Consider the following 57,671-nt stretch of genomic DNA (forward strand, 5'->3'; position numbering starts at 1 on the left):
TGGCGAGATGGCAAGATCATTGAAAGTGAATGGGAAGTTTTCAGCTTAAAATGGTTTGGTGTGTCTGAATTTGAACAAATACTACGCTTGATTGGTTTTAAACAGATCACAATATCAGCCGATTACCAGTATCTGCAAACCCCCAGTAATACGACAGAAATTATGACTTTTGAAGCGTATAAAAAATAGCATTAAATAATAAGAGGCTGTATTTAAAGCTAATTTTTTATAGCCTCATTTATTTCGCCTTTCTAAAGTTAATCAGAATATTGGCAGTTGTATTTTTATGTGTGGAATTATAACGTTGTAAGGCGTCCTTTTAAGGAATAACTCACATGAAAATACCCACTTTATTAAAGCATGGCTTAATAGCTACTTTGACCTTTATGGTTTCTTTGAATTCCTTCGCCGATCCTGGAAATGGTAAAGGTAATGGAAACGGAAACGGTAATCCTCATAGTCATCAAAATCAAAGAGGTAACAACGGTTTTAATAAAGGACATCAGAACGTAAACCAACAAGATGGATTTTCTTCACAACTGCGTATTGATAGTCGAGGAGGGCTCTCTGTCTCAATCACTTATGATGATGCAAGAGCATTAGCAATAAAGAACAATCTAACTGGATATAAAGGCCTTCCTCCGGGAATAGCAAAGAATTTAACAAGAGGTAAGCCATTACCTCCAGGTATTGCGAAAAAAGCCGTACCCAGCATTATGCTAAGTCAGTTACCGCATTACGATGGATATGAATGGCAGATAGTGGGTAATGATTTGGTGTTAATCGCAATAACTACATCAATTATTGCCTCTGTTATTAATAATGTTTTTGATTAAGGTAAAACATAGCCTCATTTTAATGTCATGTTATATCTGCTTCAAAACTATAAAACCTTCCTACTAACAGGGAAGGTTTTATGTTTATTGAAATGCAAAAATAAAAAAAAGACCAACGCTAGGAGAGTTGGTCAATAAATACTAGAAGCAATGTGAGCAATGTCGTTGTGAAAGACCGAGTAACGCACTCAACTATTCACGAGTTAAAAGATAATCATTATCATTTGAGTTGTCAACCCCACTGAAATTGTGACTACTATTTATTGATATAAAAAACCAAGTAATTAGCTATTTTATAAAAACAAGTGTTGGGTTTTTATTAATAATAACAAGTAGATCTGCTTCTTTATTACAATTAATCGCCTTTTCTATGGCACGCATTTTTTTTATCTTTTTTGCTAAATTCTTAACATGCTGAGAGCGTAATGACATTGTTGGTTTAACCATGATATTTCTCCTTAGTAGTAGAAGAGATAACAATAGTAGGGATATTGACTAAATGCAAATGATAATTAATATCATTTGGTGGCTATTAATACCCTCACTTATTAAATGTGATCTGTATGGAGCGTTTTTATTGCAGTTTTTCTTGTTTTCCCCGTCAACAGACTAAAAAATAAGGATAAAGTACTTGAGATAAATTTTTTATTAGAACTACCTTCTGCAAATATTCTATTTAGTGCTATAAATCTCAATAATTAATATCAAAAATTACTCCGTAAATATAGAGGTATTATATTTTGTATAATTTATATTTTAACCATACTTCATTTGAAATTTTTTATATAAGTAGTATGGTAGTTAGCAGCTATTAAAAAAATAGCAAAGAAATAAAAAATTTATTTTTAACAAATCTAAGAGGAACCCATTTACTCTAAAATAATTGAGGAAAATTATAATGGATAATAGTGATAAGTTTTTTTCTAACGATATATGTCCTAAAACTGCTTTATATGGACAATTTTATGGGAATGATCAATACGCAGGCCGTGAACACGAAAGAAAAATATACTACGGCAGAAAATTTCCTAAAACTAAAAAAGGTTATTATTTTAAAAAGCTAATGAATTTTTAATAATAAAAATCACTATATTAAATAATATATATTTTCGAAGTGTTTATAAGATGGGTAGTCTTATATAAGGTTATCCATCTTGGATGAATTTATATATTTATCTGTGGATATTATATAAATATAATAATTTAAAAGGTATAGTCCGTTTAGACTATACCTTTAGTGTTATTTTATCGAGCAATTAATGCAAATACCCCCCAGCCTAAGTATTCTCGTGTAAAACTAACATGACGTTTAGGGGCTATAGTCAATTCTGTTCGAATTTCTTGAGCAAAATCATCGGCACTATTTTTGTCAAGCCAACGGCGCATAGTCATCCATTTAGCAGCTTCATATCTATCCCAACCCTCTTGATCTGCCAGTACCATTTCGACTAGATCGTATCCTTGATTGTCGAAAGAGATAACAAGCTCAGATAAAGTTAAAAAATCTGATATGGATGAAGCACCACAAGCTTGTGCTATCTCTTGTGTTGTTGGAATTTGCCGCCAATATGGTTCTCCGATAAGAATAAGCCCACCTGTTTTAATACTTTTTGCTAGTAGCTCGATAGTTTCAATTACACCACCAGCAATCCAAGTTGCTCCTATGCATGCTGCTATATCACATTTTTTATCACTAATATAATCTGAGGCATCATGATGGATAAAATGTACTCGATGGCTGACGCCTAACTCTTCTGCTCTAGATTTTGCTTGTAAAGTAAACAGCGGGCTTATATCGATGCCAATACCTGTAATATTGTAATCGTGAGCCCAAGTACATAGCATTTCACCAGAGCCACTTCCGAGATCAAGAATTTGCCAGTTTTCTTTCATTCGTAATACTCGACCTAAGGTGGCATATTTCTCTGGTGTGAAAGGGTTATGAATACGATGCTCACTTTCGCTAATAGTGAAAATACGAGGAATATCCATTTTAATTTCCTTTAATTGTTATAAAAGAGAGTGTGAACATTATTAAACCTAGTAATATTATTGATATAATATTACTATCTAATTGATTTAATTTGCTTTTTGGTTTTTTTAGAAAGGTAAGCTTATACGTTAGGATATCTAGATTTTGGCAATAATCTTTAATAAGAGTGATACAACTAGCTATAGCGCCAATAAACGTAAATTGGGTAGAAATAAGTAAAGAATAGTATTTTTGATGTGATGGATCCATACTAGAAAACCTGTTTAATCATCATATGCAATATAAGCAAACATATTGTGGTGCTTGCATGAGAATACAGCGCATTGAAACCAGCTATTCGCCCTAAAAGGTCGAAATAGTGGTTATTAGATGATTACATTTTCCAGCATCAAAGCCTCAGGTAGGAATTAAAGGTTGTTTACACTAGGACATTTTCATCGATTTTTTAGATTTGTAAATGCGTAAGTCTGTAAAGTGTGAGCCGGATGATAGTTTTATTTTGGTTGAGCCATCTATTTACAATATATCAAAGTAAAAGATAGTGAACAGGGGAACCCCGGATCTTGGCCGACGCTTATCTTGCAGACCAAACTATTTCATGCGGTGTTTTATCAGGTGTATCGTAAAACCTTGTCCTCAGTGAAGAGAGTAGTGCAGAAGCTATGTTTAATAAGAATACAAAATAACTGGTTATAAAAACAGTACTTGCTTGTGTTGTGTCCGTGATTATCTTATTATTTCTAAATCGTGGGTGACTTATTACTTACCATACTAAATTTTATCAATACCTAGGGTATACAGGTATTAAACTTATTATTTTGATAATGTGTATCTATATAGGAGGATGAGTGAAAGGCAAAAGAGTTGTTATTGTTCATGGCTATACTGCATCTCCCAAGGATAATTGGTTTCCATGGTTGAAAGAAGAGCTTGGATCATTAGGATATGATGTCAGTATACCTATGATGCCTGAGCCTAATCATCCTAACCCTAATGAGTGGCAACAAAAACTTGCCGATGAAAACATAATACTTGATAAAGATACTATTCTTGTTGGGCATAGTCTGGGATGTATAACTTTATTACGTTTTCTTTCTGAACAGGCTTGTGAAGATATAACAATAGGCGGGTATATTTTAGTCGCTGGTTTTAATAGTGAACAAAAAACTTTACCTGAGTTGAACTCTCATATTTATAATAATCTGAATTATAGTAAGTTAATTAAAATATCGGATAAAAGGGTGTCATTAATATCATCCAATGATTGGATTGTGAGTCCTGATTCATCCAAAAAATTAGCTAGTCAATTACAAACTCAAATTGTTATTGAAGAAGATGCGGGTCATTTTCTTGATAAAGAAGGCTATATTAAATTGCCAGTCATGCTTGATATTTTTAAATATATGTTGAATGAGCATAAGCTATAAATACAATGTTAGAATATTCGTCAATTGGTTTTTATCAGTCATTTAAATAAAAGAAAGAAAAGTCGCCTTTACCTTTATAAAAGGCGACTGTTTACTCAGCGTGTGGTGTTATTTAATGGCTTTTCTGTGAAACTAAAAGCCCAATCCCTGCACTAGCTAATAAACTTGAGCACATACGATTGAACACTTTTTTAGCATGTGGTTTTTTTAGCAACTTTTTCATGTGTAAGCCTAACCAAGCGTAGAGCATTATTGCAATAAACTCGAGTAACAAGAATAAAGAACCAAGTATTAGAAACTGGGAACTAGCCGGTAATTGTGGGCTAACGAATTGCGGAAGAAAGGCCGTAAAGATAAGTATTGCCTTTGGATTTCCTGCTGCAACAAAAAACTCTTGCCTTGCTAATTTGGCAATAGAGTTATTCTTCTTATTTGAATCAAATTTGAATTCATCAGTTGGGGCTTTCCATAATTGATATGCGAGCCACAAAAGATAAGCAACCCCAGCAAATTTAATTACACTGAAAATGAACTCAGATGTTTGCAATACAACAGCTAGCCCAAATGAAGCTAGAACAATCATAATCACGAATGCGAGTAATCTACCGAGACCTCCTGCACATGAACGAGCAAACCCATAGTAGGCTGCATTATTGATTGAAAGCAGGTTGTTTGGCCCTGGTGCAAGGTTTAAAGCAAAACAGGCTGGGATAAAAAGAAGTAATGTAGAAAGTTCCATATAATTCCATTTGTATTTTTTAATGTATGTTTGCAAGGTTTCTCATTCTATAAGCTATATTAATGAATTGTAGAATAATTACAGCATAAGAATAGGGCGAAAATTGGAACTTAAACAAGATAAATCTGATGTGGGTTTTACACCAGTTTTACACCAGTATTACACCAAGAAAATTCCAGACATAAAAAAACCAACCGTAAGTGGTTGGTTTTCTTAAATAAAAATGGTCGGCATGATAGGATTTGAACCTACGACCCCTGACACCCCATGACAGTGCGCTACCAGGCTGCGCTACATGCCGATTGTGCTTAGTATATTACTGTTTTTTACTGCTAAAGCAACCCCTTAGATACTTAACTGCTGTATTTTTATTCATTATAGTGACGTCAGTTGTTATTAACTTTTTACTTATAGTCTTTTTTTAATACTAACGCTCAATAAATCGTTTTTGCTCAGCCAGTACTTGCAATAATAGGCGTAAATCAGGTTTGGCGGATTGGATCTCTTTGCCTGATTTATCAAACAAAGCATATCTGCCATGTTTATCTATCATTAACGTATTATCTTGTAAAAAGACCACTAGAGTTTCATTATCACCAGTAAAAATCCAAGGGTGATTACGCGTATTAGCAAATAGATCTTCGCCTTGAGAATAGTTATCTGCAGGGCTAATAACACCTAATACATGTTGCATTAGCGTTGTCATTATATCTTGGTGGCTGGTTAGTTTATCTAGTTTTTGTGGTGTAACATTAGGCCAATGTATTACCAGTGGAACCTGCGATTGGCTTAAGTTAAAAGTATCTTTGTTAACAAGCCATTGGCTATCTTGTTTATCATTGTTCTGATGATAATTTGACGTTACGACCACAACGGTATTATCAAGTATGTTGCTTTCTTTTAAAGTAGTAAAAATGGTCTCTAATTGACTATTTAACTGTGCTTGAGAAGCTGATGTATGCTTATCACCGTTGATTTGTAAGAAAGAGAACCAAGGTGTGCTTTGTTTATTTTTTAACAACCATGAACGCCAACTATTAATCGTTGTGTCGTTATCCTCACTACGTGAAGTAGGTAGTGAGTAATCAGCCAGCACCGCTTGTGTAAATAATGGCGATTTAAATCCGTTAGTTGAAAATAGTGCTAATTGATAGTGACGATAATTTAAAGCGTCAAAGAGCGCTGAGTTTTTGCGGCTACTTAACACACTATCTAAGTAAGACGGTGAAATGCCATAAAATAATCCAAACAGCGCCGTTTCGTTATTTATGCCTGCTGAATAGTGTTGAGAGAAAGAGAGGTTATTATCAGCAAATTGTTGCAAGCTCGGTAGTTTGGCAACGTCTTCATTACCTAATCCATCAACCACAATCATAAGTAAGTTATATGAGCTTTCATCTTTAGAATAATCAAGAGGTGCAAGCGGGTAGGTGATACTCTGTGCCGCAGGATTACCCTCGCTCATTAAGCGCTGCTCATACTCAGATTGATTAATAAAACCATGCCGTTCAAGGAATTTACGTGCAGTCATTGGATAAGACAGTGGTAAGTTTGCACGTTGCATAGTAATAGGGCGATAAAAATTAGCATCTGCCCAAATAGACATAGAGTGGGATAAAATAAAGCAACTAATAAATACACAGGCTAATGGTTTTCCCCATCGCTGGCGGTTTAAGCTGCGCAGCTTTTGCCAACTCCATGTAGCAAATAGCATTTCGATAAGAAAGATAATGGGGATGCCAATAAAGATAAGTTGCCATTCTCGCGCCATTTCACCTTCATCTGGATTGATAACCAAATCCCAAACCAACTGGGTCAAATGAAGTTGAAATTGCTGGTAAACAGCTATATCAAAAATAAGTAATGTCAATCCTGCGCTAGCTAAGGCGCAGGATATCACCCTAAGTAATCGTTGCGAAACTACCACAAAGGTCAACGGAAAAAGAATAAGGATATAAATGGCAAACACGATAAAACTAAAATGGCCCATCCAACTGACAATAGCGTAAAGACGACCTGCAAAGGTACTTGGCCAATCAGCAATAAACAGGTAACGGCTCCCAAGCAAAAGACTTAGAATAATATTAAACAGCGCAAACCAGTGACCCCAACTGATCATTTGGGATACTTTTTCACGATAGGACTGATTTCTCGTTACCATGTCTATAAATATTTCTGTGTTTATTAGTGAATATTGCCTTCATCAATTGAAGCACGTAAAGCGTGAACAAAAGAGTCTGCAATCAGCATTCGTTGAGCAGGGGCAATACTTGTATTGATTAAGTTTGTCACCATGTTCCCCAACACCATCAAAGAAAGATCTGTAGGAGTATGATGTTTTTCAAGAACGCTGACAAGTTCTGCAAGTAATTGCTCAACTTGTTCATCACTATAACGGGATTTTTGTGGCATAAAATCTGAATTCCTACTAAATGGATAAAACGCTATATGTTACCGCAAGGCGTGTTATTTTTCTGCTATTAAATTAATTATTTTGCGGTTATACCCCTTGATAGTAAAAGTAGGGGATGTTTGAATACGCGCACAAAAAGAATCGGGATAAAGGAGGGCGCCCATGAGTCTAGATATTAACCAGTTAGTCTTGCACCAACTTATTAAGCGTGATGAGCAGACATTAGAAGTGGTACTACGTGATTCACTCTTAGACATTGAGCCGGTTGTTCAAGAGATGGTCGAAGAGTTACATCGTGTTTATAGTGCAAAAAGTAAAGCCTATGGTTTATTTAATGAAGAGAGCGAATTAGCTCAAGCATTACGTTTACAACGTCAAGGTGAAGAAGAATTTTTAGGTTTTTCTCGTGCAGCGACGGTTAGACTTAAAGATGAGTTAGCGAAATACCCTTTTGCTGAAGGGGGAACGGTTCTTTTTTGTCATTATCGTTATCTTGCGGTGGAATATTTATTAATCGCTGTATTGAATAGCTGTAATAGCATGTGGGTCAATGACAGTCTTGATGTATCTTCAACACGCTATTTAGATATTCCTCATGCAGATATTATCGCTCGTATTGATTTAACTGAATGGGAGACTTCACCCGATTCTTTACGTTATTTAACCTTCTTAAAAGGGCGTGTAGGACGCAAAGTTTCAGATTTCTTTATGGACTTTTTAGGGGCGCAAGAAGGTTTAAATACTAAAGTACAAAATAAAGGCTTATTACAAGCGGTTGATGACTTTTGTGAAGCATCAGACATGAATAAACAAGAGCGCCAAACTTGTCGTGAACAAGTCTACAGCTATTGTAATGAGCAATTGCAATCGGGTGAAGAGATTGCATTAACTGAACTTGCACAAGAGTTACCGCCATTAGGTGATCAAAACTTTGCACAGTTTACAGAAGAAAAAGGGTATGAATTAGCGGAAACTTTTCCCGCAGATCGCAGTACATTACGCCAATTAATGAAGTATTCAGGAAGTGGTGGGGGGTTAACGGTTAATTTTGATGCGAAACTGTTGGGGGAAAGAATTTTTTGGGATCCCGCTACCGATACACTGACGATAAAAGGAACTCCACCTAATTTACGCGACCAGTTACAGCGTAGAGTTTCAGAAAAATAGGCAATAGATAGAAACAAATAACGCCACATTAAGTGGCGTTACATGCTCGGCGTCCCGAAAAATAAAGCTCGAAGGTTGGCTTATTAAGCGCGCAGGAAGTCAATATGAGTAATTTTTGGCTTATACTCGTGACGTTGCACTGCTTTAACTTTAACTTTAGTTGCTTTACCATCGATAACGAGGTTAACGAAATCAGCGTAGAACTCAGATTTGTGTTCTTGGTTGATAACTTCGTTGTGATCTAAATCGATAGCGATTGGCTCTTCATTTCCGCCATAAACGATAGCTGGAAAACGGTTAGCCACACGCAGGCGGCGGCTCGCACCCTTACCCTGCTCTTTACGTACTGTTGCATTAATAGTTAACATCTTTTTTCTCTTATGAAAAAGAAAATACATACTTGTTACAGGCGACCCAGCAACAAGCTCGAGATTTGGTTTATCTAAAAACAGATAAAGCGGGGCGCATTTTAACGAAAAAGCACTCTAACAGCAAATATAAATCGACTTTAATATAAGGTATCTGCTTTACGAAAGCGTCCATGATAGTCAAATAACTTATTACGAATTTGCCAAAAGCCATCTTTTTTATTTTTTTGTGCCACAATAAAATCAGGATAACGTAATAAATCAAACTGATTAATAATATCTTGAGCGTTATGCCATACAAAAGGAACGCCAGGGGCGCGCTGGTGTTCGCGTAAAAACTTGAGTTCAAATACTTTACGTTGGGCAGGCGTTTTTAAACGAAATCGTTCTGAAACAGAAGTACCTTCTTCATCATAATAGTTGATTTTAAGCCACTCACCTTTTTCATCTTGACCACTGAGTAATTGCATTCCTCCACAGCGAAGGATAAGGGCGCCTTTTAGCTTTAAAGCAGCTTTGAGCATATCATCAGGATCAACTAGGATTTCATTACAGTGCACACAACGCCGTGCGGCGATATCATTTTCTTCATTACAGTGTGGGCATAATTTAAAACGAAAGCGATAATCACACTGTTTTTTTTGTCCTTGCTCATCAAGCTCCCAACCTTGGCAACGTCGCCCATAGTGCTCAATAATATCGCCATCTGCATCAACTATGCCCCAGAAAGTGTTAGCGAATTGACAGAGAGGACAAAACACTTGTACCGGTTTGCTATTTGGATTGGGTTTTTTACTACCCACTTCAGGAAGATAAAGGTCGTGAGGGTTACCTGCATAATCTAAGATTAAACATTCTGTTTTTCCTGCAAATAACCTTAATCCTCGTCCTACTATTTGTTGATATAAACTGACGGACTCCGTTGGGCGTAAAATAGCAATTAAATCAACATGGGGCGCATCAAAGCCTGTGGTTAATACAGCAACATTAACCATATAACGTAGCTGTTGCTGTTTAAACTGTGAAATTAATGCGTCACGCTCAGAAGAGGGGGTCTCAGCACTGACTAACGCGGCTTGTCCTTGGGGTAATAATGTGAAGATTTCTGTCGCATGTTCGACTGTTGCCGCAAATATCATCACACCACGGCGTTGTTCACCGTATTCAATTATCTGTGACACAATATGGGGTGTAATACGCTGTTGTTTTTTTACTTCGCGATTGAGATCTTCTTGATTAAAAATACCATTTTGGCTCGTTCTAACTTGGCTAAAGTCATATTGCAAAATAGGCATATCTAAACGTGTTGGTGGGACTAAGAAATGGTGACTTATCATGTAGCGTAAAGGTAATTCATAAATACAGTCACGAAAAAAACAATTGTCATCCCCTTTTACCATACCGTGATAGTGATATTGGTAAATCCAACCAGTCGGTAAACGATAAGGAGTAGCAGTTAATCCTAAGATGCGTAATTGGGGGTTAATGGTTTGAAGTTGTTTGATCACTTGTTGGTATTGGCTATCTTCAGACAGACTAATACGGTGACATTCATCAATAATTAATAGAGAAAAAGCATGCTCAAACTGTGATAAGTTGCGTGCTACCGATTGCACACTGCCGAAAACAACCTTGCCTCGACTCTCTTTTTGCTGTAATCCGGCGGCATAAATATCCGCAGATAGACCATAGGCTTCATATTTGCTATGGTTCTGCTCTACTAATTCCTTTACATGTGCTAGAACCAATACCCGCCCACGTGCTCTTTTAGCAAGTTCGGCAATGACTAAGCTTTTTCCAGCACCGGTAGGCAATACAATAAGTGCTGGTGTTTTATGTTGGCGAAAATAAGTGATTGTCGCGTTAACCGCGTCAAGCTGATAAGGTCTGAGTGTAAAAGCCATAACCATACATCAAAAGCAAAACAGAGCACCAGCGTAGCACTTTTTAGCGGTGAGTGCGAACAGAAAGACTGTAATTAAATACAGTGAAAGGCTAAATGATTTAAGGGTAAATTAATTAGTTGTTTTATTGTTAATATTCATTTTTAATAGATGCCTCATATCAGATGGTACTCTTCCATTTTTCAGAGAAATTCATGCGATTAGATAAATTTTTATCCCAGCAATTGGGGATTAGCCGTAATTTAGTAGCTCGTGAACTTAGAGCGGGGCTTGTGACTATAGATGGTGAAATGGTAAAAACAGGTGCGACTAAAATCACACCTGAACAAGAAGTTGCTTATGATGGCAATGTGTTGACACAAATTTTAGGCCCGCGTTATTTTATGTTGAACAAACCTATTGGTTATGTGTGTTCAACGGATGATCCTGTTAACCCCACCATTCTTTATTTTATTGATGAGCCACTAGCACATAAATTACATGCTGCGGGGCGTTTAGATATTGATACTACAGGGTTAGTGCTATTAACCGATAATGGTCAATGGTCTCATCGTATAACGGCACCTAAACATCACTGTGAAAAAACGTATGTCGTAACGTTGGAACAGCCTATTGCTACGGATGTCGCCGAGAAATTTAAAACGGGTGTTCAGTTAAATGGCGAAAAAGAATTGACTAAGCCTGCGACATTGGAAGTAATAACACCGACTGAGGTAAAACTGACCATCAGTGAAGGGAAGTACCATCAAGTTAAACGTATGTTTGCTGCGGTGGGTAATCATGTTGTCGCGTTACATCGAGAGCGTATCGGTGATATCACATTAGATGATGCTTTAGCGCCAGGAGAATACCGACCGCTAACAGAAGAAGAAATCAATAGCATTCATCTACCTAAATAATAATTATATTTTGTCGTTTTTTGGAGTTTAACTGCGTGCAAGAGCAACGTCCGTCGTACTTTAGCCTCATTTTAATATTGGGGCTTATTTCCATGCTTATGCCACTGGCTATCGATATGTACCTGCCAAGTTTACCTACTATAGCACGGGATTTTGGCGTGCCTGGTGGCCAAGTTCAGATGACATTAAGTAGCTATATCTTTGGTTTTGCTATTGGACAAATGGTCTATGGGCCGATGGCAGATAGTCTAGGGCGTAAACCGGTTATTCTAGGTGGTGTGATTGTTTTTGCATTAGCATCGAGCGCTTGTGCATTATCTGACTCGATCGATATGCTAATTGGTATGCGTTTTCTACATGGATTTGCTGCCGCCGCTGCAAGTGTTGTCATTAATGCTTTAATGCGGGATATGTTTTCAAGAGATGAGTTCTCAAGAAGCATGTCATTTGTTGCATTAGTCATGACGATTGCTCCATTATTAGCGCCATTACTTGGTGCTTGGGTGATGAACTGGTTCTCATGGCATGCTATTTTTTGGAGTATCGCTATTGCGGCGATCATTGCTGCTGCATTAATTGCGCTCTATATACCGGAAACTTTGCCCAAACAGCACCGCCAACGCTTTAGCCTACGAGTGACATTTAGTCAATTTATTAGCTTATTTAGAGCACGTCGAGTACTTTGCTATATCCTGGCATCGGGATTTTCTTTTGCAGGGATGTTTTCATTTTTAAGTGCAGGGCCTTTTGTTTATATCGAACTACATGGTATTCCATTCGACCAATTTGGCTTGTACTTTGGTTTTAATATTATTTTCTTGATTGTCATGACCAGTATCAATGGGCGCTATGTGCGCCGATTTGGTGCACTGAATATGTTACGTTTTGGGTTAACTGTGCAGTTTTTAATGGGCATATTCTTAATATTGGTGGTCGCCCTTAATTTACATTTTTACTTCCTTGTTGTGGGAGTGGCTATGTATGTTGGTGGGATAGCCATGATAACCTCAAATGCGATGGCCGTTATTCTTGAAGACTATCCACATATGGCGGGTACGGTATCTTCTTTAGCCGGTACTATCCGTTTTGGTGTGGGGGCTTTAGTTGGAACCGCTATTGCAATGTTACCCGCTAAAACTGAGTGGCCGATGGTGAGTTCGATGGCATTTTGTGTTATCTGTGCCATGAGTTTCTTGTTACTTGCTCGTCGTTATAAATAAGAATATCACGCTATAGATACACTGTATTTATAGCGTTTTCCTTTCTATTTATCTTTAAAATGTCATTATCGCCACGTTTTTCACTAAATATTTCTCTAAATTCTCTCCCTTCAATGTAACTTATTTGATTTGCATCAACACTTAATGTTGTATTTTTGTTAAATTAACTGGGGTTTATTTTAATAATCATCTATTATTGTTTTAGTAATATGAAATATCATGATAAAAATTGATAGATTGTTTTACTTAAATGCGTAAAATTTTATGCAATTATTTTATATAGTTGATAAAATGTTAAATAAATGAAAGAATAATTGAAAAGAGTAATCAGGGCTGATATGAAGGTTGATAAAGGTTAAGCGAAATAAACAGCTTAAAATACCTCTCTCTTTGTAAGATTATTGTAACGTTCATGCTTTATTTTTAACAATATTTTAATATGTGTGTGAGCAAGTCAGTTCAAACTCGTATTGATGATGTATTAAATTAACGTGTTGATGAAACAGGATTGATTTGTGGAAAATGTACAACTTTCGGTGGTTCATAAGCTGCCGCTGAGTTATCGGTGGCTAGCAGGCTTTACAGGCACAAGGGTAGAAATTCTACCTGAGAATGATGCTAGTAGACAAAATACCTTGATTGGCTTAAAACTGCTAAGTCATGATGGTATGACTTTAGATGAGGCAATACAGAACTTACAAAAGTATCTGAATAATCTCAATATTGAAAATGTGATTATTGAGTGGGATGGCGTACCTTGTTTATTTTTACATAGTGATGATGAGTGCGCAGCACTTTGTTGCTTAAAAAATGCAGGGGTTGCAATTGCTGAGCCATTTCCAACAGACTACTCTTATCTGTAGTTCTTTTTTGTTCTTAATGGGTATTTCTCTACGACATATGCACAATCTATTGCTATGTACTTAGATAAAAATACTCACTAACGATGGCTATATGGCTCTGTTATGCAAGAAAAAACAACATAAAAAAGCCCCATACTCAATAAGTATTGGGGCTTTTTTATTGCGATAAGATATAAGGGAAAATTTTATCTTAATGACGCTTGAGAATAGTTATCAGCAAGACTTGTTGTTGTATTATTATCAATGATCCGACGCGCTGTATAGAAACGGTTTTTCCAATAGACATTGGACATTTCAGAAACGATAACACCACTGCTGGTTGATGCGTGAACAAACTTATCATTACCGATATAAATACCAATATGGCGCATAGTGCGACCAGTCTTAAACAGTACTAAGTCACCCGCTTTTAAGGTTGAACGATTAACTTTGGTACCGGCAAATTGCTGATCGGAGGTTGAACGAGGTAATTCGACACCAAATTGATCACGAAAAGTTCTTTGGACAAAAGCGGAACAATCAATACCACTTTTTGTATTGCCACCTAAGCGGTATGCAACACCTTTCCAGTCTGCATATTGGTCAAGTATCTTAGATTTTATATCGAGATTCTTCACCAATGATTCAAATTCATCTTGAGATGCTTGGGAAATAGATGTGCTTGAAGATTTATTAAGTGGGGCAGTTGTTGAATTAGCTAAGCGTGAAGACGCGTTTTGTGAACTACAGGCTGATAACGTAGCTACGACAATAAACGCCGGTATGAGCTTAAGCATTCTCATAAACGGTTTATTTCTCATTGTGACAGATTTCCCTTACATCCTTATGTGCCAGATGAGCACATGAATATTCACCAAATAACCAGAGAATATAGTGTAATTTAACTCTGGCAACCCTATTTCGCGAAAAACGTGCTCTAAAGCACGTAAATATCCACATTAAACAATAAATAATGTGGAAACATAAAAAGTTTACATAAAGAAAAGTCAAATGGCGAGAGGAAAGAGGCTTAATTTACAAAACATTAGATAATAAAGAACGCATACTAAAAATGATTATCTTTTTGTTATAAAACTATCCTTTTACAGATAAAAAATAAGCGCTCAGTAGGGCGCTTATTTTTACTTTTACTTATTTTTTATACTTAATTAGCTAAATGCTTTTTTGCCTTTAAAAGGGAGATGCTCATCTAGCCAATGAATGATGATATCAGAGGCAGGGGTTATTAATAACCAGCTTGTTGTGACTAAAGTAAGCGAGATAGAGCCAACTAAGATATCAGAAGCCCAATGTGCGCCAGCCATAACACGAGGTAATGAAAAAATTACCGTAATTAAAAGAGCGCATAAAAAAGAGCGAAATGAAAGATAACGTAATATAAAGCTACAAAAGATCAGTAGCATCAAACCATGATCGCCAGGAAAGCTATCACCTGATGCATCTTTAGTCGGTATTCCTGTCACTACACCTACGCGGTGCACATCGTGAAAATGAAGTGTTGGGCTAGGTCTTTCGATAGGAATATTTTGTCCAATCTGATTAATTACGATTGCACTTAGCACCATGACTATTCCCACAATAATGAGATGGCGTTTGCCCTGATAATCTTTCTGACGAAAGGTATGGTAATACAACCCTCCCATCGCCAGCAGAATAATCACATCGAATGCTCGATTATTGACATAAGCCACAAACATAGCAAAAGAAGAGTCTGGCAATAGTTGCCGATTAAAAAAATAAAAGATATGTGTATCTATTGAAAGCCAAAACCCATGTTGTGCGGGAAGATACCAAGATAAAAAAAGAGTCAATCCAACCAAATTTAACAGCAAGATAAGAGACAATTTTTGTTTAACAGTAGAAAGTTTCATAAGGATAATTAAAAAATTCGTTGATTAATTGTGATCTAAATCACAAATACTCTAAGTTTATGGCAGGGACTATAGCCAAAATAAAAAAAAATATCTTTGCAATTAATTGCTAAGGCAAATGTTATCTTTTTGTTTCAGTCTTGTTAGCTTCTCTTATCTTGATATAAGTCAAATATAGAATATTTTTTATTGATAGTCTTAATTTGAGTATTTTATAATTTCTTTCTAAACTTTAATCAAAGATAAAAGTTAAATAAATAAAGTTACTAGCCGGTATTAGTTATTAGTTTAATAGCATATTGGCTCGTGGACATTCTGTACTTAAATAAATGAGAGGAGGTTTATTTTGAAAAAGATACCGATAGTTTTAGCATGTCTAGGTCTATTATTAACGGCACCTAGTTTAGCACGTGAAAGTAAAGTGTTAGGCTCAACAACAATTACTTTTGTTGGTGCTATTGTCGAAGGCGGATGTTATGCATCATCAGAAGAAAATACTGTTAAAACAAGTTGTTGGAATGGTAAGGAGATGAAAGACTTCCAATATAAACTAGATGCTAATCAGCAATTTAACTCGCAATTAATTAATAATAAAGGTTTTATGGATATCGAATGGATTAACGATCATCTAGCAGTAATGAATATTGTTTATAATTAGTTAATTAATACTAATAATAAAATAAATTGTGTTAATTAAATAGAAAGTTGATGTTTAAATAATTAGGTTATTAAAGTTATGAATATTTGACTTAAGCTTAAATCAACGTTGATTTTTTATTTATAAATAAAAACCACTCATATTTGATAGACATCAAACATTCTTATTGTGTCTATATGAATGTCATATTTTATTGCTATGATAAAAGTATGTCGAGTAGGCGTGATCCTCATACCTACTGCGCAAACAAGAAGTGAGGTCGTTATGAAAAAATATCTGACCATTTTATGCAGTCTTCTCGTTTCCAGTTCGATATCATTTGCTTGGGCGTCAACAGCACAGCAAACCACAGGACAGATTTATGTACGAGGAGCAATTGTTGATCCAGCTTGTGAAATTAATTTCACACTCGATCAAGCTGAGTACCAATGTTACAAAAATAACAAAGTCTTTACATCAACCCAGTCTATTTTCCCTACCTCTTTTGAACAATCATCATCAATTATACTGCCTCAAAATATGGGGAAAGCTGAAATCCGTTGGATGGATGGCGCTGAAAAAAATGGATTGATTAATGTGCAATATTTTTAATTGTGTATTGACAGGGAATGATTAGGTAAACAAGTCAAATAATCGTTGTCACAGTGGGTTTCTTACGATTATCTGACCTATTTAGCATCACATCAGTAAAATATTACTTTGTGAGGGAGGTTTTTGGCGGTTAATTAATCAGCACGCCCCATATAGCGACGTTCAGCAATATGAATACGGATTTTATCCCCTGTAGAAAGATATTCAGGGACTTGAATGACTAATCCAGTAGGTAGAGTCGCAGGCTTAGTACGAGCGCTCGCTGACGCGCCTTTAATGCCTGGTACTGTTTCGATAATTTCCATATCAACAGTTTGCGGTAACTCTAAAGCTAAAACTTGTCCATCCATAGTTAAGACCTGCATTCCAGCTAAGCCTTCTTCTGGAATAAACAGCAGCTCTTCTTCAATCTGATCTTTTTTGAAGGTGTAAGGTGTATAATCTTCATTGTCCATAAAGACATATTCATCACCATCGATATACGAGAAACTGACTGCACGGCGTGTTAAGTTGATAGTATCGAGGATATCATCCCCTTTAAAACGTTCTTCTACTTTTTGGCCTGTACGAATATCAGTAAAGCGCATTTTATACAAAGTACTTGCACCGCGAGCACTTGGCGCTTGGATGTCGATATCTTTTACCAATAATAATTTATTGTTATAACTGATAGCCATACCGCGCTTAATTTCATTAGCTTTTGCCATAGGTAACCTTCTATAAATAGCATTGACGATAATGGCGACAAAATTACTCGTAGTACTGAAACTTGGCAAGTATTTCGCAATATTTTTTTGGCAGAAGAAGGTTCAAGCCAGCATATTGCTGGCTTGACGGAAGATCAGCGGTAAATAGGTAGGAGATTAAAGTTTGCTAATATGTGTGCAATCGCATTAATTGCACCAAATAAGATCACAAAGATAATCATAAAGGTGCCACCAGGTGCTTTAAAGCTTTGTTGCTGATGACGTTGACGACTGGCTTTTGCCATTAATGCTGGAATTATCGCCGCCCAAATTGTGGCTGCAAGTCCTGCAAAGCCAATAGCATACAAGAAGCCATCAGGAAAAATAATCGCTAAAATAGTAGGTGGTACAAAAGTTACGATGGCCGATTTTAAACGTCCTGTCCCTGTATTTGAGAATTTAAAGAAATCAGCTAAATAATCAAATAACCCTAAAGACACGCCTAAAAATGAACTCGCTAATGCCATATATGAGAACAAGTCTAATAAGAATGAAACGGAAGTATTTGCTGTATTGATACGCATTTGTGCCAGTAAGTTACCAATATTTCCGCCTTCAGCAATGACTTGTTTAAAGCCTTCACGAGGAATATTACCTTGTACAACAAACTGCCATAAAATGTAGATAGCCAGCGAAATCAAGGTACCAATTAATAGACTTTTCATCACGGCTTTACCGTCTTTACGGTAGTAGGTGACTAATCCAGGAATATTGCCGTGATAACCAAAGGAGGTTAATAAATAAGGTAATGCGGCTAGTGCATAAGGTAAATAACTGGCATGGCTTTCTGTTGTATTAAATAATACTGGCATTTTCACTTCGGTAAATAATCCACCGATAGCAAATACAAAAGCCACAATCATACCGCCAATTAATATGGTACTTAAGCGATCAACGGCTCGGGTTGATAACCAAACGAAGAAAGCAACAACAAGGGCAAATACTAAGCCTGCAACGGCTTGTGGCAAGCTAACCACATTAGCAAAATTTTGCACAATGATGGAGCTACCTGCAGAAATATAGGCATAAGTTAAAATATAGAGAACAAAAGCAATAGAAAGACCATTAATGGTACTCCATCCTTTACCTAATAAATCTTTGGTAATAGTATGAAAGCTTGATCCTAGGGGGTAGTGAAGATTAACTTCTAAGATCATTAAGCCAGACATAAATAGGCAAAACCAAGTATAAATGAGTAAAAAGATAGAGCCGGTAAACCACACACCGGAAGTCACAATAGGGATGGAGAACATACCGGCGCCTACCGCCGTACCGGCAATAATCATCGCACCACCGAGTATAGATGGGCGTTTAGCAATGGATGTGACTTCTGACATAACATGTCCTTATAAAAAATGACTCAATGTACTAGCTTGATAGTGTAGAGAATACACGCTTGATCTGAGGGTGTAAATAGAGCACTTCCTTGTTTATTAAATAAAAAAATGAATAAAAATAGTACAATAAGTTTTTATCTTTATATAAATCAATAGGTTAAATTATTTGTGCTCAAAAATAAGCCAAATAGAGTCAAGGAAATTAAATAGAAAAAAGATCACGTTGAATAATAACTAAGTAGGGGAAAACATTATTCTGAATAAAGAATATTCAGAATAATGATGAAGAGTGTTAATTAAGGTTGATAGAAACGTTTACTTTTCCATAAAGCAATAGAATTACGGCTCGCTTCAAAATGGGGTTCAGGTAAATCATCAGGTGAGCACCAGCGTAGTTCAGAACATTTATCTGGCTCCATTAACTTAGGCTCGCCACCTTGATATTGCGCTATCATACAGATAGATACGGTATGTTTACCTTCTAATTGATAAGTTTGTAGATTGTTGCTGATCCCAATCACTTCAGGAGTAGGGATGGTAATGCCAATCTCTTCTTCAATTTCACGAATAGCACATTGCTCAAAGGTTTCCCCCGGATCGACATGGCCACCAAAAATTGACCAATAAGGGGCGTGTTTACCACAGCGTTTACCTAATAATACTTCACCTTTTTCATTGACGATGATCACTCCAACACCAACGACTACAGACATGAGAGACTCCAAAATAGCATACGGATAAAAAAATAGAGGCTTGCGATTTTAGTACATCAAATCGCAAGTAAAAAAGAAATAAGGTTATTGAGTTTGTTGTGATTTTAACCAAGCTATTTCTTCTGGCCAAATATCAGGATTAATTGTTTCTAAGATAAGTGGGATCCCATCAAAACGGGTATCTTGCATAATATAAGTAAAGGGTACTTTGCCAATATTGCCTTGGCCTAAACTATGATGGCGATCGACACGACTAGCCAATTCGCTTTTAGCATCATTTAAGTGCATGGCTTTTAAATATTGAAAGCCGACAATATTATCAAATTCAGCAAAGGTCTTTTCGCAGTCTTCAACAGTACGTAGATCATAACCTGCAGCAAAAGTGTGACAAGTATCAATACAAACGCCCACTCGAGATTTATCTTCTACACCATCGATAATGGCGGCGAGATGTTCAAAACGATAGCCTAAGTTAGTGCCTTGTCCAGCGGTATTTTCAATCACTGCGGTCACATTTTGGGTTTTATTTAAGGTGATATTAATTGATTCAGCGATGCGTTGCAGACATTTATCAACATCGATTTTTTTTAAATGGCTACCTGGGTGAAAATTAAGTAATTCAATGCCTAATTGCTCACAGCGTTGCATCTCATCGAGAAAAGCGGCTCTTGATTTTTCAAGGGCTTCTTCTTCTGGATGCCCTAAATTAATCAGATAGCTGTCGTGTGGTAAAATTTGTGCTGGACCATAGCCATAGATTTCACAATTTTTTTTAAATTTATCAATCGATTCAGTTGATAACGGGGCTGCTTTCCATTGGCGCTGATTTTTAGTAAAAAGAGCAAATGCCGTTGCTTTGATCTCATGAGCTCGTAATACAGCCTGATCAACACCACCTGCAGCACTGACATGTGCGCCAACAAATTTCATCATAGTTCTCCTCTAATCTTATTTCACACTACGATAACAAATCGTGGGCTTATTGACATCTGAATATGAGGAAAATAAAAAGGCGCAACTTAAACTAGAATAAGTTGCGCAATACGGAGGTACATACTCAAGGATAGATTAAACAATCACATCAACACAGATTGGATAAAGATATTAATAGCAGCACCACCTAACGTTAGCCAGAAAAAGAGAAATAAAGCTAGCAGTAGTGGTTTTACACCCGCTTGACGTATCGCACTAATATGCGTTGTTAAACCTAGTGCTACCATCGCCATTGCCAATAAAATAGTATCAATAGTAACGATATAGCTCACAATAGCGGCAGGAATTAAATTAAATGAATTAAAACCAGCCATTAAGATAAAGAACACAGCAAACCAAGGAATAGTTATCGGACTTTTTTCTGTTGTCGCACCTACTGTTTTACGGCCCTTTTTACTAATATAAGTAGAAAGGATAATTAAGAAAGGTGCCAGCATCATCACGCGGATCATTTTACTAATTACGGCCGCATTTTCTGCATCTGGACTAATTGAATGACCCACCGCAACAACTTGAGCGACTTCATGTATGGTTGAACCAGCGAAGATACCAAAAGTTTCTTCACTAAAAGGTAACCAACCCGCAAAAGCGTTAAGATGGAAAAACCATGGGTAGAGGAAAATACCGATAGTTCCAAAAATTACGACAGTGGATACAGCCACCGCAACTTGGCTCGCCTGAGCTTTGACAACAGGCTCTGTTGCCATGACCGCAGCCGCACCACAAATACTACTACCCGCACCAATTAACATGACGGTTTGATCATCAAGACCAAAATATTTTTTCCCCACCCACATTGCAATGAGAAAAGTTGAGGTCAACATAATAGCGTCAATAATTAATCCTGTTGCGCCTACGTCTGCAATTTGCTGAAAAGTGAGTCTAAAACCGTATAGGATGATCCCCGCACGTAGTAAATAGTGTTTGGCAAACTTAACGCCTTCATCACTATAAGGTTTAGCGATGGGATAAACCGTATTACCCGCAATAATGCCAAATAAGATAGCCAGTGTAAGAGCACCTAACCCCATACTGGAAAACCATGGAATATCACCTACGTAAATAGCGAGGGCGGTTAATATACCTGTTAGCAGCAAGCCGGGGAGCCAGCGATAAACAGGAATAAAACATTTTTTAGCCAATGTGGTTGTTTGACTTTGCTCTGACATAGAAAAACCTTGCTTATGTAAATTTTGCATAAGCATATAACAGATACTATTATTTATTAAATTCATTATTTTTATAATAATAACCACTAAAACTAATATAGATATATTTTCACAATTGTTCTTGGTATGTTATTGGTTTGTGGATAGTATGTTATTACTATGACAGCTAAAAGGTGGGATGGACATGCGTATTACATTGCGACAACTGGAAGTATTTACTGAAGTACTTAAAAGTGGTTCTACAACACAGGCTTCACAACAGTTGGCATTATCTCAATCCGCTGTGAGTGCTTCTTTAACTGATCTAGAAAATCAGCTAGGAGTACAACTTTTCGATAGAGTGGGGAAGCGCTTAGTTACTAACGAACATGGGCGATTATTATATCCAAGGGCACTCTCTTTACTTGAGCGTGCTACTGAAGTAGAGCAGTTATTTCAAGCCGGAAATGGTGCTTTACGTATTGCTGCAAGTACCACTATTGGTAATTATATTTTGCCACAAATGTTGGGTAATTTTCATCGTAACTACCCCGATATTCCACTTGAAATGAGTATTGGCAATACGGAAGAAGTCGTCAAATCAGTCAGTGAGTTCCGTGTTGATTTAGGCCTTATTGAAGGGGCTTGCCAAAGCTCTGAATTGATCAGCCAAAAATGGCTACTGGATGAAATGGTCATATTTTGTTCCCCTGAACATCCTTTAGCTAAGGCGAAAACAGTGACATTAGCCGATCTTCAATCCGCGCCGTGGATCCTACGTGAAAACGGTTCTGGGACGCGAGATGTACTCAATCATCTGCTGTTTGCTTCATTACCCGGATATCGAATCGAAATGGAATTAGGTAATTCAGAAGCAATAAAACATGCTGTAATGTATGAAATGGGGATTAGTTGTTTATCTCGCCGAGTGATCCAAGATCAAATAGAGAGTGGCTCTTTAAAAGAGATAAAGGTCGAAGGTCTAAAATTACAACGTACTTTATATTTGGTCTATCATCGCCAAAAACATGTCTCTGATGCCCTCAAAAAATTACTTTCATATTGTAATGCTGAACATTTAATCGACAACGCTTGATAAGTTACTAATAATTGAAGCCCGATTATGAAGGTATCTTATAATCCTAGATCCTTGCTATTCACCACAGCCAGATTTGTTACAATTGATGCTAGGAATATGAATATAACCGTGGAATGATAATGTCAGAACAACAAACAGATACCGCAAAATCGGGTGCGGTACGCACTTTGCGTCGAGAATTAAAGGCGCGACATTTAGCGATGATCGCTATTGGTGGTTCAATTGGTACAGGGCTTTTTGTCGCATCAGGTGCAACTGTTGCTCAAGCAGGGCCTGGCGGCGCATTACTCTCTTACGCATTAATAGGGCTTATGGTCTATTTCCTTATGACCAGTCTTGGAGAGTTAGCGGCATTTATGCCTGTTTCCGGATCTTTTTCAACCTATGGCTCTAAATATGTTGATGAAGGATTTGGTTTCGCTCTAGGCTGGAACTACTGGTACAACTGGGCTGTGACGATTGCAGTTGACTTAGTTGCCGCGCAGCTCGTGATGCTGTATTGGTTCCCTGATGTGGATGGTTGGATTTGGAGTGCGTTATTTTTAGCTGTTATTTTCTTGCTTAACTATATTTCTGTAAAGGGATTTGGTGAAGCGGAATATTGGTTTTCATTAATTAAAGTATCGACCGTGATTATTTTTATTGCGGTGGGTATTGCGATGATCACCGGTATTATGAAAGGCGCTGAAAATGCAGGTTGGCACAACTGGGAAATCGGCGATGCGCCTTTTGCTGGTGGTTTTGCCGCCATGATAGGGGTAGCGATGATTGTTGGGTTCTCTTTCCAAGGAACTGAACTTATCGGTATCGCAGCGGGGGAGTCGAAAGATCCTGCGAAAAATATTCCTAAAGCAGTACGTAAAGTTTTTTGGCGTATTTTACTGTTTTATATCCTAGCTATCTTAATTATCAGTTTAATCATTCCTTATACCGATCCTAACTTGCTACGTAATGATGTGGGTGACATCAGTGTGAGTCCGTTTACACTGGTATTTAAAAATGCAGGGTTACTTTCCGCTGCCGCTATCATGAACGCAGTTATTTTAACGGCGGTGCTTTCGGCAGGGAACTCCGGTATGTATGCATCTACGCGTATGTTATTTACCTTAGCAAGAGAAGGTAAAGCGCCGAAATTTTTTGGTAAATTATCCAAAAACGGTGTTCCACGTAATGCACTTTATGCAACAACAGTGGTTGCGGGTTTATGCTTTTTAAGCTCAATGTATGGTAACCAAACGGTTTATTTATGGTTATTAAATACATCTGGTATGACAGGATTTATTGCTTGGTTAGGTATTGCAATCAGTCATTACCGTTTTCGTCGAGGTTATGTAGCACAAGGTCGTGATCTGAATGAATTGCCATATCGTTCAGGCTTCTTCCCTGTAGGACCTATTTTTGCCTTTATTCTCTGTTTAATTATTACATTAGGTCAAAACTATCAGGCATTTTTAGAAGATACTATTGACTGGTATGGTGTTGTGGCAACCTATATTGGGATCCCATTATTCCTGCTGATTTGGTTTACCTATAAAATAGTGAAGAAAACACGTTTTATTCGTTACAGTGAAATGCAGTTTCCTGAGCATATTGAAAACAAAAAATAGTTAGTTTTATCACTAAATAGAGAGCCGGCTAATTTGTGAACTTTATCACAATTTAGCCGGCTCTTTTTCTATTCTATGACTAATAATTACACAAATAAGAGAAAATTCTAATTTATATTCGCAATCGCATTGATAAGTATTCTTATTTGCTTTATTGTTAGCAACAATTTATTGCATAATAATGTGACGACAGTGTTATTGGTTATAGAAAATAGATCTGATGTATGTAAAGCGTCATCATCCACTCTCTAGAGCGATTTTTAGCTCATCTAATAACGCATCGTTGTATAAGAAGTCATATATTGAATATCGCGTATTATATCAATTAAGCGAATTTTCTTCTTATTTGACACATTATTCTCAATTAATCAATTTTAATGCAAAAAAGTGATGAATAAATTATCAGGTTAAACTTTGGCATATTTATCTGTTAATAAAACAGCTGGATAGAAAATCAATAGCAACATGCAAATAGATGTAGGTATATATTTGTTTGATTAATCTACAGACAAGCCTGATAAATATATTGTCACTATTAATAGGATTTTATTAACACATTGTTTTAAAAGAAAATTTATATGTCAAATTATTTGAGTGATAAAAATCTTATAGAAGCATAAAACAATAACTGCAGAAGTATAGGAATTTAGTCAATAGGGATATAAAAATAATATCAAAATAACTAAGGGTAATTAAATTAATTACCTTCATTGTTGAGCAACTGTCGATCTGTCCATCTATATAAAACTTAAAGAATATATATTCTTGGAGAATCGGGAATGGTAGTGTTAAAGAAAAATAAAATTGCGCTTGGCGTTGTTGCTGCTCTTGCATCAAGTTTTGTGATGACAGCTTCCGCAGAAGATCCTGAAAGGTTACTGGTGACAACCGCTTCGGGGTTTAAACAGACTGTTGAAGATGCTCCAGCTTCTGTTTCAGTTGTAACTCGTGAACAATTAGAAACAAAATCATATCGTGATGTAACTGATGCGCTAAAAGATGTTCCGGGGGTGCTAGTGACGGGGGGCGGTAGCAGCTCTGATATTAGTATTCGTGGTATGGATCCTAAGTATACCATGATCTTAGTCGATGGTAAGCGTGTTGCATCTCGTGAAACGCGTCCTAATAGTGATAACTCAGGTATTGAACAAGGCTGGTTACCTCCTTTACCCGCGATTGAGCGTATTGAGGTAGTAAGAGGCCCAATGTCTTCTTTATATGGCTCTGATGCCATGGGAGGCGTTATCAATATTATTACGCGTAAAGCGCAAAAAGAATGGAACTTTAGTTTACGTGGTGACACAACGTTGACTGAGCGTAAAAATGAAGGAAATACAGGACAAGGTAGTTTCTATGCTGCAGGTCCATTGATTGATAATGTGTTAGGTCTAAAGCTGCAAGGGCAATATTCTCACCGCGGTGAAGATAGACGTGTTGATGGCTATAATCGTCAGATCACGGCAAGTGGTGGCGGTACATTAAGCTGGACACCAGATGAGAAAAATACCGTTGAATTTGAATTTAAAAAAGATAATCAACATCGTGATTCACGTGTTGGCTATTCAAAATCAGCTGAACTTGTTAAAGGGAAAAAACCACAAAGTAGCTTTACTGATTATGAGTTAACGCATTATGCCTTAACCCATGATGGTATTTATGATTTTGGTACTATGAATACCTATGTTCAGCGCGATGAAAGCCGCAATCCATCACGTAAAATGGATTATGATGATACAACTGTTCGTAACCAAACCGTCTTTATGTTTGGTGATCATATGTTAAGTGTCGGCGGTCAATATCGCTATGAAGAGCTGAAAGATGAAGGCAATAAGCTTAAAGGTAATAATAAGCTAGATCGCTATAGTTGGGCGCTGTTTGCTGAAGATGAGTGGACATTGACAAACGACTTCGCTTTAACCGCCGGTTTACGGATGGATAAAGATGAAAACTTTGGTACTCACTGGACACCGCGAGTTTATGGTGTTTGGCATTTAGCTGATGAATGGACATTAAAAGGTGGGGTATCTACTGGATATCGTTCACCGGATTTACGTCAAGCGACAGCCACTTGGGGACAAGCTACAGGCGGTGGTCGTTATGATGCGGTTATTTACGGTAATCCTGATTTAAAACCAGAAAAATCGGTGACAGAGGAAATTGGTATTATTTGGGATAATCGTGATAACTTAACGGCAAGTTTAACGATTTATAATACTGATTTTAAAGATAAAATAACAGAAGTTCGTCGTTGCGATAGTCGTTCAGACAAAGCACCGGGTATGCGCGATTGTACATTAGCTGATGGTGTTGGTAATAGTGGCGACCCTTATGATTTTGTAAGTGATAGAACTAACGTTGATAAAGCCAATATGCGCGGTGTTGAAGTTACTGCTAACTGGATTATTTCCCCAGAATGGAATTTAGCAGCAAACTACACGTTCACAGATACGGAACAAAAGAGTGGCGATTTCAAAGGTAAGCCTCTGAATAAGCAACCGCGCCATATGGCAAACGCGACCTTAAATTGGGAAACCACCCCTGAAATGGAAACTTGGGCACGCATTAATTTCCGTGGTAAGACATCAGAATATTTATCACGTACTTCAATGTCTAAGAGCACACCTTCATACGCCTTTGTTGATGTAGGTACTAGCTATAGTCTAACGAAGCAACTAAATCTGATCGGTGGCGTCTATAATGTTTTTGATCGTCGCATCGAAAGAGATAATTACGGTTCAACCTTAGAAGGCCGTCGTTATAACATCGGATTAAACTACAACTTCTAGTTTTATCCCTCAGTGTGTGTCAATCAAGCTCCACATTATGTGGAGCTTTTTTTGTTATTTAATTAAAGCCAATACTGGCAAAATGCATAATAGGCATTTATATTTAGTTTAATGAATCACCTAAAAATAAGGTTCATTTGTTTTAACCACTGACTATCTTTACTGAATACTTAATCTTTTTTTCTTATTACTGAAAATCATTTTTGATTACTCTATATGGCTTGTTGAAAAATAATGGTATTTCAGTTGGCTGTATCTTTTTTAGTCTTTATAGCGTGAAATAAGCAATTAATTTACATTAGATTTATTTATGTATTATTAATACTTTATTTTGGTTGGTATTGTTGTATATAACATGCAGAATTAATTAACTTTTTGATTGTTAATGTATTAATGATTTTTGTTGTTTAATACCAAACGACAATAGGCTATATCTCAAAGTTAGGCTTTGTGATAAAAACGCAAATATTGTCAATGAAATGTGACAGTAAAGGCTAACTTAGTTTGCTATTTAAAAAGATCGTAAAAAAAGGTGGTTTTTTGATGAAAATCTATTGCTATTTAAGTCTGAGACGTGCAAAATGCGCCCACTAAAAATATGACTGATGCGTTTTAACTGCATCGGTTTTTTTTTGCTTTTTACTTATTACTACACCAAGAGGTCAGACTTATTTTAGTCTGAATAGATAACATAATTTGATTAGCAGCCAGCCCCTTAGAGAAAGGGTTGTCGTGATAGAGGAATGCTAATATGGTACAATTATTCTCTTTCGCAGTCGGGCCTAACGGCACCTGCGGTAATGATGACTACGGAGCACGGCGTCTCCTAAACTCACTCCTGTCCTCAAAAACTTCTTTCTATTCTGTTTATAGACAGATGCGAAGTCTTCCCAGTAACTGTCGGTTGAGTTTATCAAGTACTCAGTTCGAAGTTATGGGAGGGTTCGCTCATGTCAGATAATGTCATCTCCTCTATCGGCACCAATCAAACTGGTGTTAATAACCGTGTTCAATTACGCAAAACATTGACGCTAATGCAAGTCGTCATGATGGGGTTGGCATTTTTACAACCTATGACGATTTTTGATACTTTCGGTATTGTATCAGGCATAACCAATGGTCATGTGGCAACATCATATGCTATTGCGTTAACCGCTATTTTATTTACCGCAGTGAGCTACGGGAAATTAGTCAAGCGTTTCCCTTCAGCAGGCTCTGCTTATACTTATGCACAAAAATCCATGAGCCCACATGTTGGTTTTATGGTTGGGTGGTCTTCATTATTAGACTACTTATTTATGCCAATGATAAATATCTTATTGGCTAAAATTTATTTACAAGCCATATTCCCAGGCGTTGATCCGTGGATCTTTGTTGTTGCGTTAGTCGCGTTAATGACATTTTTTAATCTACGCGGAATTAACGTTGTGGCTAACTTAAATACCGTTATTGTTGTTATTCAAGTAGCTGTAATGGTGGTATTTGTTGGTTTATTAATTCATGGCGTATATAACGGCGAAGGTACAGGGGAGTTATGGACTTTCCGCCCATTTGCGTCAGTGGATGCTGAATTAATCCCAATGATAACCGGCGCGACAATTTTGTGCTTCTCGTTCTTAGGGTTTGATGGCATTAGTACCTTATCTGAAGAAACACCTAATGCCGGTAATGTGATACCAAAAGCGATTTTCTTAACTGCGTTAATCGGTGGTTTAATTTTTATCGCTGTTTCTTATTTTTTACAATTATATTTCCCAGATATTTCACGTTTTAAAAATCCAGAAGAGTCACAACCTGAGATTATGCTGTATGTAGCAGGGGCCTTGTTCCAGTCTATTATCTTAGTGTTTTCTTGTGTGACGGTATTAGCATCGGGTATGGCGGCTCACGCAGGTGTTGCGCGTCTGCTGTATGTGATGGGACGTGATGGTGTATTCCCTGAGAAAGCGTTTGGTTATGTTCATCCTAAATGGCGTACACCGGCATTTAACGTACTGTTAGTTGGCTTTTTAGCGCTAGGGGCGATCTTTTTTGATTTAGTCACTGCTACAGCGTTAATTAACTTTGGTGCGTTAGTGGCATTTACCTTTGTCAATTTATCTGTTATTTCGCAGTTCTACATTCGTGAGCGTCGTAATAAAGGGTTAATGGATCATATTAACTATCTTATATTACCGATTATTGGTGCCGCGACAATGGGGGTACTGTGGGTAAACCTTGAACCAGGCTCTATGGAATTAGGACTGATTTGGGGGGCAATTGGTATACTTTATATGGTGTGGATCACTCGTCGATTCCGTCGACCTATGCCTCAAATGCCAGAGAAATAACATTGTATTTAGTATGTTGATTATTTAAAAATGGCCTCATTAGTGAGGCCATTTTTTGTTTATAGTTAGAACGCGATAGAGAGTTTCATATCAATACCATTATCGTGCTGATTTCTTGCCGTTAGTCCGCTGTATCCAATTGAGACTTTTGATGTCTCATTAATTTGGATAGTCGTTCCAGCTTTTACCACCAGTGCATCTCGAGCAGCATCAACACTATTTGCTATAAATGTAGGCTGGGTTTGTGTGAAGCGTAAATGGATCCCTCGTTCTACATCGTTATATTGGTGTCTCCAGCCTAGCTCACCATAGAGAGAAACCGTTGATTTACTGTTAAATTTCCATTGGTTATTTAAACGTAGCCCTGTAGTGGAGGTGGTTGACTCTAGAGTTTGCGAATGGGCTTGTAAGGCTGCTCGTCCACCTTGCTCGTTAATGGTAGCATTTTTCGTTTTGGCATATTCAAAATTAACAAAAGGCTCTAATTGTGTATCTGAGAGGGTGATGGGATAAGCTGCTTCAATAAAAATTTGGCTAGTGTTCCCATTGTAATTCGCCTTATTTTTATCTGACTGTACACCATAGTTGACCGATTTTGTTGTATGGATACGATGAAAGGTATTAGATGCACCAGCACGTAACGCGATTGTGTCAAAATCATAGCCACCATAGAGTGATAAGTGGTAATTTTCGCTATTTGCGTGGCTGTTATCACCAGATAGTGAGGTTTTGGTGACCCCTGTTGCAATACCAAGCAGCATTTTATCGTGACTAACCCGCTGATCTGCACCTAATAGTACGCCATAGGTGGAAGCATCATAGCTATTTGCATTGCCATCATTGGAAGTCTTTTCCCAATTAGAGAGAATTTTAGCCCAAACATGACCTTTGTTATCTGCACTTTCTTTCTCTCTATTAATTATTTCTGCATTTTTAATCTGAGAGAGGAGTGTTTCTTTTATTTGCCGGCTATTGTTGAGTTGGTTAGATAAGATATCCGCATGAATTTGACCTGTTAATTGATTATAGGCAGAGCGGGCATCATTCCCTGTATCCATTCTTATAATGCTTTCATAAATAGGATGTCCCAAGGGTAATGCGTCTATCGCATTGGCGATTGATAGTTGGTTTTTTGTTTTAGCCACACTTGAAAAGGCGGTGTTATTTCTTCCGACATTTAGTATTACTGAATTTTTATCGTAGGACAGTGTGGTACCTAAAAAAAGATAGTTTGGATTTACATCAGTAAATTGACCATTAACACCGTGATCTGCCGTTAAAATGGTATATTTTGTGTTATATAAACTTTGAACATCATCTTTTGTTAGCAGATTTTGGCTATTTTCAAGCGATACATTAACCATTCCACCATTCAGTGTCGCGGTACCCAAACTGATTATTTTATCGCTATCACCTTGTGAATTTATTTCAACATGGTAGTTGCTACCAGAATTAAAAATAACAGTATCATCTATATTAATTGTACCTATTGAATGACCCGGTGATACGATGCCTCCTGAATAAACGGCCAGCTTATTAATTTTTCCTTTACCAGAAAGTATCCCTTTGTTATTGATATTGACTTAAGAATCAACGCTCCCACCATTTAATAGCAATGCTCCTTTGTTGACATCTAGTAAAGTGTTTAGTGTTCCTTCAAGAAGCAATGTACCACCATTAATGGAAGAATTTTTTGCATAGTGGTTTTCACCAGTGAGCAGTAAATGACCCTGATTAACTTCAACGCCAGCAAAATGGTTATTGCCTGATAAGATCAAGGTGCCATTACCTTGTTTGATTAATTTGCCAGGCCCACTAATATCATTTTTCCATTCATCAAGTTGACCAAATTCAGCAAAGTCAAATTCATTAGTTATTTGATTAACAATAAAATGATTGTAGAAATAAGTAGGGCCATTATAGGCTTTCGGGAGATTAATTAATCCCCAATTGGCGTTTGGATCATCTTTGTTTGCAGCCCAGCCAGCCAATGAATTACTCGGGTAGGTGGTACTCGCTAAGATAGATTGTCGTTGCTCTCTGGTTAAATAGGCAAAGCGTAAACGCAGTAAAGCGTTGGCAGATGTTGGTATTTCATTAGGGGTAATGCGTGGTGCAGGTTCTGGATCTTTGGTTGCGTAATAACCTGTTTCATCGTTAGTGATTGTTGTCGAGGTCGTTAAGCAATGTTGATTTTTGCATTGGCTAGCAACATTTTGGCGGACTTCTTTGGCAAGCTCTACAAAAGTGCGGGTGGTGTCATCATCTGCAAGCATTTGTGACAGCAGGTAATAATTGCCTATTCTGGATGCAATGGTATCTGTTGCGAAGTGTGCCCCGACAATAACTCGACTTTCACCATATTCTATTGCTCTGGCAAACATTTCACTGCCCTTTTCAGGGAATAAGATGAATAACACTGCAGCTTGTTTGTATCCGTTCCACGTATGACCACTGGGATAAGATGAGCCTGTTATAGTGGTGTAGTTATCAAGATAATGACCTTCTTTATCAAGTACTTGATAAGGTCGGCCACGTAAAAAAAGTTCTTTTAAGATAAAATCTATCGAGCGTACTCTTTTTTTGTTTGTATCATAAGCATAGGTGCCTGTGCTATGTAATTTATTGAGATCTTGATAAGCTTGAATATCGCTAAAGTTGATCGATTTAGCCTTATCACCAAATAAAATATTAGCATAGGTATTCAACACATAAGTATGAGACTGTGATTTATCCGCTTCGGCAAGTTCTCTACGTTTGCCGGTAATGGCTTGATAATTATTACTGATTATTCTATCTAATTCGGCGGTTCTCGATCCTTTTTGAGGGCTAGTTGTGATAACACCATTTTTGATCTCATCTAACCAATAATTACGTTGGTCGATAATTCGTTGTTTGGTTTGTGAAATATTGGTTTCAGACCATGTTGAATGGGAAAAAAGTAAAAAAAAGCAGCTTAACGAGGTAGGTATTACGATATTTTTCATAAAATAAGCCATAATCTCTAAAAAATTGAGAGCTAATTTATATTAGCTATATTTAATTTTTATGACAGGCATTATTATATTAGAGATATTTTCTAAATTGTTTTGCAGTAATTTATTCAGAGTTTTTTTATTATTTTTACTAACATTATATGATAGTTTGAATATAGTGTGATCAATGTAGTAAAAAACATCGGCATATTCTCTATATTAAAAATAAAAATTAGAGTATGCCGATGATTTAAATTATACCTTATTTATTAAGCAAATTAGCTAAGCTTTATCTATTTTGTACTGTTAAATGCTTAATTAGTTATTCTACTTATTCATTTTAGAATGAATATAATGAACTTTTTGATTCTTTTAATTTTTGCGCTAATTCAGAGGCCTCATATCGCTCTGTGACTATCTCAATATAAGATGCACTATCTGTTAATGCGGCTTTATTTAACGCATTATCGAGTTCACTTGCTGTCGTCACTTTTTCACTATACCAATCTGTTGCACCAAAGGCTTGAGGTAACTGATGATAGTTCCACTGAGCTAAATCATTATAATAAGCTTCGGGGTAATCACATAATAATCTCTCTATTAAATAACCATCGTTATTTAATACTAGAATAATAGGTTTTAAACCGAAACGAACAAATTGGCTAATTTCTTGTACTGTTAACTGATGAGAGCCTTCGCCGGTAATTAAAATAATACGTTTTTCTGGTGCCGCTAACGCAGCGCCTAATGCAGCCGGTGTTGCCCAACCAATAGAGCCCCATAGTGTTTGGTTATGAAATTGTGCACCTTCAGGTAATAAAGCGAAGCCTAATCCCATGGATGAGGTTCCTGTTTCTGCAATAATAATATCATTAGGCTTAAAGAATTGTTCTAAACGAGGATAGAGATATTGTGCTGTAATTTTATTATTATCAGATGTAACCGCTTCACCTAATCCTTTCGCTGTTATTTTATGATAAGTTTTATTCGGCAGTCGTTGGGTTAATTCAGAAAGAATATCTGTCATATAAACGCAGGAGTAGATCACAGAATCAATTTCAACATAGTCTGGCATGATACTGATAAATTGTTCTGATTTTATATTAGCAGTGAAACTGCCTGTATTAAAGTCAGTCAGTAATGTACCGATCCCTAATATATATTCACTACTTTCGACAAATTCTCTGACCTCTGGTGTCATTAATTGTCCGTCATACATACCAACATATTGAGTGTTAGATTCACTTAATATGCTTTTATCCATAAACATAGTGGCATAAGGTAAACCTGTTTTATCAATAAAATGCTGGATTTTATCTGTTAACCCTAAACGTGCAGATAAAAAACCTGGTAATACACAGACATTATTGCTGTGAGTGAGTTTCTCAACGATTGCTGATACTGCTTTTTCTAATGTTGCTTTATCACTTGTTGGCTTTTGTGGTGCGGTAACAGATAACGGCTCTACTACTTGGCTATTAGCATAATCTGAAGGTATACCAATATAAACAGGACGACGCTCTTTTAATGCCACATCTATTACGCGCTCCATTTCTTCCACACAATTTTCGGGTGTTAAAATAGTATGAGCGCAAGCAAGGCGCTGAGCAATCTGATAAAAAACATCAAAATCACCATTACCTAAAGTATGATGCACAAGGCGTTTACTTTTTTGTACGCCACTTGCTGGCATGCCAACTAAATGGAAAATCGGTAAATTTTCAGCATAGGCACCGGCAATAGCGTTAATCGCACTTAATTCACCTACGCCAAAGGTAGTGGATAATGCTGCCATACCTTTAATTCGGGCATAGCCATCTGCAGCATATGCCGCATTTAATTCATTACAGTTACCAATCCAACGTTGTTGTTGGTTGTTGCAAACAGTGTCTTCAATAGGGAAGGCGTAATCACCAGCAACACCAAAAATATCTTTGATACCTAAATCATATAATCGGTCTAAAACGTACTTAATAACTGTGTTTGTCATATAATCTCCAGAAAATCTGAAATAATAATCTACTAAATGATAGTAAAGTTCCTACATTATGCTTAATGTTCTATCGCTAATTTTGTTTTTAAGGAAATGGTTTATTATTATTGGGGGTATAACCAAAAGTAATAAGGTAAAAATTATTTATGGATATTCGTGTTTTACGCTATTTTATTGAAGTTGTTCAATTAAATGGATTTAGCCGAGCCGCTGATACTTTATTTATTACACAACCAGCCATTAGTCGTAGCATTAAAAAATTAGAGGATGAATTAGGCACTGTTTTATTAATAAGAGAAGTGGATGGGGTAAAATTAACTGATGACGGTGCTATTTTATATGAGCATGCAAAGCAGATCCTCGCTCAATTTAATAGTATGAATAAAGCATTAAATGATAAAGATGAACCTTTAACAGGCGCCTTAAATGTCGGATTACCTCCTGTTATAGCCTCAACCTATTTTGCTGATATTATCATGGCGTTTAGCTCTCGCCATCCCAATGTTGAACTTAAAATTTTTGAGCTGGGCACCAAACAGATGGAAGATGCGATGTTAGAAGGCACGGTAGAAACTGCTGCAGTGATGTTACCTTTTAATGATAAAGATTTTGAATTAACCATTTTTTCAGAAGATCACTTGATGTTATTAGTAGCACAATCCCATCCTTTGGCTAAAGATAAGAAGGTTAATTTTAAACAGCTTATTACAGAGCGGTTTATCTTTTTTTCAGAAGATTTTCGTATTAATGATTTGGTACGTAGTGCTTGTGGGATTTATAACACTGAACCACAAATTGTGGGGAGAAGTAATCATTTAGATTTAATTATTGCAATGGTTAAAGCCGGTGTCGGGATCACACTGTTACCTAATAGCATGTGTAATAAATATCCTATCGATGATTTAGTGGTTATTCCCATTACTTCCCCTAGGTTATCTTATCAATTAGCTTTAGCCACCAATCAAAATAGTTATCAAAGCCGTAGTTGCCAAGCATGGAATAAATTAGCAATAGAGAAATTAATGAAAGAGAATATTTAATCATGGAATGATAAATACGCTTTGTAAAAAGCGTTTTATTAATGGTAGCTATAATTATTTTATCAAACTAGTGGCTAATTTATTGTGATTAACTTGCTCACAATGGTATAAAAGTGGTTATATTGATAATACATTTCTTTTTATCTCATTATTTTTAAATAAAAATTAAACTGTGATAAATAGAAAAATCAGACAAGACAGGAATAGGATAGGGACGATGAATGAGAGTAGCAGCTCCACAAACCAGCATTTTATTCGTAAGTTAGAAGGTATTGTTGGTAAAAAACATGTATTAACCCAAGAGCATAAAACAGAGCGATATCGTAAAGGGTTTCGTTCCGGACAGGGAAAAGCACTGGCAGTGGTATTCCCCGGCTCTTTATTAGAACAGTGGCGTATTTTTAAAACCTGTGTTGAAGCCGATAAAATTATTATTATGCAAGCGGCAAATACCGGGTTAACAGAAGGTTCAACCCCCAGTGGTGATGACTATGATCGTGATATTGTTATCATCAGTACCTTGCGCCAAGATAAAATACAAGTTCTTTCTGAATATAACCAAGTTATTGCCTTTCCTGGCAGTACATTATGGCACTTAGAAAAAGTATTAAAGCCATTAGGAAGAGAGCCACATTCAGTGATAGGCTCTTCTTGTATTGGTGCTTCGGTAATTGGAGGCATTTGTAATAACTCAGGGGGTGCATTAGTGCGCCGCGGCCCTGCTTATACTGAGTTATCACTTTACGCCCGTGTTAATGAACAAGGTGAAGCAGAGCTTATCAACCATTTGGGAATTGATTTAGGTGACACTCCGGAAGAGATATTAACCAATCTGGATAATCGACATTATCATGCGAAACAAATTCATGCGACGGATAAACTGGCATCTGATCATGAATATAGTGAGCGAGTACGTGATATTGATGCAGATACACCATCTCGATTTAATAATGACGAAAGACGTCTCTTTGAAGCGGCGGGAAGCGCCGGTAAGCTCTCTGTTTTTGCCGTGAGATTAGATACTTTCCCAGCAGATCATCGCACACAAGTTTTCTATATTGGGACCAATGATCCTGATGAGTTAGAAGATATCCGTCGCCATATTCTCAGTCAATTTAAGGTATTACCCGTTGCGGGTGAGTATATGCATCGAAGTTACTACAAGATGGCAGAAGTTTATGGCAAAGATACCTTTTTAATTATTGATAAGTTAGGTACAGATAAGATGCCAGCATTATTTGCTATTAAAGGGCGTGTTGATGCTGTTCTTAATAAAGTGCCATTTTTGCCTAAGAATCTAACTGATAGAACAATGCAATTGATGAGTAAGTTATGGCCTGCTCATTTACCTGCTCGTATGACAGAATATCGCGATAAATATGAGCACCATTTAATGCTAAGAATGGCGGATAGTGGTATAGAAGAAGCCTCAACTTATTTAAAAGAATACTTTAAACATGCCACGGGGGATTATTTCGAATGTACAGAAGAAGAAGGTAATAAAGCCTTTTTACATCGTTTTGCCGCCGCGGGTGCCGCGGTGCGTTATCATGCCGTTCATATTAACGATGTGGAAGATGTGCTACCTTTGGATATTGCATTGCGTCGTAATGATCGAGATTGGTTTGAAAAACTGCCTCCTGAAATAGAAAACCAATTGCTCTATAAATTATACTGTGGTCATTTTATGTGTCACGTTATGCATCAAGATTATATTATTAAAAAAGGTGTTGACGCTAAGGCGCTTAAAGCACAGATGTTAGCCTTACTAGACAAACGTGGTGCGGAATATCCAGCAGAGCATAATGTAGGACATCTCTATTATGCAAAACCGCAATTAAAAGCGTTTTATAAACATAACGATCCGACAAATAGCATGAACCCAGGCATTGGTAAAACCTCAAAATTAAAATATTGGGGAGAAGAGTGTGGTTGCGGGCATAATCATCATCAAGCTGAAGTTAATCATATAGAAAACAAAGAATAAGTTTTTTATTCTCTGACAGCTAAATATAATAAAGGCAGGGAAACCTGCCTTTTGCGTAATTTAATTGCTTATCTGATGTTATTAACTCGCAATTTCTTGAGCATATAAATATAGCTCTTGCAGTTGTTTTAGCTTTTCTTCGTTATCGCTATGTTCTTCTGCTAACAGCTGAATGGTATTGATATATTCAGTCAGCTTTTCTGGCGTTAATTGCTCTTTTCTATGCGCTAACCAACGTTGTTGTTCATCATAAGTTAATGTGGCTGGGAAGTTTCTCGCACGGTAACGGAAAAACAGCGGCTCCATACGTGGATCTTCAAAAGTTAAATTAAGTGCTGGTAAGTTTTGTGGCTGTGTTGAGCGAATAATTTCCATCGCGCTACGATCATTATCGCTAAAAAAGCCATTGTATAATTGAGCATCAACATCATCTGCAGGGGTAAATGGTGTTTGTTGAGCAAAAATCTCGACAACTTTATTGCGGATCTCAGGATTAGACAGCAATATTGCTTGGTTATTTAAACAATTATCAATATCTAACCCAATTCTATCGGCATCTTGAGATCTGAGGGTATTTTTAGGTGCAACGATAGGGCATTTATTAATATGCAGTAATTTTATCGGAACTGGTGGCTCATCGGCAGATAACTCACTGCGAGGAGTATATAAGCGCTCACGCAATTGCTCTGAAGTGAGGGTTAATAAAGGGGAAATATCCGCAGCTAAATCACAAACAATCACCGCATTACGATTATCTGGATGCCAAGCTAAAGGAGCTACAAGGCTTAAATTAGAACGCGCTGCACCAAACATACCAGAGACATGCACAAGCGGCGTCATGGTTGGGATATCAATCAGTGCTTGTACTTTACGTTTATCACGTAAATTAAAGAAATAATCAAACATACGAGGTTGCGCTTGTTTGAGTTTTTTTGCCATCGCAATAGTTGCATAAACGTCTGACATGGCATCATGCGCATTTTCGTGGGAGATCCCATTTGCTTTAGTTAATAGCTCAAGGCGAAAACTCGGAAAACCATCATCATTCTCAGGCCAATTAATTCCCTCAGGACGCAATGCATAACATGCACGTAAAACATCAAGTAAATCCCAACGTGAATTTCCTTTTTGCCAACTATAAGCATAGGGATCATAAAAATTACGATATAAGATATTTCTGGTGACTTCATCATCAAAGCGTAAATTGTTATAACCCATAATACAACTGTTAGGCTGGCTAAAGGCTTGATGAATTTGGCGAGTAAATTCAGCTTCTGATACACCATTCTTTAGTGCTATTTGTGGTGTGATCCCCGTTATCATGACGGCTTCTGGCTGAGGTAAGTAATCATCATTCGGTTTGCAATAAATGACCAGAGGATCTTCAATGATATTAAAATCCATATCTGTTCTGACACCGGCAAATTGCGCAGGGCGATCCATCGCAGGATGCGTACCAAAGGTCTCGTAGTCATGGATATAGAAAGTGGGGGTATTAGCTGAATTTGACAAGGTTTCCTACCGTAATTTATCTACTTTATGGATATACAGACATGGTAAACCATAATGTTGAAAACGTGAAATGTCAGATTAAAGCATGTTAATAACGTCTCTGAGATAGGGTATTGCAGTTAAGGGAAGTCAAAGAGTATCACCACTTACGTTAATCACTATTTCATCGTTTTTTATGATGGTAATAAAGTGATAAGAAAGCCTTGTAATCCGTTGTGTTATATTTGTTCTATTGTAATATTTTTATTTATTATCAAAGAATTGCATACCTGAGTAAGGATATTGACGACAAGTTTTTAAACGACTCTCTAAATCGCCTACATGTATTTCTAATTTATGATTATCAGGATCGTAAAAATAAAAAGAGTCTCCTTCACTTTTATTTTCTTTCCACGATGTAATGCCGTGTGATAGAAGATGCTGTTTAAATGTTTCAAAATTATTTGCAGATAAACTAAATGCATAATGTGTGTAATCACTTATTTCAGTGATATTGCGGGTATCTTCGGATAAACATAACCACAAAGTATTTAACTGTAGATAAGCTCCGTGATCCCATAGTGCCAGGGGTTTAAAACCAAGTACTTCAACATAAAAGTGAAAGCTTTTTTTGACGTCATTGACGGCAAGTGTTAGATGATTTAAATCAGTAAGCATAATCATTAGTCGATAAGATAAATAATCAGGTTATTGTAACAAATAGGTCGAACAGAAAAGAATAATATGGTGTCTATTTGTGTGTTGCATTTAAAATAGTGGTAAGTACTACCAGCATAAAAATCGATCTTCTGCACATAATTTGAATGTTAACGTTAACTTTAGTGCGTTAAATCACATAATGGTAAATATTTTCTACGTTATAAATAGAGTTAACGTTAACATTCTGGTCGCAAAATGACTTTATAAGGCGCTTAACAATGAATAAAGATGCTAAAAAATACTATGTGATCTTAAGTGCGTTGCTATTTTTCTTCTTTTTTACATGGTCTTCATCGTTTTCATTAATCTCTATTTGGTTACATCAATATGTTGGACTTAAAGCAACAGATACTGGTTTGATATTCTCGGCTATATCATTGATTGCTTTATGTGCCCAGCCACTCTATGGCTTTATTCAAGATAAACTGGGTTTACGCAAAAATTTACTGCTGGTTATCGCGGTATTGCTTATTTTATCGGGGCCTTTTTTTCTTAGCTTTGCGGCAATATTACGCTGGAATATTTTTATTGGCTCTATTCTCGGAGGGCTCTATGTAGGAATGACTTTTAATGCCGGGATCGGCGTTTTAGAATCTTATACTGAGCGTGTTAGCCGTATTCGTGGTTTTGAGTATGGCAGGGCGAGGATGTGGGGCTCTTTGGGATGGGCATCGGCAACCTTTATTGCTGGGCATAATATCAATATCGATCCTAACTATAACTTTTTTATGGCATCGATAGCGGGGGTGATCTTCTTAATTCTGTTGGCGTTACTAAAAACAGATAAACCAGATGCTTTTAATCAATTAGAGCATGGTAAACCTTCTGCACTCACCATCAATGATGCATTAAACTTACTGTCATTACCGCGCTTTTGGGCATTAATATTATTTGTGGTCGGAACCTGTATTTATAGCGTCTACGATCAACAGTTCCCGGTTTTCTTCTCTTCACAATTTGCATCATTACAGCAAGGTAATGAGATGTACGGGTATCTTAATTCCTTACAGGTTTTCTTAGAAGCGGGAGGAATGTTTGTTGCGCCTTTCTTAGTGAACAAAATAGGGGCGAAAAACGGTTTATTATTGGCGAGTAGTGTGATGGCTGCGCGTATTATTGGTTCTGGATTAGTTGAAGGGCCGATAATGATCTCTTGTATGAAGTTATTACATGCAGTTGAGCTTCCTATCCTGTTAATTTCTATTTTTAAATATAACAGCCAACATTTTGATAAGCGTTTATCTTCTACATTGTATTTAGTCGGTTTCCAATGTGTCAGTTCCATTGTGGCAACATTGTTATCCCCATTAGCGGGTTATGGCTATGATCATTACGGTTTTGCCCCTACGTATATGGTGATGGGATGTATGGTAGTCGGTACTACGTTACTTTCTGCTGTGTTGTTACGTGCTGACTCGAAAGCATTACCACAACATGATATGACTGATCTCGATAGTAACAATAAAGCTCAACCGATTTAAGCGGGTAGGCATTAGCTATTACAGCGCTGCTAGATAATTTTTATGGCTACCATTCGTGAGTGGTAGCTTTTTTTATCGATTTTATTTAGGTTTACGAATATCGGCTGATTGACTATATTGAATAGAGCGTATCATTCTAATCTACTGTTTATTAAGCCAAATCAATTAAATTTATAAACTTTACTTGTTTATTGACACGATTAAGCGATAATCTTAAACAGTACTATTTTTCTTAAATATCAATTGTAAAGGTGTAGGAAATGGATAACGCAAGCAAGCCGTCTTTCCAAAACGTACTGGAGTTTGTGCGTATGTATCGTCGTAAAAACAAAATCCGTCGTGAGATCACTGACAATGAGAAAAAGATCCGTGATAACCAAAAACGTGTTCTTTTATTAGACAACTTAAGTGAATACATTAAGCCTGGTATGTCAATTGAAGATGTACTCGGTATTATCGCTAATATGCGTAGTGACTATGAAGATCGTGTAGATGATTACATCATAAAAAATGCAGATCTCTCTAAAGAGCGTCGTGAATTGTCAAAACAATTAAAAGCGATGGGTGAAATTAAAAATATTCCTAATATTAAAAATTAATTATATTAGCTGGCAAATTCAAAGGCCTCTGAATGGTTGTTCAGAGGCCTTTTTTTTCGTTTTTTCATCATAGTTATGGTCACACAAGCCATAAAACAAAAGAGCCTGCTAATTAACAGGCTCTTGGATTAACAACGGATATTTTTATCGCGTTATATTATTGCTTCTTTTCTCTTATGACTCACTATGCGTTGACGCTTTAGTCATTTCAGATGAAGCATGATTAGTTGAACAATGACCACCCGCACCGCTACGGCCTTGCTTATCAAAGGCTGGACGTGCATCCCATGCTTTGATTTCAATTGCTACAGGCACATCTGTAGATGCCGGAGCTTTCGTCATTGGCGAGCTAGCATGTAACTGGCGTACTGCTGGCTCTTGACGAATAACGGTCACTTTAGCTGGCTGCTTAACTTCAACCGATACGACTTCGGTTTCCGTTTTAGTTTCAGTAACAGGCTCGGTCACTTCAGGCTGTGTTTCTACAGGTGTAGATTGAGAAGCAGTTTGCTCTACATGTTGCTCTGCCGCACATTCAGTCGATGCTTGGGTTGTTGCTGGCATCTCAGGTACAGGCGCTTGCGTTGTCATGTCACTATGGGTGTCTTCACTAGCGGTTTCATGATCAGCATTAGCTATGACTTTATTATGAGTGGTTTCTGTTTTCTCTTCGGCAACATCTGCTTGCTCAGTCACTTCATGTAGATAAGCTTCCGTTGTATTTAATACCGCAGAGATATTCTCTTTACGAGTAACATGCTCTTGGGTATTAACGTCAGCAATAACGTTGTTAACAGCGTTTTCTTCTACATGATCGGCAGTTGACTCATTAATATCAGCAGTCGTTTCTTGCGGTGCAATTGCGACAATTTCAGCTACAGCTTCAGTGGTTGATTCAGTACTAACTGTGACCGAATAAGTCGCTTCAGTTGCTTCAGTATTTGCTGTTTGAGCCTGAGCAACATCTGCAGCAATGGTTTCTGATACTTCTGGTGCAATAGCAACCATTTGTGGATCTTTATGTGTAATGAAGTTTTTAGCAACTGTATTGTCAGTGCTATTTTCAACATTATTCTCAACAAATGGTGCATCACTAATTGGTGTGACAGGGTAATGAATACATACTTTACCTGACGCAAGCTCTGGAGAAGCTACGGCCATCGTTAGCGGCATAGGGGAGACTAATGTACGTTCATCACGATAACGGCGACGACGTTGCCCACTAACACGTAAATGACGAGGTGAACGGCGAGAGCGACGTGGCATCACATTTTCTTGTTGGCCCGCATTATCTTCTTTTTTCACTTCTTCTTGTGCTTTTACAGTATCAGTTAACGCATTAGCAGAAACTTGTTCTTGCTCATCTTTAACCGTCGCTACTGGTTTCGCAACTTGCTGTTTTTCTGATGATGGTAATTGACTAACCACTGTCGCTGGTGGCTCAGAAACCGGTGAGTCGCTCACAGCAACATCAATAGCGGGTGTTGCGACAGCATCAGTAACACGAACAGATTGCGTTAATTGACGGCGAGCACGACGAGGCATAACAGGGCGACGAGGTTCTTCTTTCTTCTCAGCCTGTTTTGCTACATTGTCATTTTCCGCTGTATTTTGTGCGGCTTTCGCAGCTTCTTGTTGTTGTTGACGTTTTTCTTCCTGACGACGACGTTGTTCTGCACGTTGTTCACGGCGTTGTTGACGACGGGCTTCACGTTCAGCGATTTCTTGCTCATTACTGACTTCAGTATTGGCATTTTGCGCTTTCTGATTACGGTTCTTACGATTTTCTTCGCTCGTTACGTTATCGCGATTGCGCTCGTGGTCACGATTGCGATCATTATCGCGTTCACGGCGGTTATTATTGCGACGATTGTTATTATTTCGGCGCTCACGACGGTTTTCATTATTCTCTTTTTTGCTTTCTTGCGGTTTTTCTTCAACGACAGGCTCTGGCTGACTCGCAAATAAGTTAGAGAAGAATTTTGCAATAGCACTAAAGAATCCACCACTCTCTGTTGTTTCGCTTTTCTTCACCTGTTTAGCTGGAGTTGGTGCAGATTTTTTCTTATTGGTGGTGTCAGCGCTATTATCTTGTAATGCAAAAGCGGATATCGCCGGTTGCTCTGGCGCTTTACGCTCAGGTACGGCTTCATCTTCTGCTTCATTTAACTGAGTTTCGTGATATTGCGCTAAATTGTAGCTTAATGAAGAGATCTCTTCGCCCTTGCGCACACGAATAACTGAGAAATGCGGTGTTTGCATTTGATCATTAGGAACAATCACTACTTTGACATTGGCTTGGCGCAACTCAATATCGGTGACGGCCTTACGTTTTTCATTGAGCAAGTAAGAGGCAATTTGTACGGGAACAATAGCGTGTACTTCATGAGTATTTTCTTTTAATGCTTCTTCTTCGATAAGACGCAATACAGAAAGAGAAAGTGACTCATTATCACGGATAGTCCCTGTGCCTAAACAACGCGGACAAACATGATGGCTTGATTCACCTAATGAAGGACTTAAACGCTGACGTGACATCTCTAATAAGCCGAAACGCGAAATGCGACCTATTTGAATACGTGCGCGATCTTGGCGCACAGCCTCACGCATTCTATTTTCCACTTCACGCTGATGACGAACAGGGGTCATATCGATAAAGTCGATAACAATCAAACCACCAAGGTCACGTAGACGGAGTTGGCGCGCAATTTCATCAGCAGCTTCTAAGTTAGTGTTAAAGGCTGTCTCTTCAATATCGCCACCTCGTGTTGAACGAGATGAGTTAATATCGATAGCGGTTAATGCTTCTGTTGTATCAATAACCAGAGCGCCACCCGAAGGTAAACGGACTTCACGTTGGAAGGCTGATTCAATTTGAGATTCAATTTGGTAGTGACTAAATAGTGGTACAGCCCCTGTGTAGTGGCGAATTTTGCTAGCAAAGTCACCACGACCAATGGCCTCAATATGGCTACGAGCCATTTCAACTACTTTAGCGTTATCAATTAAGATCTCACCAATATCTGGTCGTAAATAATCACGGAAAGCACGTACAATCACGTTACTTTCTTGGTGGATCAGAAAAGGAGCAGGGCGACTTTCCGCTGCTTTTTTGATAGCATCCCAATGTCTTAAACGGTAGCTTAAATCTTGTTGTAATGCTTCTGCGGATTTACCCACACCTGCAGTACGAACAATCAACCCCATTCCATCAGGAATATCAAGGCTAGATAATGCTTCCTTTAATTCAGTGCGATCTTCCCCTTCAATACGACGAGAAATACCGCCAGCACGAGGGTTATTTGGCATTAATACCAAATAGCTACCTGCAAGGCTAATAAAGGTGGTTAAAGCAGCACCTTTATTTCCGCGCTCTTCTTTATCTACCTGTACGATTACCTCTTGACCTTCTTTTAAAACATCTTTGATGTTAGGACGACCATGTGAGTGATAATTACTAGGAAAATATTCGCGGGCAATTTCTTTGATAGGAAGGAAACCGTGGCGTTCCGCACCATAATCAACAAAAGCGGCTTCTAGACTGGGTTCAATTCGGGTGATTTTACCTTTATAGATATTGGCTTTTTTTTGCTCATGTCCGGGGCTTTCGATATCCAGATCATACAAACGTTGCCCATCAACAAGGGCAACACGCAACTCTTCCTGTTGAGTCGCGTTAATTAACATTCTTTTCATATTGTGACTTACTCGTTATTTTCACGTTTTATAATGTGCCACTGACATACGTAATTACACTATTGATAACCGATGACCTCGTGTCTTTTACAAAGGCGTCAACCTCACGGTTGTCGATTGTATAGAGGTGCAATTTGTCGGTGAGTCTGATTTTCAGTTCTAAAATTCAGCACTCTTTAATTGAGACGTAATGTGCCAACTCAATAAGTGATGTATTTATGGCATACTAAATTGTTTGATATTCGACTATGTCTTACGCCATTGCTGCATTTGAATATCAAACAAACAAAATTTCATAAATATACCTGATAAACTTAATCAGGAGAGTCTGCATTATTCCATTGGTGTTGGGGTTATAGCAAGATGACTTTTCCGCTTTGGTGACTTTTTCTGTATAAATATGAGAGATTAGTTAATGTTTCGTCTTTTTCCCATTAATCAGGTTAAAATAGGCACCCAATTTGATGTTATTTTGTGCACCAATAATTTGTTTGTCATTTTTTATTTTAAGAGAGCTAAAAAATCGCCACTATGAAATCATTTAATCAAGTTCAGTTCGTCACCATTGATGGCGATGAAGCAGGCCAGCGTATTGATAATTTTTTACTGGCACGCTTAAAAGGTGTACCGAAAAGTATGATTTACCGAATTATCCGCAAAGGTGAAGTTCGGGTTAATAAAGGGCGCATTAAGCCTGAATATAAATTAGCTGCAGGGGATAGCATTCGTATTCCTCCTGTCCGGGTAGCAGAAAAAGAAGAACATGCGGTATCGCCTAAGTTAGAAAAAGTATCAGCACTTGCTGAGTGTATTTTATATGAAGATGAACATGTGATGCTGATTAATAAGCCATCAGGGACGGCAGTACATGGTGGTAGCGGACTCAGTTTTGGTGTGATTGAAGGTTTAAGGGCATTGCGCCCAGAAGCGAGATTTCTAGAATTAGTGCATCGCCTTGATAGAGATACCTCTGGGGTATTGTTGATTGCTAAAAAGCGCTCAGCCCTGCGTTCACTACACGAACAGCTAAGATTAAAACAGATGCAAAAAGATTATTTAGCCTTAGTACGTGGTCAATGGCAATCTCATACAAAAGTAGTACAAGCCCCTTTATTGAAAAATATCCTACAAAGTGGTGAGCGGGTGGTTAAAGTAAGTAGTGAAGGTAAACCATCAGAAACACGCTTTAAGGTAGAAGAGCGCTTTGAATTTGCGACCTTAGTTAAAGCAAGTCCTGTCACGGGACGAACTCATCAAATTCGTGTCCATACATTACATGCCGGCCATCCTATTGCTTTTGATGATCGCTATGGTGATCGTGATTTTGATACACAATTAGCTTCAACCAAGCTTAATCGTCTCTTTTTACATGCGAGTTCATTAACCTTTATTCATCCCTCAACAGGGGAAAAAATGCGTATTGAAGCGCCGATGGATAAAACGTTACGTTACTGTTTACAAGTATTACGCAATCAAAAATCTTAATACTACTGTTTTCAAACTAGCAAAGTGGGAGAAAATTTTTTCCCACTTTGTTTGCAAATGATTTACCGTTGTCGTCCTAGAAAATAGGATCAGTATCCAGCCAAGGTTATTTGGTGATGGTTGATATACATTGCTCAACAATTTTATCGATATTCCACTCTTTCGGAAGCGATTTAGAGCCGTCTTTTCTCATTTCCATATCAACACGAATAAATTCGGTCATACCATAATCTTTGATGATGTTGTCGTAAGTACAGCTACAAACTTCGGTAATTTGTGGTATTAGTGCATCATCAGTCACACCAGAACCGAGTATGCAACTACTAATAAAGTTCTTTTTAAATGAAGATGCACTTTCATCTTCTTTTTTTGGATCAGTATTTTGGGCAACATTACTACTGTTGTCTGCTTTTACGGCTGAATTGTCAGGTGCTTTCTCATCAGAGCAACCTACTACCGATGCCGTAAGGATTAAAGCTGCCAAAATTGATGCTAATTTATTCATAATACGCTTTATCGCTAAATAAGATTAAAATAAGACAATCACGACTATTCCTGATTATCTGTGGAAAGTAATGGGTTAATTCTTTGTGAGAGTAACATTTTATTCAATCGGATAAGTGGTAATCCGATTAAAGAATTTGGGTCATCACCGCTTAATTTATCGAACAGAGTAATTCCTAACCCCTCAGACTTGAAACTTCCTGCGCAATAAAACGGTGTTTCTTTATTTAAATAGCCGATAATTTCATCATCGGTTAAATGCCGAAAGTGAACTTGAAATAATTCACAATGACTTTCATAGGCTAATGTTGAGCTATTATATAAAGTTAATCCAGTATAAAATGATACACATTGACCGGATGCTTGTTTTAATTGTGCAAAAGCGTTTTCAAAATTAAGGGGCTTACCCGTAATTTTTTTATTGAGTACACAAACCTGATCTGAACCAATAATTAAGTGATTTGGGTATTGTACCTCTAAAGCTCGCGCTTTTTCATAGGATAAACGAGTGACTAACGCTTGTGCACACTCTGTGGGCAAAGGGGTTTCGTCAATGTTTGGGGAGGCCTGTATAAAGGGCATTCCAAGCTTTTTCAGAAGCTGAGCTCGGAAGGGCGAAGTCGACGCAAGAACCAGTGGCAACATATTTTTTATAAAATCCGTAGCAAAATGATGCCCGACATTCTAAACTATGCGCCGCTGATAAAGCGAATTTTGGTGGAAAGGTGTAGATAACCCGCCTTTTTCTTTGACTATATTCCATTACAAAGATAATATGCGCGCCTTATGCAAAAGGTAAAATTACCCCTGACCATTGATGCGCTGCGAGCAGCACAGAAGAATTTAGACTATGACGGTCAATATTCCTCTGAGCAAGTTAGCCGCTTAGCTGAATCGGTGGTCAGTGTGGACAGTAATATTGATGTGGCTTTATCATTTGATATTGACCATCAACGTTTGGCAGTCATCAAGGGGCATTCCGATGTGGATGTCACTTTAGAGTGTCAGCGTTGCGGGGGCCATTTTCCCTATCATGTTCACACAACATATTGTTTTAGCCCTGTTGTTAGTGATGAACGGGCTGAAGCATTACCGGAAGAATATGAGCCAATCGACGTAGACGATTTTGGTGAAATAGATTTGCTGGCGATGATTGAAGATGAAATAATCCTCAACTTGCCGGTGGTTCCGGTACATGATTTTGAACACTGTGAAGTGTCCGACGCGGAACAAGTGTTCGGTGAACTCCCTGAAGAATTATCAGAGAAGCCGAATCCATTTGCCGTATTAGCCAGTTTAAAGAAAAGTACTAAGGAGTAAGGTCAATGGCCGTACAACAAAACAAACCAACTCGTTCTAAACGTGGTATGCGTCGTTCTCATGACGCACTGACAGCAACTCATGTTTCTGTTGACAAAACTTCTGGTGAAACTCACCTGCGTCACCATGTAACTGCTGACGGTTACTACCGTGGCCGCAAGGTTATCAACAAGTAATTAGCTTTATAGCTCGTTGATACTTTGACAAATCTAACCATAGCGTTAGATGCGATGGGCGGGGACTTCGGTCCTCGTATCACAGTGCCTGCATGTTTGCGGGCGCTGGCATCTAATCCTCATTTAAAAATATTGCTGGTGGGTCAACCAGACTCTATCTCTCCTCTGCTTGCAAATCAAAATGCTGAGCTAATCTCCCGTTTACATGTTATACCGGCTGAACATATTGTCGCCAATGATGCCAAACCTTCACATGCTATTAGAGCAAGTAAAGGCACATCAATGCGCGTGGCACTCGATCTGGTGAAAACAGGGGAAGCACAGGCATGTGTAAGTGCAGGTAACACCGGTGTGTTGATGGGGTTAGCAAAACTTCGGCTAAAAGCGATTGATGGAATAGAACGTCCTGCATTGGTTTCTGTGTTACCTAATCAGAAAAAAAGCAAGACCGTCGTTCTTGATTTAGGCGCGAACGTTAACTGTGATAGCCAAATGTTAGTTCAATTTGCTGTTATGGGTGCCGTGATGGCAGAAGAAATTGCAGGTATACATTCACCTAAAGTGGCACTTTTAAATATTGGTGAAGAAGAGAGTAAGGGATTAGATAATATCCGCGAAGCCGCCACCGTTCTTAAGGCGACACCAAATATAAACTATATTGGTTATGTGGAAGGTAACGAGTTACTGACCGGCAAAACAGATGTGTTGGTGTGTGACGGCTTCGCAGGTAATGTTTCCCTTAAAACAATGGAAGGGGTGATTAGAGTCTTCCTTTCATTGATTAAATCTTCTACTGGTGACAATAAAAAAACGTCGTGGTGGATGAAATTATTGAAGAAATGGTTACAAAAACGCCTAAATAAGCGTTTTGGCCATATGAACCCCGACCAGTATAACGGTGCTTCTCTGTTAGGATTACGCGGTATCGTCATTAAAAGCCATGGTGGCGCAAATGAAAACGCGTTTACAGCAGCAATAGAACAGGCTGTTCAGGCCATTGAGCGACAAATTCCAGAACGAATTGCCTCACGTCTGAATACAGTATTACCCAAGAGTGATTGATAGTATGTATACAAAAATCTTAGGTACTGGTAGTTACTTGCCTGTACAAGTGCGAACTAATGCCGATTTAGAAAAAATGGTTGATACATCAGACGAGTGGATTGTCACCAGAACAGGTATTCATGAACGTCGTATCGCAACAGAAGAAGAAACTGTTGCCAAAATGGGTGCGAGTGCCGCTGAGAATGCATTAGAAATGGCTGATATTGATAGACAAGAAATTGGCTTAATTATCGTTGCCACAACATCAGGCTCTCATGCGTTTCCGAGTGCGGCATGTCAAATTCAACACGCCCTCGGTATTGCTGATTGTATCGCGTTTGATGTTGCAGCCGCGTGCTCAGGATTCGTTTACGCGTTAAGTATCGCTGATCAATTTATTAAGGCTGGCACGGTGAAACAAGCTTTAGTGATTGGTGCTGATCGCTTATCACATGCGTTAGATCCTAACGATCGCGGTACAATTATTCTTTTCGGTGATGCTGCTGGTGCCGTCGTTGTCGGTGCTTCTGAAGAGTCAGGTATTATTTCTACACATTTACATTCTGATGGGCGTTTTGGTGAGCTGTTAGCTCTGCCTTATCAGGATAGAGAAAATCAAGACTTACCTGCTTATGTCACCATGGCAGGGAATGAAGTCTTTAAAGTCGCAGTTCGTGAACTTGCCCACATTGTGGATGAAACATTAGAAGCGAATCATATTGATAAATCGGAACTCGACTGGCTTGTGCCTCATCAAGCAAATTTAAGAATTATTTCAGCAACAGCCAAAAAGCTGGATATGACAATGGATAAAGTCGTGGTGACATTAGATCGCCACGGTAATACGTCAGCAGCATCCGTTCCTACAGCATTAGATGAAGCTGTAAGAGACAATCGCATTCAACGTGGGCAGTTAATTCTGTTAGAAGCGTTTGGTGGCGGCTTTACTTGGGGCTCTGCACTTATCCGTTTTTAATATTATCAGGAAAATAAACATGACTGATTTTGCAATGGTTTTCCCTGGACAGGGATCACAAGCGATTGGAATGCTTGCAGAACTTGCCGAGCATTATCCAATAGTGACAGAAACATTTGCTCAAGCATCTGATGTATTGGGTTATTCTCTTTGGGATTTAGTGCAAAATGGTCCTGAAGAAGAGTTAAACAAAACATGGAAAACACAGCCGGCATTATTAGCAGCATCCGTTGCTATTTGGCGAGTATGGCAAGAAAAACAAGGCAAAATGCCACAAATGATGGCAGGTCACAGTCTTGGTGAGTATTCTGCTTTAGTCTGTGCTGGCGTAATTGATTTTGCTGCGGCGATTAAACTAGTAGAATTGCGCGGTCAATTAATGCAAGAGGCTGTACCTGCAGGTACTGGCGCCATGTATGCAATTATCGGATTAGATAATGATGCTATTGCAAAAGCTTGTGAAGATGCGGCTCAAGGACAAGTTGTCTCACCTGTGAACTTTAACTCACCCGGTCAAGTGGTGATTGCGGGTAATAAAGAAGCCGTAGAGCGTGCAGGGGCATTATGTAAAGAAGCTGGAGCGAAACGTGCGTTACCTTTAGCGGTAAGTGTGCCTTCTCACTGTGCTTTAATGAAGCCTGCTGCAGATAAGTTAGCTGTTGCATTGCAAGAAATTGAATTTAAACAACCTGAAATTCAAGTTGTTAATAATGTTGATGTGAAAGCACAAACCGATGCTAATGCTATTCGAGATGCATTAGTTCGTCAGCTTTATAACCCAGTCCGCTGGACTGAAACGGTTGAATTTATTGCTGGCAAGGGCATCACACAATTATTAGAAATAGGACCCGGTAAAGTATTAACTGGTTTAACGAAACGTATTTCTAAAGAGATGAACGCTGCGGCAGTTAATGATATTGCATCATTAGACGCTGCATTAGGAAATGACTGAGGGATCTCATGGGATTTGACGGAAAAATAGCGCTAGTTACTGGTGCAAGCCGTGGTATTGGCCGTGCGATTGCAGAAAAGCTAATAGCATGTGGTGCTACCGTAATTGGTACAGCAACGAGTGAAAACGGTGCTAAAGCGATCAGCGAATATTTAGGCAATAAAGGTAAAGGTTTTGTGTTAAACGTCACAGAAACTGACTCTATTGAAAAATTTTTAGCTGATGTGCGCGCGGAATTTGGCGAAATTGATATTTTGGTCAATAATGCAGGTATTACTCGTGATAACCTGTTGATGCGCATGAAAGATGATGAGTGGCAAGATATCATTGACACTAATCTTTCATCAGTCTTCCGTCTGTCTAAAGCAGTTATGCGTGCTATGATGAAAAAACGTTATGGTCGCATAATTACTATTGGTTCAGTAGTTGGAACCATGGGTAATGCTGGACAGGCAAACTACGCGGCAGCAAAAGCGGGTGTGATTGGTTTTAGTAAATCATTAGCACGCGAAGTTGCTTCCCGTGGCATTACGGTAAATGTTGTTGCTCCTGGCTTTATCGAAACTGATATGACCAGAGCGTTAACAGAAGACCAAAGAGCCGGTATTTTATCTCAAGTGCCAGCTAACCGTTTAGGTGATGCCAAAGAGATTGCCAGTGCTGTAGCTTTCTTAGCTTCTGATGAAGCAGGCTATATCACGGGTGAAACATTGCATGTCAATGGCGGCATGTACATGGTCTAATTACGGGGACGTCTTTATATTTGCTTTTTGCGTACAATATAATGCAAAATATAGCGAATAAAGTAGTCCACACAGTCGGGATTGGTTAGATCTTTTCCTGTATTTATAAACTAAGAAAATCATCGCGCAAGCGAGTTTTGATAGGAAATTTAATAGTATGAGCACTATCGACGAACGCGTTAAGAAAATCATTGTTGAACAACTGGGTGTTAAAGAGGAAGAAGTTGTGAATTCAGCTTCATTTGTTGATGACTTAGGCGCTGATTCTCTTGACACAGTTGAGCTGGTAATGGCTCTGGAAGAAGAATTCGATATCGAAATCCCAGACGAAGAAGCAGAAAAAATTACTACAGTTCAAGCTGCTATTGATTACGTTGAAAACGCAGGTAAATAAGCTTGCTAATCTAGGCGGTCACTCGACCGCCTATATTCTTAATCCTAAACTTTTTCCCTCCTTGGAGGATAAGCGTGTCTAAGCGTCGTGTAGTTGTGACCGGACTAGGCATGTTATCTCCTGTCGGTAATAACGCAGAAGCTTCTTGGAAAGCTGTGTGTGCCGGACAGAGTGGTATCGGCCTTATCGAAGAATTTGACACCAGTCATCATGCGACTAAATTCGCAGGATTGGTAAAAGATTTCAATCATGAAGATTACAATCTTTCGCGTAAAGATGCGCGCAAGATGGATCTCTTTATTCAATATGGTATTGCAGCAGGTGTTCAAGCCATTGCGGATTCAGGTCTTGAAGTAACAGAAGCCAATGCAAGTCGTATCGGAGCTGCTATTGGTTCTGGTATTGGTGGCTTAGGCCTTATCGAGGAAAATCATTCATCATTAATCAATGGTGGCCCTCGTAAAATTAGCCCATTCTTTGTTCCTTCAACCATCATTAATATGGTTGCTGGCCATTTAAGCATTATTTATGGCTTACGTGGACCGACCATTTCTATCGCAACTGCATGTACATCAGGTGTGCATAATATCGGGCATGCCGCTCGTATTATCGCTTATGGTGATGCTGATGTGATGTTAGCGGGCGGTGCTGAAAAAGCCACAACACCATTAGGTGTTGGTGGTTTTGGTGCAGTACGTGCATTATCAACACGTAATGATGATCCTCAAGCGGCAAGTCGCCCATGGGATAAAGATCGTGATGGTTTCGTGTTAGGTGATGGTGCAGGTGTGTTAGTCCTCGAAGAGTATGAACACGCTAAAGCACGTGGCGCTAAAATTTATGCAGAAGTTGTTGGCTTTGGTATGAGTAGTGATGCTTACCATATGACCTCTCCTGCAGAAAATGGTGCGGGTGGTGCACTTGCAATGGAAAACGCATTGAAAGATGCGGGTATTACTGCTGCTGATGTCGGTTATATCAACGCGCATGGTACTTCTACTAATGCGGGTGATATTGCAGAAGCGCAAGCTGTTGAAACGGTATTTGGCAAAGGGACTGATGTATTAGTTAGCTCAACAAAATCGATGACGGGTCACTTATTAGGTGCTGCCGGGGCGATTGAGTCTATCTTTACTATTTTGTCTTTACGTGACCAAATTGTACCGCCAACAATCAATCTTGATAATCAAGATGAACATTGTCACCTTGATTTCGTACCACATAAAGCGCGTAAAGTTGAGAACATGGATTATGCACTATGTAACTCATTTGGCTTTGGCGGTACCAACGGTTCGATTCTCTTTAAGCGTGTGTAAACCGCTTATTCGCGTATTGAATTAGTCTAAAGACCCAGACGTCATGCTGGGTCTTTTATTTTATCTATAGCTTTGTCCTTTTACATTAACTTGTTTATCATGTACAAAAAATATCAATAACATAGATTATAAATAAGGTGTTTGATGTATTGGGTAAATGGACAACAGCAACAAAGCATCAATGTGAGTGATCGCGCGGTACAATTTGGTGATGGCTGTTTTACAACACTTGCCGTTGAACAAGGTAAACCTATTCTATTATCTGCTCACCTTAAGCGTTTACAACGCGGTTGTGATGCACTGTTTTTACCCTCACCAGACTGGCAATGGTTAGCCAGCCATCTTCTACAAATAGCGTCCACAATCACTGAAAAAAGTGTTATTAAGGTGATTATTAGCCGCGGAAGCGGTGGGCGAGGCTATTCATCGAAAGGCTTTGACACACCCACAGTGATCACATCCTGCTCAACTTACCCGTTTTATTATCATAACTTACAAAAGCAAGGGGTTTCTTTAGCCATTAGCCCAGTGAGATTGGGACAAAATAGTTTATTAGCCGGTATCAAGCATCTTAATCGCTTAGAGCAAGTGCTGATTAAACACCATTTAGAAACAACCCCATTTGATGACATGTTAGTGTGTGACAATGAAGGATATTTAGTTGAAGCGAATGCCGCAAACCTTTTCTGGCGTAAAGGAAATCAATTATTTACCCCGGATATTAGCCTTTCGGGTGTGAATGGGATCATGCGCCAGCAGGTATTAGATTTTGCGCAACAATTGGACTGGGATATTCACATTGTGCGAGAAAAACCGCAAACGCTCTATCAAGCAGATGAAATTTGGTTAACCAATGCACTGATGCCCATTATTCCCGTAAAACAGATCTATTTTTCAGATGATAAGCACTATCAATATCGCGATAGAGACGCTTACCATGTTGTTTTACAACACTGTTTGTCACTGACTTAACGTTTGATGAGTTATAAATGAAGATAAAAAAATTAGTTTGGATAGCCTTTTTTGCATTATTGATTAGCGCTGGCGCAGCCACATTATATATTATGCAAAGCCTTCGTGGGTTAGAGAACAATGTTGTGGTAAAGCAAGATGAAATGCTGCTTACTGTTCCGGCAGGAACAGGGCGTATTGCGATGGAACAATTGCTTATTAAGAATAATCTTCTTAAACAAGGAGATTATTTTCAAATTTTATTAAAAGTAAAACCAGAACTCAGTCAATTTAAAGCAGGGACTTATCGTTTAACAAAAGGTATGACACTGCGGGATGTTTTGCTGTTAATAAAAAGTGGCAAAGAGGCGCAGTTTACGATTCGATTTATCGAGGGTAGCCGTTTAAGTGATTGGCAAGCTATTTTTGATAAAGCCCCTGAGTTAAAGATTGTCGCAAATGGTATGGAAAGCGATAAGTTACGCCAAGAGATAGGAATGAAGCCTGAAATTACCCATCTTGAGGGTTGGTTTGCTCCTGATACTTACCATTACACTGCAGGCACGACGGATATTGCCATTTTAAAACGTGCTTATCAGCAAATGGAAAAAACATTAGAAGAAGAGTGGCTAAAACGCGATAGTGATTTACCCTATAAATCTGCCTATGAAATGTTGATTATGGCATCGATTATTGAAAAAGAGACTGGCATTGATGCAGAAAGAACCAAAGTGGCCTCAGTGTTTGTTAATCGTTTAAAACGTAATATGCGCTTACAAACTGATCCCACTGTGATTTATGGGTTAGGTGATAAATATCGCGGTACAATTTATCGCAGTGATCTTAATGGCTATACGCCTTACAATACCTACCAAATTGATGGGCTACCGCCAACACCGATTGCTATGCCAAGTGTTGCTTCCATTAAAGCCGCAGCACATCCTGCGGATACACGTTATCTCTATTTTGTCGCAGATGGCACTGGGGGGCATAAATTTTCTACAACGTTGGCGGAGCATAATAAAGCCGTCGCACAATACCGACGCTTACAACAAAGATAATTATGAAAAACAGCAAATTTATTGTTATTGAAGGATTAGAAGGGGCTGGCAAAACCAGTGCTATTCAAACGGTTGTTGATACATTAAAACAACAAGGGATCACCGATTTGGCCTTTACGCGCGAGCCGGGGGGAACTCCGCTTGCAGAAAAATTACGGGAATTGATTAAACAAGGTATTGAAGGCGAAAAAGTTACCGATAAAGCTGAATTGCTAATGTTATATGCTGCACGAGTGCAACTGGTTGAAAATGTGATAAAACCAGCTTTAGCCCAAGGTAAGTGGGTGATAGGGGATAGACACGATCTCTCTTCACAAGCATATCAAGGTGGTGGTAGAGGAATAGACAAAGCCCTGATGAAGTCACTACGTGATACGGTATTAGCAGATTTTAAACCTGATCTTACCCTTTATCTTGATTTAGATCCGGCCGTCGGTCTAGCCAGAGCACGAGCAAGAGGTGAATTGGACAGAATAGAAAAAGAGTCTATGGACTTTTTTTACCGCACTCGTGAACGTTATCAAGCATTAGCAAAAGAAGACGCCTCGATTATTACCATTGATGCATCACAAGATATTGATAAAGTACAAGCGGATATTCGCGATGTACTCAATCAGTGGCTGACTCAGGAAAATAGCGCATTATGAATTGGTATCCTTGGTTAAATCAGGCATATCGACAACTGGTAAGTATGTACCAAGAAGGGCGTGGTCATCATGCGATTTTGTTGCATGCATCTCAAGGAATGGGGGCTGATGCACTTTCTTATGGATTAAGTCGTTGGTTAATGTGTCAGAATAAGCAGGGTTCAAAAAGCTGTAATGAGTGTCATAGTTGCCGTTTGATGTTGGCAGAAACACATCCAGATTGGCATATCTTGCAAAATGAAAAGGGAAAGTCATCAATAGGGATCGAAGCGGTTAGAAAAGTCACCGAAAAGCTTGAGCACCATGCACAACAAGGTGGCTCACGAGTGGTATGGATAAAAGAGGTTGAGGCATTAACAGAAGCGGCAGCCAATGCGTTATTAAAGACCTTAGAAGAGCCACCAGTTAATTG

51 protein-coding genes, 1 tRNA gene and 2 pseudogenes (2 of these 54 only partly in view) are annotated in these 57,671 nt (G+C 38.2%); 32 read left to right on the forward strand and 22 right to left on the reverse strand.

Annotated elements, in window-relative coordinates; genetic code table 11:
- Both HMPREF3129_RS00840 and HMPREF3129_RS00845 read left to right on the forward strand, forming a co-directional pair.
- Positions 1-189, forward strand: partial view of a class I SAM-dependent methyltransferase gene (locus tag HMPREF3129_RS00840; protein WP_004247023.1) — the 3' portion only. It extends 567 nt beyond the left edge of the window; 189 of the gene's 756 nt are visible here — the last part of the coding sequence; its start codon lies off the left edge, out of view; the stop codon is at positions 187-189.
- Positions 190-335: 146 nt separating this feature from the next.
- Positions 336-836, forward strand: a complete 501-nt coding sequence (locus tag HMPREF3129_RS00845; RefSeq protein WP_004247792.1) for an anti-virulence regulator CigR family protein — start codon at positions 336-338, stop codon at positions 834-836.
- A gap of 288 nt (positions 837-1,124) precedes the next feature.
- Here the strand turns inward: HMPREF3129_RS00845 and HMPREF3129_RS18590 are convergent, their stop codons facing one another.
- Complete coding sequence (locus HMPREF3129_RS18590; protein ID WP_004247025.1) at positions 1,125-1,283, reverse strand: hypothetical protein; 159 nt, start codon at positions 1,281-1,283, stop codon at positions 1,125-1,127.
- A gap of 451 nt (positions 1,284-1,734) precedes the next feature.
- On the opposite strand from HMPREF3129_RS18590, the gene HMPREF3129_RS18595 reads away from it, so the two are divergent.
- Entirely contained in the window at positions 1,735-1,911 is a 177-nt protein-coding gene (locus HMPREF3129_RS18595; protein WP_004247793.1) for a hypothetical protein, read from the forward strand.
- Between the two features lie 170 nt (positions 1,912-2,081).
- Here HMPREF3129_RS18595 and HMPREF3129_RS00850 read toward each other — a convergent pair.
- Positions 2,082-2,828 (reverse strand): annotated as a pseudogene (locus tag HMPREF3129_RS00850) (SAM-dependent methyltransferase); the annotation flags it as partial.
- An 849-nt stretch (positions 2,829-3,677) separates the two neighbouring features.
- Between HMPREF3129_RS00850 and HMPREF3129_RS00860 the strand changes: the two are divergent.
- Positions 3,678-4,256, forward strand: a complete 579-nt coding sequence (locus HMPREF3129_RS00860) for an RBBP9/YdeN family alpha/beta hydrolase (protein ID WP_004247796.1) — start codon at positions 3,678-3,680, stop codon at positions 4,254-4,256.
- A gap of 112 nt (positions 4,257-4,368) precedes the next feature.
- On the opposite strand, the gene HMPREF3129_RS00865 is transcribed toward HMPREF3129_RS00860, so the two are convergent.
- From HMPREF3129_RS00865 to HMPREF3129_RS00880, 4 genes are all read right to left on the reverse strand, one after another.
- Complete coding sequence (locus HMPREF3129_RS00865) at positions 4,369-4,995, reverse strand: LysE family translocator (RefSeq protein WP_036920073.1); 627 nt, start codon at positions 4,993-4,995, stop codon at positions 4,369-4,371.
- Between the two features lie 224 nt (positions 4,996-5,219).
- Positions 5,220-5,296: transfer RNA gene (locus HMPREF3129_RS00870), tRNA-Pro, on the reverse strand.
- Between the two features lie 126 nt (positions 5,297-5,422).
- The gene (gene yejM / locus HMPREF3129_RS00875; RefSeq protein WP_017628394.1) at positions 5,423-7,156 is read right to left on the reverse strand and encodes an LPS biosynthesis-modulating metalloenzyme YejM; all 1,734 of its coding nucleotides are present in this window, start codon (positions 7,154-7,156) and stop codon (positions 5,423-5,425) included.
- A gap of 23 nt (positions 7,157-7,179) precedes the next feature.
- Positions 7,180-7,407, reverse strand: coding sequence for a YejL family protein (locus HMPREF3129_RS00880; protein WP_004247042.1), 228 nt, complete (start codon positions 7,405-7,407; stop codon positions 7,180-7,182).
- A gap of 163 nt (positions 7,408-7,570) precedes the next feature.
- On the opposite strand from HMPREF3129_RS00880, the gene yejK reads away from it, so the two are divergent.
- Positions 7,571-8,575 (forward strand): nucleoid-associated protein YejK, encoded by a 1,005-nt coding sequence (gene yejK, locus HMPREF3129_RS00885; RefSeq protein WP_004247043.1) that lies wholly within the window; start codon positions 7,571-7,573, stop codon positions 8,573-8,575.
- An 83-nt stretch (positions 8,576-8,658) separates the two neighbouring features.
- Here the strand turns inward: yejK and rplY are convergent, their stop codons facing one another.
- Both rplY and HMPREF3129_RS00895 read right to left on the reverse strand, forming a co-directional pair.
- Positions 8,659-8,943, reverse strand: a complete 285-nt coding sequence (gene rplY / locus HMPREF3129_RS00890; RefSeq protein WP_004247799.1) for a 50S ribosomal protein L25 — start codon at positions 8,941-8,943, stop codon at positions 8,659-8,661.
- Between the two features lie 140 nt (positions 8,944-9,083).
- On the reverse strand, positions 9,084-10,847 hold the full coding sequence (locus tag HMPREF3129_RS00895) for a DNA repair helicase RadD (RefSeq protein ID WP_004251887.1): 1,764 nt from the start codon (positions 10,845-10,847) through the stop codon (positions 9,084-9,086).
- Positions 10,848-11,041: 194 nt separating this feature from the next.
- On the opposite strand from HMPREF3129_RS00895, the gene rsuA reads away from it, so the two are divergent.
- The 3 genes from rsuA to HMPREF3129_RS00910 all read left to right on the forward strand — a co-directional run bounded on the left by rsuA (position 11,042) and on the right by HMPREF3129_RS00910 (position 13,829).
- Positions 11,042-11,746, forward strand: a complete 705-nt coding sequence (gene rsuA, locus HMPREF3129_RS00900) for a 16S rRNA pseudouridine(516) synthase RsuA (protein ID WP_004247801.1) — start codon at positions 11,042-11,044, stop codon at positions 11,744-11,746.
- A gap of 35 nt (positions 11,747-11,781) precedes the next feature.
- On the forward strand, positions 11,782-12,966 hold the full coding sequence (locus HMPREF3129_RS00905) for a Bcr/CflA family multidrug efflux MFS transporter (RefSeq protein WP_004247802.1): 1,185 nt from the start codon (positions 11,782-11,784) through the stop codon (positions 12,964-12,966).
- 515 nt (positions 12,967-13,481) lie between these two features.
- On the forward strand, positions 13,482-13,829 hold the full coding sequence (locus tag HMPREF3129_RS00910) for a YejG family protein (protein WP_004247049.1): 348 nt from the start codon (positions 13,482-13,484) through the stop codon (positions 13,827-13,829).
- 185 nt (positions 13,830-14,014) lie between these two features.
- Here the strand turns inward: HMPREF3129_RS00910 and mepS are convergent, their stop codons facing one another.
- Positions 14,015-14,629, reverse strand: a complete 615-nt coding sequence (gene mepS / locus HMPREF3129_RS00915) for a bifunctional murein DD-endopeptidase/murein LD-carboxypeptidase (RefSeq protein WP_004247050.1) — start codon at positions 14,627-14,629, stop codon at positions 14,015-14,017.
- A gap of 348 nt (positions 14,630-14,977) precedes the next feature.
- The gene (locus tag HMPREF3129_RS00920) at positions 14,978-15,700 is read right to left on the reverse strand and encodes a phosphatase PAP2 family protein (RefSeq protein ID WP_004247803.1); all 723 of its coding nucleotides are present in this window, start codon (positions 15,698-15,700) and stop codon (positions 14,978-14,980) included.
- A 346-nt stretch (positions 15,701-16,046) separates the two neighbouring features.
- Here HMPREF3129_RS00920 and HMPREF3129_RS00925 point away from each other — a divergent pair, with 346 nt between their 5' ends.
- Positions 16,047-16,358: a hypothetical protein gene (locus HMPREF3129_RS00925; protein WP_004247804.1), complete on the forward strand. Its 312-nt coding sequence runs from the start codon at positions 16,047-16,049 to the stop codon at positions 16,356-16,358.
- A gap of 264 nt (positions 16,359-16,622) precedes the next feature.
- Positions 16,623-16,949, forward strand: coding sequence for a hypothetical protein (locus HMPREF3129_RS00930; RefSeq protein WP_004247806.1), 327 nt, complete (start codon positions 16,623-16,625; stop codon positions 16,947-16,949).
- A 134-nt stretch (positions 16,950-17,083) separates the two neighbouring features.
- On the opposite strand, the gene yeiP is transcribed toward HMPREF3129_RS00930, so the two are convergent.
- From yeiP to HMPREF3129_RS00955, 5 genes are all read right to left on the reverse strand, one after another.
- On the reverse strand, positions 17,084-17,656 hold the full coding sequence (gene yeiP, locus HMPREF3129_RS00935; RefSeq protein ID WP_004247807.1) for an elongation factor P-like protein YeiP: 573 nt from the start codon (positions 17,654-17,656) through the stop codon (positions 17,084-17,086).
- Positions 17,657-17,790: 134 nt separating this feature from the next.
- Positions 17,791-19,032 (reverse strand): tryptophan permease, encoded by a 1,242-nt coding sequence (mtr, locus tag HMPREF3129_RS00940; protein ID WP_004247056.1) that lies wholly within the window; start codon positions 19,030-19,032, stop codon positions 17,791-17,793.
- Positions 19,033-19,328: 296 nt separating this feature from the next.
- Complete coding sequence (locus HMPREF3129_RS00945; RefSeq protein WP_004247058.1) at positions 19,329-19,745, reverse strand: nucleotide triphosphate diphosphatase NUDT15; 417 nt, start codon at positions 19,743-19,745, stop codon at positions 19,329-19,331.
- Positions 19,746-19,829: 84 nt separating this feature from the next.
- Positions 19,830-20,675, reverse strand: a complete 846-nt coding sequence (gene nfo, locus HMPREF3129_RS00950) for a deoxyribonuclease IV (RefSeq protein WP_036920075.1) — start codon at positions 20,673-20,675, stop codon at positions 19,830-19,832.
- Positions 20,676-20,821: 146 nt separating this feature from the next.
- Complete coding sequence (locus HMPREF3129_RS00955) at positions 20,822-21,907, reverse strand: YeiH family protein (RefSeq protein WP_004247810.1); 1,086 nt, start codon at positions 21,905-21,907, stop codon at positions 20,822-20,824.
- Positions 21,908-22,091: 184 nt separating this feature from the next.
- On the opposite strand from HMPREF3129_RS00955, the gene yieE reads away from it, so the two are divergent.
- The 5 genes from yieE (at position 22,092) to HMPREF3129_RS00975 (ending at position 29,708) form a co-directional block, all read left to right on the forward strand.
- Positions 22,092-22,982 carry a DNA-binding transcriptional regulator YeiE gene (yieE, locus tag HMPREF3129_RS00960; RefSeq protein WP_004247811.1) on the forward strand — a complete coding sequence of 297 codons (891 nt, stop codon included), beginning with the start codon at positions 22,092-22,094 and terminating at the stop codon, positions 22,980-22,982.
- Between the two features lie 122 nt (positions 22,983-23,104).
- Positions 23,105-24,592 carry an amino acid permease gene (locus HMPREF3129_RS00965; protein ID WP_004247812.1) on the forward strand — a complete coding sequence of 496 codons (1,488 nt, stop codon included), beginning with the start codon at positions 23,105-23,107 and terminating at the stop codon, positions 24,590-24,592.
- Between the two features lie 779 nt (positions 24,593-25,371).
- Entirely contained in the window at positions 25,372-27,378 is a 2,007-nt protein-coding gene (locus HMPREF3129_RS00970; RefSeq protein WP_036920076.1) for a ligand-gated channel protein, read from the forward strand.
- Between the two features lie 751 nt (positions 27,379-28,129).
- Complete coding sequence (locus tag HMPREF3129_RS18790; RefSeq protein ID WP_017628390.1) at positions 28,130-28,339, forward strand: hypothetical protein; 210 nt, start codon at positions 28,130-28,132, stop codon at positions 28,337-28,339.
- On the forward strand, positions 28,329-29,708 hold the full coding sequence (locus HMPREF3129_RS00975) for an APC family permease (RefSeq protein WP_004247065.1): 1,380 nt from the start codon (positions 28,329-28,331) through the stop codon (positions 29,706-29,708). The genes HMPREF3129_RS18790 and HMPREF3129_RS00975 overlap by 11 nt, the downstream gene beginning before the upstream one ends.
- Positions 29,709-29,773: 65 nt before the next feature.
- On the opposite strand, the pseudogene HMPREF3129_RS19145 reads toward HMPREF3129_RS00975, so the two are convergent.
- Positions 29,774-32,707 (reverse strand): annotated as a pseudogene (locus HMPREF3129_RS19145) (autotransporter domain-containing protein).
- A gap of 316 nt (positions 32,708-33,023) precedes the next feature.
- Complete coding sequence (locus HMPREF3129_RS00985) at positions 33,024-34,673, reverse strand: alpha-keto acid decarboxylase family protein (RefSeq protein ID WP_036920078.1); 1,650 nt, start codon at positions 34,671-34,673, stop codon at positions 33,024-33,026.
- A gap of 149 nt (positions 34,674-34,822) precedes the next feature.
- Here HMPREF3129_RS00985 and HMPREF3129_RS00990 point away from each other — a divergent pair, with 149 nt between their 5' ends.
- Together HMPREF3129_RS00990 and dld are read left to right on the forward strand one after the other, a co-directional pair.
- On the forward strand, positions 34,823-35,716 hold the full coding sequence (locus tag HMPREF3129_RS00990) for a LysR family transcriptional regulator (RefSeq protein ID WP_036920079.1): 894 nt from the start codon (positions 34,823-34,825) through the stop codon (positions 35,714-35,716).
- Between the two features lie 217 nt (positions 35,717-35,933).
- Positions 35,934-37,703 (forward strand): D-lactate dehydrogenase, encoded by a 1,770-nt coding sequence (gene dld / locus HMPREF3129_RS00995; protein WP_036905800.1) that lies wholly within the window; start codon positions 35,934-35,936, stop codon positions 37,701-37,703.
- A gap of 81 nt (positions 37,704-37,784) precedes the next feature.
- Here dld and sbcB read toward each other — a convergent pair whose 3' ends face one another.
- Positions 37,785-39,215 carry an exodeoxyribonuclease I gene (gene sbcB, locus HMPREF3129_RS01000; protein ID WP_036920081.1) on the reverse strand — a complete coding sequence of 477 codons (1,431 nt, stop codon included), beginning with the start codon at positions 39,213-39,215 and terminating at the stop codon, positions 37,785-37,787.
- A gap of 243 nt (positions 39,216-39,458) precedes the next feature.
- Positions 39,459-39,872 carry a VOC family protein gene (locus tag HMPREF3129_RS01005; RefSeq protein ID WP_036900849.1) on the reverse strand — a complete coding sequence of 138 codons (414 nt, stop codon included), beginning with the start codon at positions 39,870-39,872 and terminating at the stop codon, positions 39,459-39,461.
- Positions 39,873-40,132: 260 nt separating this feature from the next.
- Between HMPREF3129_RS01005 and HMPREF3129_RS01010 the strand changes: the two genes are divergently transcribed.
- The gene (locus tag HMPREF3129_RS01010) at positions 40,133-41,395 is read left to right on the forward strand and encodes an MFS transporter (RefSeq protein WP_004251857.1); all 1,263 of its coding nucleotides are present in this window, start codon (positions 40,133-40,135) and stop codon (positions 41,393-41,395) included.
- A 260-nt stretch (positions 41,396-41,655) separates the two neighbouring features.
- Complete coding sequence (gene tmaR / locus HMPREF3129_RS01015; protein ID WP_004247073.1) at positions 41,656-41,994, forward strand: PTS system regulator TmaR; 339 nt, start codon at positions 41,656-41,658, stop codon at positions 41,992-41,994.
- 174 nt (positions 41,995-42,168) lie between these two features.
- On the opposite strand, the gene rne is transcribed toward tmaR, so the two are convergent.
- A complete protein-coding gene (gene rne, locus HMPREF3129_RS01020) occupies positions 42,169-45,690 on the reverse strand; it encodes a ribonuclease E (protein WP_036920083.1) in 3,522 nt (1,173 codons plus the stop codon).
- 531 nt (positions 45,691-46,221) lie between these two features.
- On the opposite strand from rne, the gene rluC reads away from it, so the two are divergent.
- Positions 46,222-47,175 (forward strand): 23S rRNA pseudouridine(955/2504/2580) synthase RluC, encoded by a 954-nt coding sequence (gene rluC / locus HMPREF3129_RS01025; protein ID WP_004247076.1) that lies wholly within the window; start codon positions 46,222-46,224, stop codon positions 47,173-47,175.
- Positions 47,176-47,281: 106 nt separating this feature from the next.
- Here rluC and HMPREF3129_RS01030 read toward each other — a convergent pair whose 3' ends face one another.
- Positions 47,282-47,659 (reverse strand): hypothetical protein, encoded by a 378-nt coding sequence (locus tag HMPREF3129_RS01030; protein WP_223231955.1) that lies wholly within the window; start codon positions 47,657-47,659, stop codon positions 47,282-47,284.
- A 65-nt stretch (positions 47,660-47,724) separates the two neighbouring features.
- A complete protein-coding gene (locus HMPREF3129_RS01035) occupies positions 47,725-48,324 on the reverse strand; it encodes a Maf family protein (protein ID WP_004247078.1) in 600 nt (199 codons plus the stop codon).
- 141 nt (positions 48,325-48,465) lie between these two features.
- Here HMPREF3129_RS01035 and yceD point away from each other — a divergent pair, with 141 nt between their 5' ends.
- From yceD to holB, 12 genes are all read left to right on the forward strand, one after another.
- Entirely contained in the window at positions 48,466-48,999 is a 534-nt protein-coding gene (gene yceD / locus HMPREF3129_RS01040) for a 23S rRNA accumulation protein YceD (protein ID WP_004247079.1), read from the forward strand.
- Positions 49,000-49,004: 5 nt separating this feature from the next.
- Positions 49,005-49,175 carry a 50S ribosomal protein L32 gene (rpmF, locus tag HMPREF3129_RS01045; protein WP_004247080.1) on the forward strand — a complete coding sequence of 57 codons (171 nt, stop codon included), beginning with the start codon at positions 49,005-49,007 and terminating at the stop codon, positions 49,173-49,175.
- Between the two features lie 24 nt (positions 49,176-49,199).
- Complete coding sequence (gene plsX / locus HMPREF3129_RS01050; RefSeq protein WP_012367762.1) at positions 49,200-50,237, forward strand: phosphate acyltransferase PlsX; 1,038 nt, start codon at positions 49,200-49,202, stop codon at positions 50,235-50,237.
- Between the two features lie 4 nt (positions 50,238-50,241).
- On the forward strand, positions 50,242-51,195 hold the full coding sequence (locus HMPREF3129_RS01055; RefSeq protein ID WP_004247821.1) for a beta-ketoacyl-ACP synthase III: 954 nt from the start codon (positions 50,242-50,244) through the stop codon (positions 51,193-51,195).
- Positions 51,196-51,214: 19 nt separating this feature from the next.
- Positions 51,215-52,147, forward strand: coding sequence for an ACP S-malonyltransferase (gene fabD, locus HMPREF3129_RS01060; protein WP_012367763.1), 933 nt, complete (start codon positions 51,215-51,217; stop codon positions 52,145-52,147).
- A gap of 8 nt (positions 52,148-52,155) precedes the next feature.
- Entirely contained in the window at positions 52,156-52,890 is a 735-nt protein-coding gene (fabG, locus tag HMPREF3129_RS01065; RefSeq protein WP_004247085.1) for a 3-oxoacyl-ACP reductase FabG, read from the forward strand.
- Positions 52,891-53,047: 157 nt separating this feature from the next.
- A complete protein-coding gene (gene acpP, locus HMPREF3129_RS01070; RefSeq protein ID WP_004247087.1) occupies positions 53,048-53,284 on the forward strand; it encodes an acyl carrier protein in 237 nt (78 codons plus the stop codon).
- 74 nt (positions 53,285-53,358) lie between these two features.
- On the forward strand, positions 53,359-54,600 hold the full coding sequence (fabF, locus tag HMPREF3129_RS01075; protein ID WP_004247823.1) for a beta-ketoacyl-ACP synthase II: 1,242 nt from the start codon (positions 53,359-53,361) through the stop codon (positions 54,598-54,600).
- A gap of 144 nt (positions 54,601-54,744) precedes the next feature.
- The gene (pabC, locus tag HMPREF3129_RS01080; RefSeq protein WP_004247089.1) at positions 54,745-55,572 is read left to right on the forward strand and encodes an aminodeoxychorismate lyase; all 828 of its coding nucleotides are present in this window, start codon (positions 54,745-54,747) and stop codon (positions 55,570-55,572) included.
- A gap of 17 nt (positions 55,573-55,589) precedes the next feature.
- Positions 55,590-56,612 carry an endolytic transglycosylase MltG gene (gene mltG / locus HMPREF3129_RS01085; protein WP_004247090.1) on the forward strand — a complete coding sequence of 341 codons (1,023 nt, stop codon included), beginning with the start codon at positions 55,590-55,592 and terminating at the stop codon, positions 56,610-56,612.
- A gap of 2 nt (positions 56,613-56,614) precedes the next feature.
- Positions 56,615-57,259, forward strand: coding sequence for a dTMP kinase (gene tmk, locus HMPREF3129_RS01090; protein ID WP_004247091.1), 645 nt, complete (start codon positions 56,615-56,617; stop codon positions 57,257-57,259).
- Positions 57,256-57,671: the 5' end (the start) of a DNA polymerase III subunit delta' gene (holB, locus tag HMPREF3129_RS01095; RefSeq protein ID WP_004247092.1), read on the forward strand. 571 nt of this gene lie beyond the right edge of the window; only the first 416 of its 987 coding nucleotides appear in the window; the start codon lies at positions 57,256-57,258; its stop codon lies off the right edge, out of view. Before tmk ends, holB begins: the two co-directional genes overlap by 4 nt.

It is taken from the genome of Proteus sp. HMSC14B05 (assembly GCF_001808035.1).
Taxonomy (GTDB): domain Bacteria; phylum Pseudomonadota; class Gammaproteobacteria; order Enterobacterales; family Enterobacteriaceae; genus Proteus; species Proteus mirabilis.

Bases quoted from the DNA above. Each gene is read 5' to 3' on its own strand.
- HMPREF3129_RS00845 (WP_004247792.1), top strand. From the start codon at position 336: ATGAAAATACCCACTTTATTAAAGCATGGCTTAATAGCTACTTTGACC.
- HMPREF3129_RS18590 (WP_004247025.1), bottom strand. From the start codon at position 1,283: ATGGTTAAACCAACAATGTCATTACGCTCTCAGCATGTTAAGAATTTA.
- HMPREF3129_RS18595 (WP_004247793.1), top strand. From the start codon at position 1,735: ATGGATAATAGTGATAAGTTTTTTTCTAACGATATATGTCCTAAAACT.
- HMPREF3129_RS00865 (WP_036920073.1), bottom strand. From the start codon at position 4,995: ATGGAACTTTCTACATTACTTCTTTTTATCCCAGCCTGTTTTGCTTTA.
- yejM (WP_017628394.1), bottom strand. From the start codon at position 7,156: ATGGTAACGAGAAATCAGTCCTATCGTGAAAAAGTATCCCAAATGATC.
- HMPREF3129_RS00880 (WP_004247042.1), bottom strand. From the start codon at position 7,407: ATGCCACAAAAATCCCGTTATAGTGATGAACAAGTTGAGCAATTACTT.
- yejK (WP_004247043.1), top strand. From the start codon at position 7,571: ATGAGTCTAGATATTAACCAGTTAGTCTTGCACCAACTTATTAAGCGT.
- rplY (WP_004247799.1), bottom strand. From the start codon at position 8,943: ATGTTAACTATTAATGCAACAGTACGTAAAGAGCAGGGTAAGGGTGCG.
- HMPREF3129_RS00895 (WP_004251887.1), bottom strand. From the start codon at position 10,847: ATGGCTTTTACACTCAGACCTTATCAGCTTGACGCGGTTAACGCGACA.
- rsuA (WP_004247801.1), top strand. From the start codon at position 11,042: ATGCGATTAGATAAATTTTTATCCCAGCAATTGGGGATTAGCCGTAAT.
- mepS (WP_004247050.1), bottom strand. From the start codon at position 14,629: ATGAGAAATAAACCGTTTATGAGAATGCTTAAGCTCATACCGGCGTTT.
- HMPREF3129_RS00920 (WP_004247803.1), bottom strand. From the start codon at position 15,700: ATGAAACTTTCTACTGTTAAACAAAAATTGTCTCTTATCTTGCTGTTA.
- HMPREF3129_RS00930 (WP_004247806.1), top strand. From the start codon at position 16,623: ATGAAAAAATATCTGACCATTTTATGCAGTCTTCTCGTTTCCAGTTCG.
- yeiP (WP_004247807.1), bottom strand. From the start codon at position 17,656: ATGGCAAAAGCTAATGAAATTAAGCGCGGTATGGCTATCAGTTATAAC.
- mtr (WP_004247056.1), bottom strand. From the start codon at position 19,032: ATGTCAGAAGTCACATCCATTGCTAAACGCCCATCTATACTCGGTGGT.
- HMPREF3129_RS00945 (WP_004247058.1), bottom strand. From the start codon at position 19,745: ATGTCTGTAGTCGTTGGTGTTGGAGTGATCATCGTCAATGAAAAAGGT.
- nfo (WP_036920075.1), bottom strand. From the start codon at position 20,675: ATGAAATTTGTTGGCGCACATGTCAGTGCTGCAGGTGGTGTTGATCAG.
- HMPREF3129_RS00955 (WP_004247810.1), bottom strand. From the start codon at position 21,907: ATGTCAGAGCAAAGTCAAACAACCACATTGGCTAAAAAATGTTTTATT.
- yieE (WP_004247811.1), top strand. From the start codon at position 22,092: ATGCGTATTACATTGCGACAACTGGAAGTATTTACTGAAGTACTTAAA.
- HMPREF3129_RS00965 (WP_004247812.1), top strand. From the start codon at position 23,105: ATGTCAGAACAACAAACAGATACCGCAAAATCGGGTGCGGTACGCACT.
- HMPREF3129_RS00970 (WP_036920076.1), top strand. From the start codon at position 25,372: ATGGTAGTGTTAAAGAAAAATAAAATTGCGCTTGGCGTTGTTGCTGCT.
- HMPREF3129_RS18790 (WP_017628390.1), top strand. From the start codon at position 28,130: ATGGTACAATTATTCTCTTTCGCAGTCGGGCCTAACGGCACCTGCGGT.
- HMPREF3129_RS00975 (WP_004247065.1), top strand. From the start codon at position 28,329: ATGTCAGATAATGTCATCTCCTCTATCGGCACCAATCAAACTGGTGTT.
- HMPREF3129_RS00985 (WP_036920078.1), bottom strand. From the start codon at position 34,673: ATGACAAACACAGTTATTAAGTACGTTTTAGACCGATTATATGATTTA.
- HMPREF3129_RS00990 (WP_036920079.1), top strand. From the start codon at position 34,823: ATGGATATTCGTGTTTTACGCTATTTTATTGAAGTTGTTCAATTAAAT.
- dld (WP_036905800.1), top strand. From the start codon at position 35,934: ATGAATGAGAGTAGCAGCTCCACAAACCAGCATTTTATTCGTAAGTTA.
- HMPREF3129_RS01005 (WP_036900849.1), bottom strand. From the start codon at position 39,872: ATGCTTACTGATTTAAATCATCTAACACTTGCCGTCAATGACGTCAAA.
- HMPREF3129_RS01010 (WP_004251857.1), top strand. From the start codon at position 40,133: ATGAATAAAGATGCTAAAAAATACTATGTGATCTTAAGTGCGTTGCTA.
- tmaR (WP_004247073.1), top strand. From the start codon at position 41,656: ATGGATAACGCAAGCAAGCCGTCTTTCCAAAACGTACTGGAGTTTGTG.
- rne (WP_036920083.1), bottom strand. From the start codon at position 45,690: ATGAAAAGAATGTTAATTAACGCGACTCAACAGGAAGAGTTGCGTGTT.
- rluC (WP_004247076.1), top strand. From the start codon at position 46,222: ATGAAATCATTTAATCAAGTTCAGTTCGTCACCATTGATGGCGATGAA.
- HMPREF3129_RS01035 (WP_004247078.1), bottom strand. From the start codon at position 48,324: ATGTTGCCACTGGTTCTTGCGTCGACTTCGCCCTTCCGAGCTCAGCTT.
- yceD (WP_004247079.1), top strand. From the start codon at position 48,466: ATGCAAAAGGTAAAATTACCCCTGACCATTGATGCGCTGCGAGCAGCA.
- rpmF (WP_004247080.1), top strand. From the start codon at position 49,005: ATGGCCGTACAACAAAACAAACCAACTCGTTCTAAACGTGGTATGCGT.
- HMPREF3129_RS01055 (WP_004247821.1), top strand. From the start codon at position 50,242: ATGTATACAAAAATCTTAGGTACTGGTAGTTACTTGCCTGTACAAGTG.
- fabD (WP_012367763.1), top strand. From the start codon at position 51,215: ATGACTGATTTTGCAATGGTTTTCCCTGGACAGGGATCACAAGCGATT.
- fabG (WP_004247085.1), top strand. From the start codon at position 52,156: ATGGGATTTGACGGAAAAATAGCGCTAGTTACTGGTGCAAGCCGTGGT.
- acpP (WP_004247087.1), top strand. From the start codon at position 53,048: ATGAGCACTATCGACGAACGCGTTAAGAAAATCATTGTTGAACAACTG.
- pabC (WP_004247089.1), top strand. From the start codon at position 54,745: ATGTATTGGGTAAATGGACAACAGCAACAAAGCATCAATGTGAGTGAT.
- mltG (WP_004247090.1), top strand. From the start codon at position 55,590: ATGAAGATAAAAAAATTAGTTTGGATAGCCTTTTTTGCATTATTGATT.
- tmk (WP_004247091.1), top strand. From the start codon at position 56,615: ATGAAAAACAGCAAATTTATTGTTATTGAAGGATTAGAAGGGGCTGGC.